Source organism: Niveispirillum sp. KHB5.9, from assembly GCF_048066115.1.
Taxonomy (GTDB): domain Bacteria; phylum Pseudomonadota; class Alphaproteobacteria; order Azospirillales; family Azospirillaceae; genus Niveispirillum.
Map to the genome: position 1 here is coordinate 1 of NZ_JBLTYX010000007.1, position 55,319 is coordinate 55,319.

Here is a 55,319-nt window from a genome sequence, read left to right on the forward strand (position 1 = left end):
GACCTACGGATCACACCAGTTTCACCAGCGCATGGCGCTTCTTGCCGGCCGACAACTTGATGACGCCGTCATTGCCGACATGGGACGGGTAGAGTTTGTAGGCCTCGTCCGACACCGCACCATCATTGACCTTGATGCCATTGCCCTTGATCAGGCGGCGCGCCTCGCCCTTGCTGGCGGACAGGCCCGCCTGGACCAACAGGTCGGCCAGGTAGGCACCGTCGGCCAGGACAGCGGTCGCCACCTCGATGGTGGGCAACCCCTCGGCCGACGCCCCTTCCTCGAACGTGCGGCGCGCGGTCTCAGCGGCGGCATCGGCGGCCTCGCGACCACGCACCAGCGCCGTGACCTCGGTGGCCAGGATCTTCTTGGCCTCGTTGATCTCCGCCCCCTGCAACGCTTCCAGCCGCGCGATTTCGGCCAGGGGCAGATCGGTGAACAGCTTCAGGAAGCGGCCGACATCGGCATCCTCGGTATTGCGCCAATACTGCCAGAAATCCAGGTTCGACAGCCGATCCTCGTTCAGCCAGACGGCACCGGCCGCCGTCTTGCCCATCTTGGCGCCCGACGCCGTGGTCAGCAGCGGGGAAGTCAGGCCGAACAGCTGGGCATTGGCGATGCGCCGGCCCAGTTCCACGCCATTGACGATATTGCCCCACTGGTCCGACCCGCCGCACTGCAACGTGCAACCGAAACGACGCTGCAGCTCGACGAAGTCGTAGGCCTGGAGGATCATGTAGTTGAATTCCAGGAAGGTCAGCGGCTGCTCACGCTCCAGCCGCAGCTTGACACTGTCAAAGGTCAGCATGCGGTTGATGGTGAAATGCCGGCCGACATCGCGCAGAAACGGGATGTATTCCAGCTTGTCCAGCCAGTCGGCATTGTTGGCCAGCATCGCGTCGGTCGGGCCGGTGCCGAATGTCAGCAGCCGGTTGAAGGGCTGCAGGATGCCCTGGATATTCTGGTCGATGACCTCGTTGGTCAGCAGCGGGCGCGCCTCATCCTTGAAGGTCGGGTCGCCGATCTTGGTGGTGCCGCCGCCCATCAGGGCGATGGGGCGGTGGCCGGCCTGCTGCAACCGGCGCAGGATCATGATCTGGATCAGCGAGCCGACATGCAGGCTGGTTGCGGTCGCATCGAAGCCGATATAGCCGGTGACGATGCCGTCGGTCAGTTGCTTGTCCAATGCCTCAAGGTCGGTGGCCTGATGATAATAGCCACGCTCCACCATCACGCGCAGGAAATCGGACTTGATGTTCGCGGGAACGGTGGTGGTGCTCATCTTTCATAGACCTTGAAGTTGGGGAATGGCCCAAGCGGCCATGGGCGTGGTAGCACATCACAACGCTTTAAACATGGTGCGTGATGGCATTGCAGCGTTTCCTGACCGTTGGATTGATGAGCGGCACGTCGATGGACGGCATCGACGCGGCCCTGGTGCGCACCGACGGTCATGGCTGGGTGGAGCCTGTGGGCTTCATCTTCACCCCCTATCGCCGGGCCTTCCGCGACCGGCTGCGGTCGGTGCTGGGCGGGGTGGGAGACGTGGAGGGGGTGGAGCAGGAACTGACCGATCTGCATGCCGAAGCGGTGGCCAGCCTGCTGCGCGTGAATGAGGTGGAGCCCAAGGATGTCGACCTGATCGGCTTCCACGGCCACACGATCCTGCATGCGCCCGACCGGCGGCATACCTGGCAGATCGGCGACGGGGCTCGGCTGGCGGCGGCGACCGGCATCGATGTGGTGCATGATTTCCGCACGGCGGATGTGAAGGCCGGCGGCCAGGGCGCGCCGCTGGTACCGCTATACCATCAGGCCTTGGCGGGGGACCTGGAGCGCCCCCTGGCCATCCTGAATATCGGTGGGGTGGCCAATATCACCTGGCTGGGCGAGGGGCCTCTGGATGTGGTGGCCTTCGATACCGGACCGGGCAATGCCCTGATCGACGATCTGGTCCTGTCGCGCACGGGGGAACCCTATGATGATGGCGGGCGCATCGCCGGGGCTGGCCATGTCGATGGCGACATGCTGGCAAGGTTGCTGAACCATCCCTATTTCGCGGCCAAGCCGCCCAAATCGCTGGACCGCGACGCCTGGGCCAAGGCGGCGATGACCAACCTGTCGACCGAGGATGCGGCGGCCACCCTGACGGCCTTTACCGCAGAGACCATCATCCGCGCCCTGGACCATGTGCCGGCCCGGCCCAGGCGCTGGCTGATCTGCGGTGGCGGGCGGCGCAACGAGACGCTGATGTGGGCGCTGGCCGACCGGCTGGACGGGGTGCCGGTGGCGCCCGTCGATGGGCTGGGCTGGAACGGCGACGCGCTGGAAGCCGAAGCCTTCGCCTATCTGGCCGTGCGGTCGCGGCTGGGGCTGCCCTTGTCGCTGCCGGGAACGACGGGGGTGCCGCAGCCGATGACCGGCGGCCGGTTCAACCCGCGGGTTTAGGCGATGTCGGCAACAGCGCCGTCACCAGCCCCAGCAGCGGCAGATAGGCGCAGAACTTGTAGACCCAGACGATACCGTGGATATCCGCCAGGTTGCCTAGCGCCGCTGCCCCGATGCCGCCGACGCCGAACATCAGCCCGAACATCAGGCCCGACACCAGCCCGACACGGCCGGGCACAATCTCCTGCGCATAGACCACCAAGGCGGCGAAGGCCGACGACATGATCAGGCCGATGGTGATGGCCAACACCGCCGTCCAGAACAGGTTGGCATGCGGCAGCATCAGGGCGAACGGCGCCACGCCCATGAAGGAGATCCAGATCACCGCCTTGCGCCCGATCCGGTCACCCACCGGCCCACCGGCGAAGGTGCCCGCCGCCACGGCAGCCAGGAAGCAGAACAGGTAGAGCTGCGACTGCTGCACCGACAGGTCGAACCGTTCGATCAGGTAGAAGGTGAAGTAATTGGTGATGGCGCCGATATAGATGAACTTGGCGAACATCAGCAGGCCGATGACCATCAGCGCCCGGATGATCGTGGCGCGGCCATAGCGGAAGGTGGGCAGCGTACCGGCTGCCGCCGCCTTGGCCTGCGGATGATGCAGGCGCCAACGGGTGACGCCGAACAGCACCCAGATGGCCGCCACCGCCGCGATCGCCACCCAGCCGACGGCCGTCTGGCCGAAGGGCAGGATCACGGCAGAAGCCACCAGCGGGCCGATGGCCGAACCGGTATTGCCGCCCACCTGGAAGGCCGACTGCGCCGTACCGAACCGCCCACCCGACGCCATGCGCGCCACCCGCGAGGCTTCGGGATGGAAGGTGGCCGACCCGATGCCGACAATGACGGAGGCGACGAGCAGCATTTCATAGCTGTCGCCGATGGCCAGGCAGCCGATGCCCAGCAGCGTCATCATCATGCCCATGGGCAGCAGATACGGCTTGGGATGCTTGTCGGTATAAAGCCCGATCCAGGGCTGCAACAGCGAGGCGGTGAACTGGTAGGTCATGGCCAGCCACCCGATCTGGGCGAAGGACAGGCTGTAATGGTCCTTCAGCATCGGATAGATGGCGGGCAGCACGGCCTGGATCAGGTCGTTCAGCAGATGCGCCACGGCCACCGCACCCACGATACGGACGACGAATTGCTGTGCCGGGGCTGCCGGTGCCGTGTGCGTCGGAATTGCGGTTGTGTCGGCGATGCCGGCCGTCTGCATGGTCACGATGATGCTCGCTCGGGTGCTGTTCAGATCAATTTAGAACAATCGCTGTCAACCCGCATCGTTGCGTGAGACAATATTTTCTGAGAGTGGGACAGAGTGCACGCAATGCAGCCAGACCAGAATATCCCGGCCCGGCGACCGGCCGTGGCGCGCGAGAACCAGTATCCCCCGGCCTATGAGCTGGCGGAGCATCGGCATCGCCGCAGCCAGTTCCTTTATGCCTCCAGCGGGGTGATGGCGGTCAGCACGCCGGACGGCGCCTGGGTGGCGCCACCGGAGCGCGCGGTATGGATACCGGGCGGAACCCCGCATTCAGTGCGGATGGTGGGGACGGTGCAGACGCGTTCCGTGCTGATCGAGCCAGACCAATGCCCGGGGCGCGGGCCGACCTGCCAGGTGGTGGGTGTGTCGCCCCTGTTGCGGCAGTTGCTGGTGGCGACGATCGATTTGCCGCCCGATTATGATGAAAGCGGCCGTGACGGGCTGGTGGTGAGGTTGCTGCTGGCGGAGATCGACCAGGCACCCTTGCTGCCGCTTTCCGTGCCCTTCCCCGCCCATCCCGGATTGGCCCGATATTGCCATGCCTTCCTGGACCAGCCGCAGGCGATAACCACCATCGATGAATGGGCCGACGCGATGGCCATGAACCGCCGCAGCTTCACCCGCCTGTTCCGGGCGGAGACGGGGATGAGCTTCGCCGAATGGCGCCAGCAGGCTTGCATCTCCGTGGCGCTGCCCAAGCTGGCGGCGGGGGAAACGGTGACGTCGGTGGCGCTCGACCTCGGCTATGACGGGCCGGGCAATTTCTCCACCATGTTCAAGCGCGTCACCGGCATGTCGCCCAGCAGATATTTTATGTGAGACGTGGCCATCCGATTTGTTTCAGCTTTGTATCACCCGCTTACCCTGCCCCGCCCCCGATGGTACGCCTGAAGCCACTGAACCGGTGGCTTTGGACGGCCAGCGGAAGCAACGAACAGGATCAGCGGATAATGTCAGTACGGAGCGCTCTGATGACGGCGGCGGCACTCATCGCCCTTTCGGCTTCCCCCACCCTGGCGGCCGACGCGCCGGCCGGCCATCCGTTCGCCGAGGAACAGGCCAAGCAGGACCCGTTCTTCTGGCTGGAAGAGGTGGAAGGCCAGAAGGCCCTGGATTGGGGCAAGCAGCATAACGAAGCCAGCTTCGCCCGGCTGAAGAACGATGCACGGTTCGAGCCCATCCGGGCCGAGGCCGAAAAGGTGCTGACCGCCAAGGACCGCATCGCCTATGGCAGCCTGGAAGGCGGCAAGGTCGATAATTTCTGGCAGGACCAGACGCATGTGCGCGGCATCTGGCGCCGCACGACGCTGGACGGCTACAAGCAGGCCGACACGCCCTGGGACGTGGTGCTGGACCTGGACCAGTTGTCCAAGGACGAGGGCAAGAACTGGGTCTACAAGGGCCATAATTGCTTCGGCGCCGATGCCGGCCGCTGCCTGGTCTATCTGTCCGACGGCGGCAAGGACGCGGTGGTGGTGCGCGAATTCGACGTGGCCGCCAAGGCCTTCGTCAAGGACGGGTTCCAGACGGTGGAATCCAAGCAGACCATCGACTGGCTGGACAAGGATACGCTGCTGGTCGCCACCGATTTCGGCGCCGGCACCATGACCGACAGCGGCTATGCCCGTCAGGTGCGCCTGTGGAAGCGCGGCACGGACCTTGCCAAGGCCCCGCTGCTGCTGGAGGTTGGCGTCAAGGATGTGTGGGCGCGCCCCTGGGCCATCCATCGCCCGGAAGGCAGCACAATCCTGCTGCAGCGCGGACCCGACTTCTTCACCGAGGAATGGTTCCAGTACATGCCCGATGGCAAGGTCGCAAAGCTGGCCCTGCCGCTGGGCGTGGACATGAAGGGCGTGATGAACGGCGACCTGATCATCGCGCTGCGCGATGATTGGGATATCGCCGGCAAAAGCCTGAAGAAGGGCGACCTGATCGCGGTACCGCTGGCCCAGGCGGCGTCCGGCAAGGTGGAAAAGGTCGATGTGATCTATTCGCCGGGTGAGACCGCCGCCATCCAGGGCGTGGGCATCGCCAAGGATGCCATCTATCTGGACCTGCTGGATAATGTCGTGGGCCGGCTGGTGGCCGCACGCAAGGGTGCCAAGGGCTGGGATCAGACCGACATCGCCCTGCCCGCCAATGGCAGCCTGAACATCGTGTCCACCGACGGGCACAGCACCGATGTGCTGGTCAATTATACCAACTTCCTGCAGCCCGACACGCTGTACCTGATGGAAAAGGGCGGCAAGCCGGAAGCCATCAAGTCGCTGCCGGCCCGGTTCGATGCGTCCGGCCTGACCGCCGAACAGCGTTTTACGACCTCCAAGGACGGCACCAAGGTCCCCTATTTCATCGTCCATAAGAAGGACATGAAGCTGAATGGCGACAATCCGACCTTGCTCTATGGCTATGGCGGGTTCGAGATTTCGATGACGCCGGCCTATATGTCGGTGTTCGGCAAGGCCTGGCTGGAACAGGGCGGCGCCTATGTGGTGGCGAACATCCGCGGCGGCGGGGAGTTCGGACCCCGCTGGCACCAGGCGGCCCTGAAGCAGAACCGCCAGCGCGCCTATGATGATTTCCAGGCCGTGGCCGAGGATCTCATCAAGGACAAGATCACCAAGCCGGCCCGCCTGGGCATCCAGGGCGGGTCCAACGGCGGTCTGCTGACCGGCGTCACCATGACCCAGCGCCCGGACCTGTTCGGCGCCGTCATCGTCGCCGTGCCGCTGCTGGACATGATGCGCTATCACACGATGCTGGCCGGTGCGTCCTGGATGGGTGAGTACGGCGATCCGGAAAAGGCCGATGAACGCGCCTGGATCGGCAAATACAGCCCGTACCAGAATGTGCGCAAGGACGTGAAATATCCGGAGGCCTTCGTCTATACCTCCACCAAGGATGACCGCGTCCATCCCGGCCATGCCCGCAAGTTCGTTGCCAGGCTGGAAAGCCAGGGCCACAAGGTCATGTATTACGAGAACATGGAAGGCGGCCATTCCGCGGCCGCCAACCTGAAGCAGCGGGCCGAGGTGACGGCCTTGCAGGTCGTGTACCTGACGCAGAAGCTGATCGACCGGTAAGGTCGGACAGCATGCCGACGCCCGCTCAATCCAGGGCGGGCGTCGGTGGCGTCAGGGTGGCGATCAGCCCCGCCAGATTGGCGCGGGCGTGTTCCTCCAGCAGACCGTGGAAATGATCGCTGAGATAGAGGCGGTCACGGGCCAGGAAGCTGGTCAGAACCATGGCGCGGCCGGCGCGATATTTTTCAATCCCATGGACCGGCACATATTCCGCCGCGATGCCGGCCTCGTAGGCGGCGAAGGCCGCCGCGGGTGCCCCCAGAATGCCCATATCGACATCCAGGAACAGCGCCATATCGCGGGCGACATCCGGTTCAAGCCCATCGCGCACGGCATGGTGCGCCGTCGCCTCGATCAGGGTCGCTGCCCGGTCGATCAGGCGCTGATCGGCCAGCCCCTGAAGATCGTCACGCATCAGGGCCGCACTGCGCGCCTCATTGTCACTGCGCGCCGGATCATAAATGGCGTCATGCCACCAGACGGCGATCTCCACCGGTTCCCACCAGGAAAACTCATCCCGCAGACCGGATAGCTGCACCAGCATCGCTTCTGGGTGAGACAGATCATGGTAGCCGCGATGCGGTTCGCGGTAACGGTCCTGTAAGGTAGCCAGACGCCGGGAGAGTGTCGTGAACATGCGCATGGCTCTCCATTTTCCATCAAGCTTGCCTGAACCCATCGATCGGGAAGCATGATGTGCGGCGATAGTCTGCCTGCTATGATATCCGAATGGAACAAACACTCCGATCATGGCGGCAGGCTGGCCGTATCAGCCTGTGGCGCTACCGGAAAGCCCCAAGGATGTACGCGGGCTGGCACTTTTCCGCAGATCGGGAGGGGTGCGCCAGTCTGCTCCACCTGCTGCAAATGCTCTCCGGTGAACCAGTGCCCGCCCATCGCACCCTGGCGGTGACCGATCCACGCGCCAATGGGGTGGATCGCATATTCGGGGAGCATGGGCTTGCCATGGACATTCCCGTGAAACTCCGTCTGTCCAATGCCCCGAGGGGGGGGCCGGAGCATTCGACATGTTGGACGGAATTTTCACGATGCCGTTGGGGTCGAAGGACCTTTTCAGCTTCTCCCAGGCAGTCACGGATATCCGCGCAGACCATGCCGATTTTGGTCTCGCCCTTGGCGATGGCCAGATTGTCATGAAATTCTGGTGGTGGCCACAGGCACGGCGAGCCTGAACGCTGAAATTACCCTTCCTTCACCCGGTCACTGATCGATTGCTGCGCCTCCTGCCAGGCGCGGATATCGGCGGGCATGGGCGGGCTTTCCAGGTGGATGCCCATGGCCTGCATCAACTCGCTCATGTCGATGGACCGGCCGCGTTCCAGGAACACGCCCTTCACCACGATCACCGCGGCCAGATGACCGTCCAACGTTTCGAAAATATGCTCCAGGTAAATCCAGCGGCCTTCCCAGCAGCAGACGCGGGTCTTTAGATTATAGGGCTGGAACGGCTTCAACTCGCGCCGGAAACGGATCATGGCGCCGCCCAGCACCGGCGCCCATTTGCGGGCGAACAGCATGCGCAGCATGCCGGTGCGGATCATTAGGTCGACGCGGCCCAGGTCGGCGATGGTGAAGTACCGACCGTTATTCATGTGCAGGTTGGTGTCGATATCGTTCAGCCAGACGCGGAAGCCCAGCACCGATGTGCCCAGCGGTTCCAGTGTGCGGCTGGACAGCAGGGCGGCCAGGACGACGCGCAGCAGGCGGAAGATCAGGTTCATCGACGGCACCGGAACATAAAAAAGACAAAGGGCGGCCCCCTTTTGGAGCCGCCCCTTGTTTTGGGCAAGGATGATAGGGGTTGAGGTCCGGCAAGAAATCAAGCCCCAATCATCCTTGCTTATCCGCGATCCCCTTCAACTCACACATAGAAGTGGATCTGGGTCCGGTCGTATCCGGTGCCGATCATCACCGGCTGGCCCTTCACGACGGGCAGGTCGTGATTGAAGAAATACACGGCCTGCTTCCAGTGGTTGGTGCGGGTCGGCGACTTGGAGTGGTAGTCGACCTTGTCATCCATATGCAGGTCGAACCAGAAGGCCACGCCATGGGCGACACCGGTTTCCGACGCGGTGACGGTCAGGACCTTGGCGTCGCTGTCCGACATGTTCTTGTAGAAGTCGAAATACCAGGCCTTTTCCGGCTCCGACAACATGCGGTGCGGATCGGCGGCAAGGTCGATGGTGCAGTAACCCGGCGTGCGGAACTGGTCGAACTTCGACATGTCGAAGCCGCTGACGGTGCGCACCGGGCTGATGCGGCGCATTTCATCAGCCTGGATCAGCGAGCAATAGACGGTGGCGGCAGCCGGGATGATCTTGGCGCCGGGCTTCAGCAGATTCTGGCGGGCGTGCTGAAGAATGGTCAGCATGTCAGGTGCCAGCATGCCGACATTGATCAGTTCCGACACGAACACATCGGCCTTCTCCGGCATGTCCTTGCCCATCACCAGGTCGGTGGACTTCTTGCCGATCACCGTGATGTGCTTGTCATAGCCGTTGAGCGCCACGGTTTCGCGCGCCACCTCGACCAGGGGCTTGTGCATCTCGCAGGTATAGACATGGCCGGCACCGGCACGCGCCGCCATCATCGCCACTAGTGCGGAACCCGTGCCGATTTCCAGAACGGTGTCACCGGGCTTCACATTGTTCAGCAAGGCGGCCTCATAGGCGTCGTTGCGTTCGTGATCATTGATCATCGGAATGTGCCAGGCGGGGATCTGGGTGGAACGCAGCAGCTGGAGCGCGAACAGCACGGCGGCATTGTCCGGCATGCGGTTATGGGCACCGGTCAGCAGGGCGATGGCATCGTCGATGCGGCCCTGACCCTGGAACACCTGGGCCAGACCGATGGCGGCCTCCGCCCGGCTGGGATCGCCGGCCAGGACATTGGCGAACAGGCGGCCGGCCTCGTCCAGGCGGTCGGTATAGAGCAGCAGGGCCGCCAGGTTATAGGCGGCGTCCAGGTTCTTGGGACGCAGGGCCAGCGAGTGGCGGAAGCAGAATTCCGCCTCCTCCAGGCTGCCCATCTCGCGCAGCGTGTTGCCCAGATTGTTATGGGCCTCGGCATAGGCGGGGCGCAGCTCCACGGCGCGGCGGAAATGCGGCTCGGATTCCGCCAGCTTGCCCTGGGCGCGCAGTGCGTTGCCCAGGTTGTTGTGGGACAGCGGGTCGGTCTCGTCCAGTGCCACGGCCTTGGCGAATTCGGCCTCGGCTTCCTCGAACCGGCGGCAGCCATACATCAGCACGCCGCGGCTGTTGTGGAATTCGGCCTTGGCGCCATCCAGCTCGATCGCCTTGCTGAACAGCTCGTTGGCCTCGGCGGCGCGGTTGGAGCGCAGGGCGATGACGCCCAGCAGATGGGTGGCTTCCGAATGGGCCGGTTCGGCCTGCAGCGCCGTGCGGCAGCTCATTTCGGCTTCGGCCAGGTAACCGGCCATCAGGTGCTGACGGGAGATGCTGACGCAATCCTGGACGAAGGACATGGGGTTGCTCCTTGGGCTTGGCGCTTCATGGCCGCTGCGGGCCAAATCGGTTCGCAGCCATAAAAGCAAGGGGCGTGCCAAGTAAGAAAATCCAGGAAATCCGCCAATTTCAGGGGCGAAGGCAAAAGATGCCGAACGGGTGGCAGGCAAGAAACGCCGATTGTCACGATGCTGTGCGATAAGGGCTTTGCGCGGCCGACTGCACAATTTGCCGCTCCAGCGCTGGCAACGTTCCCGTCAGATTGCCGGCAACGGCACGCAGCATGCCGGGATGGGTGAAATAATGCGCGAAGCTGGTCCGCACGGGCAGGTAGCCCCGCGCGATCTTGTAATCCCCCCCCTCCCCCGCCTCCACGCGGGACAGGCCGTGCGCAATGGCGAAATCGATAGCGCGATAGCGTGCCAGCTCGAAATGCAGCAATGGATGCCCCGGCTCGGCCCCCCAGCTTCTGGTGTAAAGGGTATCGCGGCCCAGGATGTGAAGCGCACCCCCCACCCAGCGCGTGCCATCGCGAGCCATGATCAGAACCGCCCGGTCGGCCATCCTCTCACCCAAGTGGTTGAAGAAATCCGGCGGCAGGTGCGGGTGCGTCTGTTTGCGCCGGAACGTGTCGGCATAGAACCGGGCGAAGACGGCCCAATGTTCCGGTTTCAGGTCGGGGCCGGTCAATATGCGGATATCCAGCCCGCTATTGGCGATCACCCGTCTTTCACGGCGGATGGCGCAGCGCTTGCGCGCCAGCAACCCCGCCAGGAAATCATCGAAATGGCGATACCCGCGGTTATGCCAGTGATATTGCATGCCCATCCGTGGCAGCCAGCCGGCAGCCTCGAACAGGCGCAACTGGCTTTCATTGGTATATGTGGCATGGACGCCGGACAGATCATTGCGCTGCGCGATATCCATCACCACACCGATCGCCTGTCCCGCCAGACTGGCCGGCCCGCCGGCCCGGACCAACAGCCGGGGGCCCGCCACCGGCATGAAGGGTGCACAAAGCTGCAGCTTGGGATAATAGCGCCGGCCGGTACGGTCATAGCCCTCCACCCAATGCTGTTCGGGTGCGAAATCGCCAAAGCTGTTCGTCTTGAGAAAAAGCGGGACAGCCAGCAGCAGGCGACCCACCGGGTCCGTCATGGTCAGATATTTCGGCATCCACCCGGTGTTGCCGCCGACAGCACCGCTATCCTCCAAAATCGACAAGAAGCGGTGAGACAAAAATGGATGATCATCACCGCCATCCGTGTCCGACAGGCAGGCGTCCCAGTCCAAATCGGAAACAGAACCAATCGAGTCTGTTAATCGAACATGAATATCCATGTGAACAGATTTACCCCAAGTGCCTTTATAATTCGACCATTCAGCCGACATTCAAAATTTATATTCCAATCTACTTTTGATGGGAAATCATTTTCTCCAAGGGAAACGATGCAGATCATTCCACGCAGCGATAGGGGCTTTCCGCCAGCAATCCGGCGATATGGCCATCCATGGCCGCCCGCTCCCCCGTCAGGAAATCGGCCACGGCGCGGCGCAGGCCGCGATGGGCGATGTAATGGGCGGAAAAGGTCTTCACGGGCAGATAGCCGCGCTGGATCTTGTGCTCCCCCTGGGCGCCGGCCTCCACCCTGGTCAGACCGCGTTCGATGGCGAAGTCGATGGCGCGGTAATAGCAGGCCTCGAAATGCAGGAACGGATATTCCCCCGCCCCGCCCCAGTTGCGGCCATAGAGCGTGGTTTCGCCCAGGACATTCAGCGCACCACCCACCCAGCGCACGCCATCACGGGCCATGACCAGCACCACCTTGTCCGCCATCCCCTCTCCCAGCCGGAAGAAGAAGTCCCGCGTCAGATAGGGGGAACCCCATTTGCGGTCCGACGTGGACCGGTAGAGCCGGTCGAAGGCGGACCAATGTTCCTCCCTGATATCGGCGCCGGTCAGGGTGTGCAGGGTCAGGCCGCTGTCGGCGACCGACTGGCGTTCCTTGCGCACGGCCTTGCGCTTGCGGCTGCTGAATTCGGCCAGGAAATCATCGAAGCTGCGATAGCCCCGGTTTTCCCAATGATATTGCGTGCCGATGCGTGACAGGAAGCCAGCGGCGACCAGCCGGTCATGGTCCGCCTCGCTGGTGAAGGTAACATGGGTGCCCGACAGGTCGTTGCCGCGCACCAGCCCCGACAGGGTGGCGACCAGCGCGTCATGCACACCCGGCGGCGCATCGGCCCGGACCAGCAAGCGGGGACCGGTGACCGGGGTGAAGGGCACGGCGCATTGCAGCTTGGGATAATAATTGCCGCCCCCGCGCTCCAGCGCATTGGCCCAGCCCTGGTCGAAGACATATTCGCCGTAGGAATGGTACTTCACATAAAGCGGGGCCACGCCCAGCAGCCGGCCGGTGGCATCGCGCACGGCGATGTGGCGCGGGTCCCAGCCGGTATCGCCACCCACCGACCCGCTTTTCTCTAGCGCGGCCAGGAAGGCGTGGCGGAGGAAGGGGTTGTCGCTTCCGCCCGGCGTGCCGGCCAGACAGGCATCCCAGTCGGCCGCACTGATCGTGCCGATATCATCGACAAGGTCGATGGCAAGGCTGTCGGGTTCCTGACCGTCGGGCATGGGCTCCGCCGCGCTGTGGGACAGCCAGGATATAGAGGCGGGAGCGGCGGTGCCAAGCGGCATCACGCCACATCATCCACCGCCCCCGCCCCTTCTTTCCATCATCCCGACGTAACGCCGGGATGACGGAGATCAGATACAACCGGTCAGGCGCCCTATCCGGACACCCCCGGTTCCACCACCTTCACCACCGTGATCCGCTTCTCGCGCCGGTCCACGGTCTCATAGGTGATGCTCTGTCCCGGCGACAGGCCCAGCAGGGCGCAGCCGGCGGGCGTCAGGATGGAAATGGCGTCGGGCGGCGGCGGGCTGCCCTCCTCGGGCATGTGCAGGGTGCCGCCATGGCTTGCCCCCGTCTCGTCGGTGAATTGCACCTGCGATCCCGGCCGGACGAAGGGTTTGCGCGTCGGGCGTTCCACAATGTCGGCCCGCAGGACTTCCTGCTGCAAGAACATCGATATGCGCGCATAGGATCGGTGCATGCTGTCAAGCAGACTCTCCAGCTTGTGCAAATCGTCACGCAGGATGCGGATGGGCGGATCGCCAATCTGGACTTTGCGGTTCATGATCTTCTCTCTGTAGGCGGCATCCGGATTTGGACGCCCGGTCCAGCTAAGCCCCAATGGCCGCCAAAGATCAACCCCTGCGACCAACGGGGTACCCCATCATCGCCTGCACCCATCCGTGCCGCGCCGCTGTTGAGAAGGTGGGCGTAACGACAACAGAAGATGGAGTGCCACGTCATGTCCACGATCCTTTTGATCATCCTCATCCTCATCCTGATCGGTGCCCTGCCGGCCTGGCCCTATAGCCGCGGATGGGGCTACGGCCCGTCCGGCCTGCTGGGCACGGTGCTAATCGTGCTGCTGATCCTGGTGCTGCTGGGTAGAATTTAACCCCGTGACATCCCCCGTATCCGGACGCTATCCCTTGAGGCTGTTTCCAGTCCGCAAGGGATAGCGCCTGCCATGTCAACCCGAGACCAGCATTTCCTGTCCCTTGCCGCCGATCTGTCCCGCCAGGGCATGGAAGGCGGACAGGGGGGGCCCTTCGGGTCGGTCGTCGTGCTGGACGGGGTGGTGGTCGGCCGCGGCTGCAACCAGGTCACCTCCACCAACGATCCCACCGCCCATGCCGAGGTGGTGGCCATCCGCGACGCCTGCCGCAGCCTGGGCCGTTTCGACCTGCGCGGTGCTGTGCTCTATGCCAGCTGCGAGCCGTGCCCGATGTGCCTGTCGTCGGCCCTGTGGGCGCGGGTGGACCGCATCGTCTATGCCAATGACCGGTTCCAGGCGGCCGGGATCGGCTTTGACGACGCGCTGATCTATGAACAGGTGGCCAAGCCCGCCGACCAGCGTATCATCCCCTGCGATCACCGTCCGAACGAGGCGGCGATCGCCGTGTTCCGGGACTGGGCGGCCAAGGCCGACCGGGTTCCGTACTGATCCGGAGGGGGTGATGGGAAGGCTGGGCGCGTCGGACCTGCTGGTCCTGGTCGATATCCAGAATGATTTCTGCCCCGGCGGCGCGCTTGCCGTCACCGATGGCGACGCGGTGGTACCGCTGGCCAACGATCTGGCCCACCGTTTCCACGCGGCCGGCGGTGGCGTCGTCCTGACCCAGGACTGGCACCCGGCGGGCCATTCCAGCTTCGCCGACAGCCATCCCGGCGCCAGCCCGTTCCAGACCATCCGCCTGGATTATGGCGACCAGACCCTGTGGCCCACCCATTGCGTGCAGGGCACCAGGGGGGCGGAATTCCATCCCGGCCTGGACGTGCCCATGGCGGCCCTGATCCTGCGCAAGGGCTTTCGTTCCGGCGTGGACAGCTATTCGGCCTTTTTCGAGAATGATCGTCGGACACCGACGGGTCTGACGGGCTATTGCGGCGACCGCGGCTTCACCCGCCTGTTCTTCGCCGGCTTGGCCACCGATTATTGCGTCGCCTATTCGGCGGAGGATGCGGCGCGTGAAGGCTTCGCGTCGGTGCTGCTGTCGGGCGCCAGCCGGGCCATCGACCTGAACGGCTCGCTGGCCGCCGCCCTGGTCCGGCTGCAGGCGGCCGGTGTCACGATGGTGGACGCTATCTGACGGGACGCGGGGCTGCCCGCCTCAAACCGTCACTTTTCTTCTGTCGTCTTTCGGATTATGCCGCCATCCATGGTCATCGGCGCGGGCTGGAGGTCGTGTGCAGCTTTCGGTTCTGATCCCGGTTCTGGACGAACAGGACAATATCCTGCCCCTGCTGGCGGAGATCTACGCGGCCCTGGCCGCCGGCCCGGCATTCGAGGTCATTGTCATCGATGACGGTTCCACCGATGCCACGGCGGCGCGGGTGGAGAAGATGCTGCCCGAATATCCGACCCTGCGCCTGATCCGGCACGGAACGCGGGCGGGCAAGAGCGCGGCGCTGGTCACCGGGGCCCGCGCCGCGCAGGGGGTCTGGCTGGCCTTCATCGATGGCGACCTGCAGAACGACCCCGCCGACATTCCCTTCATGGTGGATGCCATCGACGCCGATCCCGCCCTGGCACTGGTCTGCGGCATCCGGCGCCAGCGTCAGGACACGCTGTCCAAGCGGCTGGCCTCGCGTTTCGCCAACGGGATCCGACGCGCCCTGCTGCGCGATGATTGTCCGGACACGGGCTGCGGGCTGAAGCTGATCCGCCGCGACCTGTTCCTGGACCTGCCTTCCATCGACTGCCTGCACCGTTTCATTCCGGCTTTGGTCAAAGGCAGGGGCCTGCCTTACGCCAACCATCCGGTGACCGACCGGCCGCGCGTGGCCGGCACTTCCAAATATACCAACCTGCACCGCGCCGCCGTGGGCCTGTGGGACCTGTTCGGGGTGATGTGGCTGATCCGCCGGCAACAGCGCCCGTCCGGCGTGGCGGAGGTCAAGACCCCATGATCTGGACCCATGTCGAAGCCTGGTGGCATGCCGCCGTCGATGGCCAGGAATGGCTGGTGCTGTTCGGCGTGGCGGCCCAGACGATGTTCATGATGCGCTTCGTGGTGCAATGGATCAGTTCCGAACGTGCCGGGCGTTCCGTCATGCCCGTGGCCTTCTGGTGGTTCAGCCTGGGCGGCGGCCTGCTGCTGACCGTGTACGGCCTCATGAAGCATGAACTGGTGATTGTCATGGGCCAGCTGCCGGCCCTGGTCATCTATACCCGCAATCTGCATCTGATCCGGCGCGAGAAGCGGGGGCCGGCATGACCGACCGCCTGCGGCCGGCGCACTGGTTGCTGCTGCTGGCCGTGGCGCTGGCGGCCTTTCTGCCCGGCTTCTCCGCCATCCCGCCGTTTGACCGCGATGAAAGCCGCTATGTCCAGGCCAGCCGCCAGATGCTGGAAACCGGCGATTTCGTCGATATCCGTTTCCAGGAGGAGGCGCGGCATAAAAAGCCGGTGGGCATCTACTGGATGCAGGCCGCCACGGTGCATGTGCTGACCGGCGGGCAGGATACCGGCCCCATCTGGATGTACCGCCTGCCCTCGCTGGTGGGTGCGGTGGCCGCCGTGCTGCTGACGGCCTGGGCGGGACAGGCTTTGTTCGGCGGCACCATGGGGCTGTTCGCCGGCCTTATGATGGCCACCTGCGTGATCCTGGGCGTGGAAGCACGCATGGCCAAGACCGATGCCGTGCAACTGGCCGCCATCGTCGCCTGCATGGGCGTGCTGGCCCGCGCCTATCTGCGGCCCGACCGTGCGCTGCCCACAGGTGTCGCCCTGCTGTTCTGGGTAGCGCTGGGCATCGGCGTCCTGGTCAAGGGCGTGATCCTGATGGTGGTGGGGGCGGCTGTCCTGGTCCTGGGACTGATCGACCGCGACGCCTGGTGGCTGCGGCGCCTGCGGCCGGCCCTGGGCATTCCCCTGTTCCTCGCCATCGTCCTGCCCTGGCTGGTTGCCATCACCATCGCCACCAAGGGCGCCTTCTTCGGCACCGCCGTGGGGCACGAATTCCTGGGGAAAGCCGCCACGGGGCAGGAGAACCATGCCGCCGCACCGGGCTATTTCCTGGCCACCTTCTGGCTGACTTTCTGGCCCTGGGCGCCGCTGGCCCTGGCGGCCCTGCCCTGGGCCTGGGCCAACCGTCATGCGGCCGCCGTGCGCTTCTGCCTGGCCTGGATCATCCCGACCTGGGTAATCCATGAGCTTGTGGTGACCAAGCTGCCGCACTACACGCTGCCGGTGATGCCGGCCGTGGCCCTGCTGGCGGCGATGGGCCTGACGCAGGCCACGCGGCGCTGGCGGCTGGCCTCCACCATCGTCTCCTTGCTTGTCGGTCTGTCCTTCGCCGCCGTCACCCTGCTGTTCCCCGTGCAATTGATGGGCGACCTGCCGGCCGGCTCGCTGGTCGCCGCCCTGGCCATTGCCGCGGCGGCGCTGGGCGTGGCCGGCATGGCCCGGAAGGCGCGGTGGCGGGACCTGGCCATCGCCCTGCCGGCCACCCTCCTCGCCCATGCCGCCATCTTCGGCCTGACCCTACCCGGCCTGACGCCCATGTGGCTGAGCCCGCGGGTCAAGCAGGTGTTCGACGCGCACAAGCCCTGTGCCGGCAGCATCCTGGCCGCCGGCGGCTATAACGAGCCCTCCATGGTCTTCCTGGTCGGCACGAATACCCGGTTGGGCGGCGGTGCCCGCGTGGCCGACCATCTTCTGTCCGATCCCGCCTGCGCCATCGGCCTGGTGACAGCGGGCAAGGAGGAGGAGGCGTTCCGGGCGGCGATGCAGGCGGCGGGCCGGCAGCCGGTGCAGGTGGCCGAACTGACCGGCTTCAACTATTCGCGCGGCAAGCCGGCGATCCTGCATTTCTACACGCTGTCAGACGGGGTTATCACTCCATAACCCGCCGCCAGGGGGCTTTCCCACGGCGTGTTCCTGCTGCTATCAAGAACCCAACCCATCGTTTGCATTGGAGGTTTCCATGGCGGGTCGCATCGACGCGCGTCTGGCCGAACTCAATATCGAACTGCCCAAGGCCGCCGTGCCCCTGGCCGCCTATGTCCCCACCGTCCGCACGGGCAGCCAGCTGTTCATCTCCGGCCAGGTGCCGATGTGGAACGGCGAGCTGCGCCATGTCGGCAAACTGGGCGCCGGTTACAGCATCGAGGAAGGCCGCGAGGCCGCCCGCACCTGCGCCCTGAACATCATCGCCCAGGCCAAGCTGGCCCTGGATGGCGACCTGGACCGTATCGTGCGCATCGTGAAGCTGGTTGGCTTCGTGAACTCCACAGGTGATTTCAATGATCAGCCCAAGGTGATCAACGGCGCCTCGGAACTGTTCGGCGAAGTGTTCGGCGATGCCGGCAAGCACGCCCGCTCCGCCGTCTCCGCCGCTTCACTGCCCTTTGGCGTCGCCGTGGAGATCGAGGCGATCCTGGAAGTGGTGTAACCATTTCCTCCGTTCATCCCGGTGACAAGCCGGGATGAACGGACAGGGTTTGAACCTCACCCGAAATTCAGCAGGCCCGGCGCCTTGTCGATGATCTCTTCCAGGATCAGCTCGGCCGTTTCCAGATCACCCTTCAGCTTGTCGCCCATCACGGCGGCATATTCCGGCCGGCGCAGCTTTTCCGCCGCGTCGTGCAGGCTGCGCAGTTCGGCGATGAAGATGTCGCGCGCACCCACCGGCAGCATGGTCTTGGCCGACAGCACGAAGAAGAACCGCATCGACGCCCGGACCAGCAGGCCCAGCATCAGCGTGTCCAGCCGCGCATATTCCTCTTTCAGATCATCGACGCGGGCCGTGTCCACGGCGCGCAACCGGCCTTCGATCAGGATGCACAGAGCCCGGAATTCCCCGACCTTGTTGCGGAATTCGTTATAGGCCATGAAACTGTCCTTGGCCGCCTCCTCCTCCGCATTCTTGGCCAGACGGATGGCTTCGCGGGCCTGGCCCTCCAGGGCGCCCAGCAGGTCCTGCACTTCCTTGCGGGTATAGGTGCGCTTCATGATCGGGGTTATCGCCACCAGCCGTAACATCAGAAGCCCCTTATAGGCGGTTGCCTTGCCGGCCGAAAGGGTTCCGGCGGGAATGGCAGAAGCGGTCCTTGCGCGGGCGCAATCTTCCATGTCTTGATGCGTTAATGGTTAATGGCGCGTCAAGAGTGCGGCCGGGGGGCCGCCCACGCGTCATACGCGCGGAAATCCGGGGGAAAAATGCTTTCCATCAAGGGCCTGTCCCACACCTATGCCAACGGCGTCCAGGCGCTGGACAATGTCGACCTGACGGTCCCGCGCGGCATGTTCGGCCTGCTGGGGCCCAATGGGGCAGGCAAATCCACCCTGATGCGCACCATCGCCACATTGCAGCAGCCCACGGCCGGCAGCATCCGATTCGATGATATCGACGTTCTGGCCGACCCGATGGCCCTGCGCCGCGTGCTGGGCTACCTGCCCCAGGAATTCGGCGTCTATCCCCGCATTTCGGCAGAGGACATGCTGGACCATCTGGCCGTGCTGAAGGGCCTGACCAACGCGAAGGAACGGCGGGAGGTGGTATCGGCCCTGCTGGCGCAGACCAACCTCCATGACGTGCGCAAGAAGGCCCTGTCGGGATATTCCGGCGGCATGCGTCAGCGTTTCGGCATCGCCCAGGCCCTGCTGGGCGCCCCGAAACTGATCATCGTTGATGAGCCCACGGCAGGATTGGACCCGGAGGAGCGCAACCGTTTCCACAATCTCCTGTCGGAGATCGGGGAGAATGTCGTCGTCATCCTGTCCACCCATATCGTGGAGGATGTGGCCGACCTTTGCCAGAACATGGCCATCATCGTCGGCGGCCGCATCGTGGCCGGCGGCGAGCCCCTGTCGCTGATGGAACAGATGCGCGGCCGCATCTGGCGCAAACTGGTGGACAAGGCCGAGGTGCCCGACCATCAGGCCCGCCACCAGGTGATCTCCACCCGCCTGTTCGCGGGGCGCAGTGTGGTGCATGTGGTCAGCGACAGCGATCCCGGCGACGGGTTCGAACCGGTCGCCGGCAGCCTGGAGGATGTGTATTTCTCCACCCTGCGCGCCAGCCGCGCCGCCGCCTGAACGGGAGCCCCATCCATGTTCGGCAAGATCGCCTGGTTCGAGCTGCGCTACCAGATACGCCAGCCCGTATTCATCGTCACATCGCTGATCTTCGGCCTGCTGACCTTCCTGTCGGTGACCATCGACAATATCCAGATCGGGTCCAGCGACGCGGTCCATATCAACTCGCCCTTCGCGGTGTTGCAGACCATCACCATCCTGTCGCTGTTCGGCATGTTCATCCCGGTGGCCATCCTGGCCAATGTCGTGCTGCGCGATACCGATACGAAGATGGCGGGGATCATGCATTCCCTGCCGGTGGACAAATATCCGTACCTGATCGGCCGCTTCACCGGTGCCTTCATCGCCGTGGCCCTGGCCTTTTCCATGACCGCCATCGGTATGGCGCTGGGCAGCGCCATGTGGTGGCTGGACCCGGAAACGGTGGGGCCGTTCCGGCCGGGTGATTATTTCTTCACCCTGGCGGTGTTCGCCATCCCCAACCTGCTGGCCATGGGCGCCATCTTCTTCGCGGTGGCCACCGCCACGCGCAGCCTGATGGCGACCTATGTCAGCCTGGTGGCCATCCTGATCCTGTATCTGGTGCTGAGCGCCGTGCTGAACGAGCCGGAATACCGCCAGATCCGCGGCCTGCTGGACCCGTTCGGCATCCCGGCCATGGCCAACATCACCCGCTATTGGACGGTGGTGGAGCGCAATACCCAGATGGTGCCGTTCGAGGGCACGCTGCTGTGGAACCGGCTGCTCTGGACCGGCTTCGGCCTGACGCTGACCGCCCTGACCATCTGGCGCTTCAGTTTCGCCGAACGCGCACCGCGCAAGGTGGAAGCCGCCGCCAAATCCGCCCCGCGCACCCCCATCCCCACCGCCCTGCCCCGCGCCGTCACCAGCCACACATTCCGCGACGCGCTGGCGCAGTTCAGCCTGCGCACGGGGTTCGAGGTGAAGGCCGTGGTGAAAAGCCTGGGCTTCATCGTGCTGCTGGCGCTGGGTGCCTTCAACGCGCTGGGTGCCCTGGTCCGCATGCGGGTGATGTACGGCACCGATATCTATCCCGTGACCCGCGCCGTGGTGGAACTGCTGGCCGGCGCCTTCAGCCTGGTACCGCTGATCGTGTCGGTCTACTACGCCGGTGAGCTGGTCTGGCGTGAGCGGCAGGCGAAATTCAACGAGATCATCGACGCCACGCCCACCCCCAACTGGGTGTTCGTGCTGTCGAAATTCACCGCCATGGGCCTGGTCCTGCTCATGCTGACGCTGGTGGCCATGTTCATGGGCATCGGCGTGCAGGTGTTCCGCGGCTTCGCGCTGAAGATCGAGCTCGGGCTGTATTTCCACTATCTGCTGCTGATCACCGGGATGCAGTTCCTGCTGTTCGCCGTGCTGTCCATGTTCTTCCAGGTGCTGGCCGGCAACAAGTATCTGGGCATGCTGGTCATGGTCGGCTGGATGGTGCTGATGATGGTGGCCGGCCGCCTGGGGCTGGAAGACAATCTGCTGCTGTTCAGTGCCGCCCCCTCCGTACCCCTGTCCGACATGAACGGGCTGGGTCATTTCGGGCCGGCGAACCTGTGGTTCATGCTGTACTGGAGCTTCATGGCCATCGTGCTGATGGTCCTGGCCCAGCGCGCCTGGACGCGGGGCACCATGGCCCCCCTGCGCCAGCGGCTGGCCGCCATGGGCCGGGGCTGGACCCATGGGCAACGCGGTCTGGTCGCCGCCTGCCTGATCGGCTTCGCCGCCACCGGCGCCTATATCTTCCACAACACCCACATCCTGAACCAGATCGTCACCAAGGATGAGGGGGAGAAGCTGCGGGTCGATTACGAGAAGACCTATCGCAGCGCCCTGGAAAAGCTGCCGCAGCCCCGCATCACCGATGTGCGCACCGATGTCGACATCTTCCCCGATGAACGGCGGATGGAGGTGCGCGGACATTACATGCTGGAGAACAAGACCGGCAGCGACGTGCCGGTCATCCATGTGCAGTTCATGCCGCCGCAGGCCGATATCGAGATCCTGTCGCTGACCATCCAGAATGGCGGCAGCATCGACCATGACGTCGGGTTCAACCATTACGCCATCACCCCGCCCACACCCATGAAGCCGGGCGACCGGCTGGCGCTGGATTTCACCACCCGCCTGCATCACCAGGGCTTCGCGAATGAGGGCGGGCCCACCGACCTGATCCCCAACGGCACCTTCGTCCACAACCCGACGGTCACGCCCACCATCGGTTTTGTCGAGGACATGATGCTGCAGGGCAAGGCTGACCGCCGCAAATACGATCTGTCGCCCAATGACCGCATGCCGGCGCTGGAGGATGAAAGTCAGTGGCGCAACAATTACCTGCGCGCCGACAGCGACTTCGTGAGTTTCGAAACGACCGTCTCCACCAGCGCCGACCAGATCGCCATGGCGCCGGGCTATCTGGAAAAGGAATGGGTGGAGGGTGACCGGCGCTATTTCCATTACAAGATGGATGCGCCCATCCTGAACTTCTATTCCTGGCTCTCGGCCCGTTACAGCCTGGTCACGGACAAGTGGAACGACGTCGATATCGCCGTCTATTTCCATGAACCCCATGGCTACAACGTGCGGCGCATGATCCAGTCGGTGAAGGACAGCCTGGGTTATTTCACCGCCGCCTTCGGCCCCTATCAGCATCGGCAGATGCGCATCCTGGAATTCCCGGCCTATGCGCGCTTCGCCCAGTCTTTCCCCAACACCGTGCCCTATTCGGAAGGCATCGGCTTCGTCGCCGATGTCCGCAACCCGGACAAGATCGACTATGTCTATTACGTCACCGCGCACGAGGTGGCCCATCAATGGTGGGCGCATCAGGTGATGGGCGCGAACGTCCAGGGCGCCACGCTCTTGTCGGAGACGCTGTCGCAATACAGCGCCATCATGGTGATGGAAAAGACCTACGGCCCCGACAAGATCCGCCGCTTCCTGAAATACGAGCTGGACACCTATCTGCGCGCCCGCGGTGGCGAGGACCGGGAGGAACAGCCCCTGGTCCGCGTCGAGAACCAGCAATATATCCACTACAACAAGGGCTCCGTGGCGCTCTATTTCTTGCGCGACCAGCTGGGCGAGGATGTGGTCAACCGCGCCCTGGCCAAACTGGTGGCCGAAACCAAGTACAAATCCGCCCCCTACCCCCGCTCCATCGATCTGGTCCGCCTGCTGAAGGCGGAGGCAGGTCCGGACAAGGAAGAACTGATCACCGACACCCTGGAAAAGATCACGCTCTACGACCTGAAGGCGACCGACGCGGTGGCCGAGAAGCAGGCGGACGGCAAATACAAGGTGTCGTTCAAGGTCACCGCCGGCAAGGCGCAGGCCGATGGCGAGGGCAAGGAAACCAAGGTCCCCCTGTCCCTGCCCATCGATATCGGCCTGTTCACCGCCAGCCCCGGCGACGACAAATTCGATGCCGGCAAGGTGGTGGTGCTGGAGAAGCGGCTGATCACCGATGACAGCGGGCTGATGGAATTCATCACCGACCGGCTGCCCACGCATGTGGGGATCGATCCGTACAACAAGCTGATCGACCGGAACTCGGATGACAATGTGGTGGAGGTGGAGGTGCGGTGATCGATGCGACGCCGGGGCTTGGTCCCATGGCCCCTTCCCATCGGATCAGGACGCCATCATGGCGGCGGGCGAACCGGACAGATCACCCGAGGAGGCGCAAATCATCACAGGCTGAATCCAGCAGCCGCATGGTCAGCACAGCGAAGGGCGCGCTGCGCACATGTCCATGGAGCTGCAACCGGTCAGCGACAACAGTCAGTTTCCGCCAGACGTCGACGGCACAGACTTTTCGAGAAACTCTGGAGCACGGCAAATTAGTGCAGCCTGGAAGTCACCATAGGGCCAATTCGGTTTAAGTCTGCTTTCGGCTTCCATCAACGATTTCCTCAACAGCCGTTCTGGAGCGCAAACCCGACGTTCTATCGGAACCCCTTAGCAACGCCGCCGCGTACGTGTAGTATCGTAGTTACAATGACATTGCCCCACCGACCTTACCATTGTAGTATTGTACCATCGACATCTGACATGGAGCCCGCCATGGGCCGGATAATGTCCAGTCGCGAGTTCAATCAGAACCCCAGCGAGGCGAAGCGGGCGGCGGAGGATGGGCCACTGATCGTCACCGATCGTGGGGAGCCGGCCTTCGTGCTGCTGCGCTACGACGCCTACCGGCGCCTGACCGGCGAACGCGGACTGTCGCTGCTGGAGGCGCTGCGCCAGGACGAACCGGAAGCGGATTTCGACTTCGCGCCGGCACGGATCGGCGATGTCGCCCGGGCGGTGGAACTGGAATGATGTTCCTGCTCGACACTAATGTCCTGTCGGAACTGCGGCGTCCGGAGCGTGCCGATATCGGCGTTGTCAATTGGGCAGCCGGGGCCGATCCCGCCAGCCTGTTCGTCTCATCCATCTCCATTTTCGAGATCGAATTGGGTGCGGCCCAGGCCCAGCGGCGCGATCCGGCTCAAGGCAAGGTACTGCGGACTTGGATCGACGGGCGCGTGATGCCGACATTCCACGGCCGCATCCTGCCGGTCGATACCGCCGTCGCGCAACGATGCGCCCTTCTCCATGTGCCCGACCGGCAACCGCACGGCGACAGCCTGATCGCTGCCACCGCCCTCGTCCACCGTCTCACCATCGTCACCCGCAATGTTCGCGACTTCGAACCGATGGGTGTTGCGGTGTTCAACCCGTGGCGCACAAGCTGACTTTCCACGCGACTTCTGTTATCGTTGCCTGGTCAAGGCAATCCTCATGTCCAGATGCCCATTCGGAGCAGACCAACCGTCCGCTCTGAAACATGGGCGCGTTTTATGTTGCACAGCGTTTCACATCCCCACTCATTCGGAGTTGTAGGGGCCTCACCTCTGAAACAACCCCTCATTCACTGTCGCACAGTGTTTCACATCTCCCCTCCATTCGGAGTTGGGATCAACCCGCCTCCGAAACACCCCTGCCTCCACCGTCGCACAGCGTTTCACAACGCCCGTGCACACCATCGCCTGCGCAACCCCAACCACCTGACCAAAAGCATATAACCGCGCCTCCACTCCCCCCTGTTCAAACCTTACCGATCTGTTAATCTCGATCTCGCGTATGCGAAATGAAGCCGTTGTCGGCATCGCCCTCGACAGCGGATCGCACGGGCCACGAAGGGCGCAGGGGGCTCTGTTGAGCGGGTCTGGAAAAGGTGTTGACGACCTGTTGTCGTCCTATGATGCCAACGGCTTTTATGACGAGCTGTTCGGCCTCGCCAGCAAACCGGCATCGCATACCGAGGCCGTCAAGGACCGGCTTCGACAACTCGACTATGACGATCTGAGACGGCGCGCGGCTGACGCGGAGCGTGAGCTTTACAATCTGGGCATCACCTTCCTGGTCTATAGCGATGCCAAGGCCGTGGACCGCATCCTGCCCTTCGATGTGATCCCCCGCATCATCGCCGCCAAGGAATGGGCGCACCTGGAAAAGGGCACGCAGCAGCGCATCCAGGCGCTGAACATGTTCCTGCACGACATCTATCACGACCAGAAGATCCTGAAGGACGGGATCATCCCGGCCGAGCTGGTGCTGGGCAATTCCAACTACCGGCCGCAGATGCAGGGCATCACCCTGCCCTTCAAGACCTATATCCACATCGCCGGCATCGATCTGGTCCGTGACCATGAGGGCACGTTCCGGGTGCTGGAGGATAATGGCCGGGTGCCGTCCGGCGTCTCCTATGTGGTGGAGAACCGCCACATGATGCAGCGCGCCTTCCCCGACCTGATGGGCGATATCGGCATCCGCAGCGTGGAGAATTACGGCGCCAAGCTGCTGGAGGCGATGTGCGAGATCGCCCCGCCGCGCCCCAACGAGGATGACACGCGCGACCCGCAGGTCGTGCTGCTGTCGCCCGGCGCCTATAACTCCGCCTATTTCGAGCATATCTTCCTGGCGCGCGAGATGGGCGTGCCGCTGGTGGAAGGCCGCGATCTGGTCGTGCTGGACGACAAGGTGTATATGAAGACCACGGGCGGCCTGCGCCGTGTCGACAGCATCTATCGCCGCATCGGCGACGATTTCCTGGACCCGCTGGCCTTCAATCCCGACAGCATGCTGGGCGTGCCCGGTATCTTCGAGGCGTACCGCAAGGGCAATGTCGCCCTGGCCAATGCCATCGGCACCGGTGTTGCGGATGACAAGGCCGTCTATGCCTATGTCCCGCGCATGATCAAATATTATCTGGGCGAGGAAGCGCTGCTGCCCAATGTCGAAACCCATATCTGCCGGGAGCCCGACGCGCTGAAATACACGCTCGACAATCTGGACAAGCTGGTGGTGAAGCCGGTGGGCGAGGCCGGCGGTTACGGCATCACCATCGGCCCGCGCGCCAGCAAGGCGGAGCTGGAGGATTGCCGGGCCAAGCTGCTGGAGGACCCGGCCAACTATATCAGCCAGCCGATGGTGCCGCTGTCGGTCTGCCCCACCCTGACGGATGAGGGGATCGGGCCGCGCCATGTGGATCTGCGGCCGTTCGCCATCACCGCCAAAAGCACCTGGGTGCTGCCGGGCGGGCTGACGCGCGTGGCGCTGAAGAAGGGTACGCTGATCGTGAATTCCAGCCAGGGCGGCGGGTCGAAGGATACCTGGGTGCTGACCGAGGGGCCGGTGGAGGAACCACCGCCCCTCGATGCCAGCATCGATCCCTTCCAGTCCCAGACCCAGTCCCAGTCGCAAAGCCAGTAAGGGGAGAACCGGACATGGCAGCCCTTCTCGCCCGCTACGCCGAATGCATCTTCTGGATGGCCCGCTATATGGAGCGGGCGGAGAATCTCTCCCGTATTCTGGACGTGCATGAAACCTTCGCCCGCGACAGCTATGGCTCCACCAACTGGCTGCCCATTCTGCGCCTGAACGCCGACGAAAAGCGCTTCTTCGAGCTGTATCCCACGGCCACCGCGAAGAATGTGCTGAACTTCTATGTGCTGGAACAGCAGAACCCCACCTCCATCATCGCCGCCATCGCGGCGGCGCGGGAGAATGCGCGCCAGCTGCGCCCCCTGATCTCCACCGAGATGTGGGCGCATCTGAACATGTTCTACAACCGCCTGCTGGCGCTGGAACCGGCCGATCTGGCCGCCCACAATATCCAGCGGCTGTGCGCCTCCATCAAGGAGGCGTGCCAAACCCATACCGGCATCACGGAGGGCACGTTCTTCCGCGACCAGGGCTGGTATTTCTATAATCTGGGCCGCAACCTGGAACGCGCCGACCAGACGACGCGCCTGCTGGACATCAAGTACCACACGCTGCTGCCCAGCCCGCGCGATGTGGGCACGCCCATCGATATCAGCCAGTGGAACAGCCTGCTGCGGTCGGCCGCCGGCTACCACGCCTTCCGCCGCGTCTATCCGCGTGGCATGACGCCGGCCGGGGTGGCGGGGTTCCTGCTGTTCAACGACAATTTCCCCCGCTCCGTGCTGGTCTGCATGCGGGAGGTGGACAATCTGCTGAACCGGCTGAACAGCAAGTACCGGCTGCGTCGCGGCACCCTGCCGCTGGCCCGGTCGGACGAGCTTCTGGGCAACCTGGCCAACCAGAGCATCAATGCCGTCATCTCCATCGGGCTGCATGAATATCTGGATGGTTTGCAGATCAATTTCTCCAGCCTGTCGAATGATATCGCTCAGGCCTTTTTCCTGATCGACCAACCGGGTACGCTGTCAGCCTGATCACCTCCCGCGCCAGGGCATCATGAGTGTCATCCCGCCCCTGCACCGGCCATTGCAGCAGTTCTTCCGCTCCGGACCCATGCCCTGCCCCTATCTGCTGGGCAGGGTGGAGCGGAAGCTGTTCACGCGACTGGTCGGCCCGCAATCGGCGGAGGTGAACTCCGCCCTGTCGCGGGCGGGGTTCCGGCGCAGCCATGACATCGTCTACCGGCCCGTCTGCCCGGGCTGCAATGCCTGCGTGCCGGTGCGGGTGCCGGTGGCGAGTTTCGCGCCGGGCCGCACCAACCGCCGCATCCTGCGCGACAATACCGATCTGGTGCTGGATGTCGTGCCGGCGGGGGCGACGATGGAGCAGTTCCAGCTGTTCGCGCTGTACCAGGACGCCCGCCATAGCGACAGCGACATGAACCGCATGACGCCCGGCGACTTCGCCTCCATGGTGGATGAGGGCCGGGTCAACACCTTCATGGCGGAGACCCGCGATGGCACCGGCAGCCTGCGCGGGGCCATGCTGGTCGACCGGCTGGAGGATGGCTATTCCGCCGTCTACAGTTTCTACGATCCCGACCATCCAAGGCGCAGCCTGGGCACCCACCTGATCCTGGCCATGATCGAACGCTGCCGCCAGGAGGGCCTGCCCTATCTCTATCTGGGCTATTGGATCGAGGGCAGCCGCAAGATGGAATACAAGGCCAACTTCCAGCCGCTGGAGGCGCTGGGTCGCGACGGCTGGGCGCCCCTGGCTATTCCTGCACGGTGAACAGCGCCCGTCAGGCGGCATCCAGGTCGAAATGGAAGGTCTTGGCGATGATCCGCCATTGCCCATCCAGCTTCACCAGACTGAGGAAATCCGTGAAGCGTTTCGGCCCGATCGCGCAACGTGCCTGGACCAGGGCCGTCACCGGACCGGCGAAGGTGATGGCGACAATCTCGTCCCGCCGCACCTCCCCCTGGCTGGCGGGGGATGCCCGCGCCGCAACCATGGGCAGATAGGCATCCATGGTCAGATGGGTCAGCCGCCCTTCCGTTGCGCAGGCATAGACGGCCAGCGGATGGAATATCCGGCCGAGATGGGCCGCATCGCTGTGATACAGCCCGTCGAAATAATCGGCCATCAGGGCGGTGACCCCGGCAAAGTCGGAACCGGCCGGGGTCATGGACATCAGACCACCCCCTCGGCCTTCAGCGTCGCCTGCACGGCGGGGCGAGCCGCCACACGGGCCCGCAACGCCGACAGCTTGGGCCAAGCGGCAAGGTCCAGCCCGACATGCCCAGCCCAGCCCAGCACTGTGAACAGATAGCCGTCGGCCACGGAGAAATCGGCCCCCAGCAGGAAGTCCCGACCGTCGGCCAGGAAGCTCTCGGTCAGGTCCAGCCGACGCTTCAGATGGGCCAGCGCCCGTTCCTTGCCCGCCGCATCGGTGGCAGGGTTGAACAGGGGCGAGTAACTCTTGTGCAATTCGGTGGCGATGAAGTTCAGCGCCTCCTGCAACCGCGCGCGGCCCAGGGTACCGGCCGGCGGGGCCAGCCCGGCCTCGGGCTTCTGGTCGGCAACGTACTGCATGATGGCCACGCCCTCGGTCAGCACCTCGCCACCATCCAGCACCAGGGCGGGGATATAGCCCTTGGGATTGATGGCATAATAATCGGCGCCACCGGCGGTGCGGTGCGTGGGCAGGTCCACCGCCTCGATCTCCGGCGCGAACCCGGCCTCGCGCAGCGCGATATGGGAGGCGAGCGAGCAGGCGCCGGCCTTGTAATACAGCTTCATCTGGCATTTCCCGTGGTTTGTCGGCAAACCCGTCCCCGAGGGGCGGGCGACGCGGCGCAGAATGGAAGCCCCGGTTGCGATTGTATAGCTGGTTACTTCTGGTAACCTGCATTTTCCAGTATCACCCCGGTAACCGGAAAATCACCTGTCATGGCCTTGAAAATCCGTAAGAACCCCATCGCCATTCCCCCGCCCTACTGTCCGGTGTCGGAATTCATGAACCTGTTGAGCGGGGCCTGGACCACGCATGTGCTCTGGCATCTGCAGGCCACGCCACGGCGGTTCGGGGAATTGCGGGTGGACATTCCCCAGATCTCCGCCAAGACCCTGACGGTACGGTTGCGGATGCTGGAGGAACATGGGTTGGTCAGCCGGACGGTGATGCCCACATCTCCCCCGTCCGCGGAATATGCCCTGACGGAGCCTGGGCGCGAACTGCTTCCCGTGCTGAATGCCATCGCCCAGGTCGGCATGAAACTGAAGCTGAACCGGCAGGGCGATCATGTCTGCCCGCAGACTGGCGTACCCGATATCGGTAGGGCGGTGTAGAAAACCCGAACAGTTTCCCCGGTACATCATCGCGCAGAACCTGCTATGATTTGTCGCAGTGGGTTCGACCGATCGCCCTTTGCGGCCTTCACATTTTCGACCGCCGCCATTGATTGAGCCGGGCCGGAAGGCCGAACCGTCCAGCGCCGGCCATCCGACCGGATGGCGGAGGCCGGCCTTTTGGGAGGTCGAAACGATGGCTTATCGCATGGCCGCCGAACAGGCGGCGATGAACCGGGACCGTTCCATCGCCATGCCGGCAATCCGGCGCATCGGCGTGCATGACCTGATGGAGGTGCTGTCCATGGGCGTGCGCGATTTCATGGCCGCACCCACACAGTTGCTGTTCCTGGGGCTGATCTATCCGATCGTGGGTGGCATCGCCGCGGCGGCGGCGGCGCAGAACGATGTGATCCCCCTGCTCTATCCCGCCCTGGCCGGGCTTTCCATCATGGGGCCCATCGCGGCGCTGGGCATGTACGAGTTGTCGCGGCAGCGGGAGATGGGGGTGGAGGTCACCTGGCGCAACGCGCTGGACATCCGCAATTCCGGATCGCTGTGGGCCATCGCCTGGCTGGGGGCGTTGCTGCTGGGCGTGTTCATCACCTGGCTGGCGGTGGCGGAGAGCATTTTCACCGCCACCCTGGCCAGCCAGCCGCATAATGGCATGGTGCAGTTCATCTCCAGCCTGATCGGAACGCGCGAAGGCTGGATGATGTTCATCATCGGCAATGGTGTGGGGTTCCTGTTCGCCATGCTGGTGCTGACCCTGACCGTCGTGTCTTTCCCCATGCTGCTGGACCGGCGGGTGGGCGTGGTGGATGCCGTCGTCACATCGGCCCGCGCCGTCCGGCACAACCCGGTGATCATGGCTCTATGGGGCGTGATCGTGGCGGGGCTGCTGCTGTTGGGCAGCCTGCCGCTGTTCGTGGGGCTGGCGGTGGTCATGCCCATCCTGGGCCATGCCACCTGGCACCTGTACCGAAGAGTGGTGGTTTGAAAGGACCGGGTCGATTGAGCCGGCAATGAAAGCGTGCAAGCATATATGCCCTATAGCCTAATCAAGATGGGGGGATATCTTGTACGCTTTCACCCGGCCCCTGGCGGGCCTTTCCGTCGCCATGCTGCTGGCCGCCCCCGGGGCGCTGGCCGAGGGCAAGCAGAACTTCACGCTGAAGAACAAGACCGGGTACACGATCTCGGAAGTCTATGTATCGCCGTCCAAGGCATCGAGCTGGGAAGAGGATGTGCTGGGCCGCGACCAGTTGGGCGATGGGGAATCCGTCGACATCACCTTTGCCCGGTCGGAAAAATCCTGCAAATGGGACCTGAAGGTCGTCTATGACGACGAGGAAACCGCCGAATGGGAAGGGTTCAACCTGTGCGAGGTCTCCACCATCCGCATCTTCTATGATCGCAAGAAGGACAGCACCTGGGCGGAGTATGAGTGAACCCGGTTAAGAAGAAAGGCCACCGCGTGGCAATGTGGTGGCCTTTTTGGTTAGGCGGGAACTCGCTCCCGGTCCCGATTGTTGTTGGGGAAGTTCTGCATGCCCGAGACGGCATGCCCTTTCTCAATCAACAATAGGGGACGATCATGCGTAAGTTCAATTCCGTCCTGTGGGGCAGCCTGCTAGCCTTGCTCGTCGTGGTTCCCGCCTCCATGGCCGATACCAAGAAGGCCGTAGTCACCGAGGACAAGATGGACGGCAAGCAGGACTTCACCCTGCGCAACAAGACCGGCTACACCATTTCCGAGGTCTATGTGTCGCCCGCCAAATCCTCCAGCTGGGAAGAGGATGTGCTGGGCCGCAGCGAGTTGGATGACGACGACACGGTCGATATCAGCTTCCACCGCTCCGCCAAGTCCTGCAATTGGGACCTGAAGGTCGTCTATGATGATGGCGAGGACGCCACCTGGGAGGGCTTCAACCTCTGCGAGGTCGGCACCATCAGCCTCTATTACGATCGCAAGAAGGACCGGACCTGGGCGCAGTACCAGTAATACCGGGACCTGAGGCGTATGAAAGGGCCGCCGGCCTCCCCCGGCGGCCCTTGCCGTTCAAAACGCCCCCAAGGCCCCCGTCACGTGCCCGCCCCGGATACGGCGGCGGGCCGCTTCGTCAACTGGTCGGCGGTGGGTAGGGGTGCTGCCAGCACCGCCTGGCAATTCAGCACGCCGGCACCAAAGCCTTTGGGGCTACCGGGCTTGAATGGCACCGCCGTCCGGGTCAGGACATGACGGAACGCCTCTACCCGGCGCCATCCCGTCAGGCCGGCCGCATCCAATGCCGCACCGTGCTTCGCCAGCCATAGGGCGGCCGTGCCGGCCACGGCCGGCGTGGCGAAGGAGGTGCCGTCGCCGACGCCGTAATTCGCAACGCTGGCGGCCCCGACACCCGTCCAGTTGGCACGCGCCACCTTGTCCGCCGGCGCGGAGATATCGGCTTCCTCACCGAAGCTGGAGCCCGACCAGGGCACATGGATATCGGGCGCATCATCTTCGGGGACCAGCGAGCCGGCAACCGCGATCACCCGCTTGAACCGGGCCGGCCAGACCACGCTGTCGATCACGTTGCCCGCCGCCGAACAGAATATGATGCCGGCCTCGTACAATTCATCGACAGCCGCCGCGACCAGCGGTTCCGGCTTGAACGGATCGCCCATGGACAGGGTGACGACCTGGCAACCCGCCTGCAGCGCATGGAGCAGGGCTTCCGCCAGCCTGGTATTGTTGCCCAGGAAGTCGATGATCGTGTTGTTGGACAGGCGATAGGGCACCACCTTCGCCCAGGGGGCGACACCCATCAGGTTCTCGGCATCGGACGCCGCCAGCACGGATATCGTCCGTCCGCCATGGCCAGGCATGCCAGGATAGGTGTAGCTGGCGGGCCAGGGGTCCAACGGCTGGGTCGCTGTCTCCTTGTAATTGACCCCTTCATGGACGGCCGGGGGATTGTTGCGCAGACAGGGATGACCGTTCACGCCCGTGTCGATATGACCGATCCGGATGGACGCAACGGCGGTGCCATCGGCGAACATGGCATGTGCCTGCGGCACCCGCGTCGCCCGCAGTGCCCGGGAATACCCATTGACGATCTCGCCCGGCGGCAAGTTGACTTGCGGTCGCTCGCTGGCCTTGGCGACATATTCAAGCGCGACCTCTTCGGTGATCGCGACCATGACGATCGATGGCGCCTTCTGCGCCAGCTCCGTGCGCAGTTCCGGGAAGAGTATCCTTCCCTGGATGCTCTGCCAGACCAGTGATGGCAGCAACAGCAGCTCATCACCGTCCGGTGCGGTGCCCACGGGCACCAAAAGTTCGTCATGGTAGACCGGATAATAATCCAGGAGCACGCCGGCCAGCTTTCGCCTGAGCCCCGGAATATGGGGGACGCTGAAGAGCAGATAGGTCTTCGCCATGGCCGCCTCCTCGATCCATCCGATGGATTATGACTTATACAATATATTGGTTGGATTTCATGTGAAATTTATATCCTTTCGCACTTATACTAGCGGCTGAAAATATTGACCGATGGTCAAGATTTTCAGCACCTCAGGCGCCGGCGCCAACATCCGTTGGCTTGACTCACGCCGCACGAGCGGCGCGGCGGCAGTCCCCGCCGTACCGACGGTCATAATTATGACCGTCGGTATCAGGGCGCATCCGGTTGATATGGCCGCACCAATAAAAAAGGCTGCCGGGTCGCACCGGCAGCCTTTCAGTTCAATTTGCCATTCCCCCAAAGGGTGGTCACCGGTCATTGGAAACGACCGGTGACCGCCGCCTGTACCTCAGAACTGATCGACCGACAGGTCCATCATCGACTTGGCGCCGGACATCAGGCTCTTGAAGCGGTAATCGACCTCCGGCAGCATCTTCTCCACGAAGAAGCGGGCGGTCTTGATCTTGGCGTCGTAGAAGGCTTCCTTGCCGTCGGTGCCTTCGGCCAGCTTCTCCTGGGACACCTTCACCATCTTCAGCCACATCCAGCCCAGCGCCACCAGGCCGAAGATGCGCAGATAGTCCGATGAGGCCGCACCGGCCTCGTCCGGACGCGCCATGCCCTTCTGGGCGACGACGGCCGTGGCCTGCTGAAGCTTGCCGAAGGCCTTGGCGACGGGGATGACGAATTCCAGCAGGGCCGGGTTCTCCTGGTTCTGCTCCAGTTCGGCCTGCATCGGGTGGAAGAAGCGGCGCAGCAGGCGGCCCAGATTCTGCGGCAGCTTGCGACCCACCAGATCCAGTGCCTGGACGCCGTTGGCACCCTCATAGATCATGGCGATGCGGGCATCGCGCACGAACTGTTCCATGCCCCATTCACGGATATAGCCGTGGCCGCCATACATCTGCTGGCTGTTGGTGGCGACCTCGTAGCCCATGTCGGTGAAATAGGCCTTCACGACCGGCGTCAGCAAGGCCACGAAATCGTCAGCCTCCTGACGGACCACCGGGTCCGGGTGCTTTTCCACCAGATCGATCATCATGCCGACCCAATAGCCCAGCGCGCGACCGCCCTCGGTGAAGGCCTTGGCCTGCATCAGGTTCTTGCGCACGTCGGGATGGACGATGATGGGATCGGCGGCCTTCTCCGGCTCCTTGGCGCCCGAGAGCGAGCGGCCCTGCAGACGGTCCTTGGCATAGGCGACGGCGTTCTGATAGGCGACGGCGCCGACGCCCAGGCCCTGCATGCCCACGCCCAGACGGGCACTGTTCATCATGGTGAACATGGCGCGCATGCCCTTGTGCGGCTCGCCCACCAGCCAGCCCTTGGCATCGTCGAAATTCATGACGCAGGTGGCGTTGGCCATGATGCCCATCTTGTGCTCGATGGACCCGCACATGACGCCGTTGCGCACGCCCGGCTCGTTATCCTCGGTCGGCAGGAACTTCGGCACCAGGAACAGGGAGATGCCCTTGATCCCCGGCGGCGCGTCGGGCAGCTTGGCCAGCACCAGATGGATGATGTTGTTGGTCAGGTCATGCTCGCCGGCGGAGATGAAGATCTTCGTGCCGGTGATGTTATAGCTGCCATCCTCATTGGGGACGGCCTTGGTCTTCATCAGGCCCAGGTCGGTGCCGCAATGCGGCTCCGTCAGGCACATGGTGCCGGACCATTCCGACGACACCATCTTGGGCAGGTACTTGGCCTTCAGCTCATCGCTGGCATGGGCGCGGATGGCGTTCATGGCGCCATGGGTCAGGCCCGGATACATGGCGAACGCCATGTTGGAGGAACACATCAGTTCCTCCAGCACGAAACCGACCGTGTGCGGCAGGCCCTGCCCACCATACTCCGGATCGAAGGCCAGACCCTGCCAGCCGCCTTCCTTGTAGGTGTTGTAGGCTTCCTTGAAGCCCTTGGGCGTGCGCACCACGCCATTCTCGTAATGGCAGCCTTCCTCATGACCCGAGCGGTTCAGCGGCTGCAGCACGTTCTCGCAGAGCTTGGCGGCTTCTTCGAGAACCGAGGCGATCAGGTCGGGGGTGGCATCCTCGAAACCCGGCAGCTTGGTCAGCTGTTCGGCATTCAGGACGTCGTTGAGCACGAAGGAGATGTCTTCGAGCGGGGCCTTGTAGACGGGCATGGGAATTCTCCGTGTAGACCGCTACCGCGGCAGACCGTCATCCCCCATCATGTCCGGCACCGGAAACGGATTCAGACAAGACGGCAGATGGGGCACCTCGGGGGCGTCGATAGGGTGGACGGAAGGGATGTGAAACGTCGTGCAACATACTTACGGGGTTTGTTGCACGGGATAGGTTTCATTAACCGTCACCCCGGCGAAGGCCGGGGTGACGGTTGAAAAATGGGGCCGTGGTTCACTATCACGGCCCCCCAAACCTCAGTTCCGCAGCGGCTTGCCGGTTTCCAGCATATGCTCGATGCGGTTGATGGTGCCGCTGGTCTTGGTCAGGGCCAGGAACCCTTCCCGCTCCAGCGTCAGCAGATCATCCTCGGTCAGGACCTGGGTGATGTCGGTGTTGCCACCGGACAGCACGAAGGCCACGGCGTTGGAGACGACCACGTCATGCTTGGTGGCCTTGCCCTGGCCGGCGAAGCCCTCGACCGCCATGGAGAAGGCGGTGGCAGCGGCCGGACCCGGCAGGCGGATTTCCGGCTCCTGCGGCGGGGTATAGGTCGCCGCCAGTTCCAGGGCCTTGGCCTTGGCGTCGGCCAGCAGACGGTCCTTGTTGAAGGTGATGCCGTCGGTCGGACGCAGGATCAGCATGTCGCGTGCCTCGAACGCCGACTTGGCGACCTTGGCGGTGCTGATGGCCTCGAAAGCCGCCGACAGGGCCGGCATGGGGCCGCCCGGACGACGCTTGTTGGCCAGATGGCGGATCACCATCTCCTTCGACCCGCCCCAGCCGGGCAGGACACCGACACCGACCTCGACCAGACCGGAATAGGTCTCGGCATGGGCCTGGACGGCGGAGCTGTGCAGCAGCATCTCGCACCCGCCACCCAGCGCCATGCCGGACGGGGCCGACACGGTGGGGAACGGCGCGTACTTGAGCGCCTTGTAGGTCTGCTGACCATCGGCGATCGAGGCTTCGATCTGCGGCCACAGGCCGATATTGATGGCGAACAGCGCCAGGCCCAGATTGGCGCCGACGGAGAAGTTCGACGCCTCGTTATGCACGACCAGCGCCTTGTAGGGGCCGGACTTGCCGTCGCCGATGATGCCGATGGCCTTGCGGATCAGCGCCATGATGTCGGCGTCCAGCGCGTTCATCTTGGAGGTGAATTCCAGGCACAGTACGCCGTCGCCGATATCCCACAGGCTGGCCGAACCATTCTTGGCCACCGGCTTGGACCCGCGCTTGATGTCGGTCAGCAACAGCACACCCTCGGCGCGCTTCACCTCGGCATACTCGCCATCGGTGCCCAGGAACAGCAGCTTGGACCCATCCACCTTGTAGAAGGGACGGCCGGCGGCCACCTTCACCATATGGGGAACGGCCTTGCCCTCGGCAGCCAGCTTCTCGGCGAACCAGCCGGTGCCCAGTTGGTCGATCAGCTCGAACGGGCCGGACTTCCAGTTGTAACCCAGGCGCATGGCCTCATCGACGGCCGTGATCTGTTCCGCAATCTGCGGCACCAGGTCGGCGGCGTAGGACAAGGCCTGCGACAGGACGCGCCAGGCATAGGCGCCGCCCTTGTCGCCCGTCTCCACCAGGGCCTTCAGGCCCTTGGCATTGGCCGACGCCAGGCTGGCCTTCTCCGACGCGCGATAGCTGCCGGTGGACAGGTCCAGGGCTTCCTTGACGCGGCGGCCGTCGGGCAGCTTGGCCTGACGGTAGAAGCCGCCCTTGCCCTTGCGGCCGGTATAGCCGTCGGCGATCATCTTGTTGATCACCGGGCTTTCGCGGTGGATGCGACGGTAATCGTCGTCCGCCGGCAGGGTGGACAAGAGCGACTTGGAGATCAGCGGCATCAGGTCCAGGCCGACCAGATCGATCAGGCCGAAGGTGCCGGTCTTGGGGATGCCCATGGGACGGCTGGTGATGGCGTCCGCCTCTTCCACCGTCAGGCCGCCATCGATGGCCTCGTTCACGGCGACGGCCATGAAATAGGTGCCGATGCGGTTGGCGATGAAGCCGGGCGTGTCCTTACACTGCACCACACCCTTGCCCAGCACCTTGTCGCAGAAGGCGCTGACGGTATCAAAGGCATCTTGACGGGTCTTGGGGCCCTTCACCACTTCCAGCAGGCGCATGTAGCGCGGCGGATTGAAGAAGTGGGTGATGCAGAAATCGGCCGCGAACCGTTCCGTCTGACCTTCCAGCAGGATGGACAGCGGAATGGTGGAGGTGTTGGAGGAGACGATGGAACCGTCCTTCCGCACCTTGTCCAGCTTCTGATACAGGTCGTGCTTGACCTTGGGGTTCTCCAGCACCGCTTCGACGATCCAGTCGACATCGGCCAGCTTCTCCAGGTCATCCTCGATATTGCCGGGGGTGACGAGAGAGGCGGCCTTCTTGTGCATGAAGGGGGCCGGGTCGGTCTTCAGCATCTTGTCGATGGCAGTCTTGGCGACGACCGAACGGTCCCCGCCACTGTCCTTCACCGCCTGCGGGACGATGTCCAGCAGGTAGACTTGAATGCCCGCGTTGGCGATATGGGCGGCGATGCCGCTACCCATCACGCCGGAGCCGATCACGGCGGCTTTCTTGATGGTCATGGATGAATACTCCCGCTCAAGATCGCCGGATCAGACCGCTTCCAGGATGGTGGCGATGCCCTGACCGCCGCCGATGCACTGGGTGGCCAGCGCCAGGGCCTTGCCCTCACGCTGCAGCAGCGAGGCCGCCTTGCCGGTGATGCGGGCACCGGTGGCGCCCAGCGGGTGGCCCAGCGCCAAAGCACCGCCATCCAGGTTCACCTTGGCCGGATCGAAGCCCAGCTCCTTGGCGACCGTCATGGACTGCACGGCGAATGCCTCGTTGCTTTCCACGATGTCGATGTCGGCGATGGTCAGGCCGGCGCGGGCCAGGGCCTTGCGCGAGGACGGGACCGGGCCATAACCCATGATGGTAGCGTCGCAGCCCGAAACAGCGATGGAGCGGATCTTGGCCAGGATCTTCAGGCCATGGGCCTTGGCGAAGTCTTCGGAGCAGACCAGCGTGGCCGACGCACCGTCGGTCAGCGGCGAAGAGGTGCCGGCGGTGACGGTGCCGTTCTCGGCATCGAAAGCCAGCTTCAGGGTCGCCAGACCCTCAGCCGTGGTGCCGGCGCGGATGCCGCCATCCTGGCTGACCACCTTGCCGCCGGGGACGGTGATCGGAACGATCTCCGCCTCGAACTTGCCTTCGGCCTGGGCCTTGGCGGCCTTGGCGTGGGACTCGACGGCGTAGGCTTCCTGCTGGGCGCGGGTGAAGCCGAACTTCTTGGCCAGATTCTCCGCCGTGATGCCCATGGCCATGTAGGCGCCGGGGTTGGCGGCATGCAATGCTGCGTTGGGCAGCGGGTTGTAACCGCCCATCGGCACGCGGGTCATGCTTTCCACGCCGGCGGCGATGAAGCAGTCACCGGCACCCAGCGCGATAGCGCCGGCGGCCTGATGGATCGACTGCATGGAGGAGCCGCAGAAGCGGTTGACGGTGGCGCCGGCGACGGACTGCGGCAATCCTGCGATCATCGCCACCAGCTTGGCGACGTTGAAGCCCTGCTCCCCTTCCGGGAAGGCGCAGCCCAGGATCAGGTCTTCCACGGCAGCACCGTCAACGCCGGTGCGGGCCAGCAGTTCCTTGACCACGGCGGCGGCCAGATCGTCCGGACGCACCTTCGTCAGTTCGCCCTTGTTGGCAATGTGGAAAGGGGACCGGGCGTAACCGGCAATGACGACGTTCTTCATGACTTCTGCGCTCCTCGCCTGGGTGGTGGCTGCGGCCCGCCTCTGTCGGGCGGTGCCGTTGGATTTGGGGGGTATTATAACTCAATTCAAACGGGCGTATGAAATCATTCCGCCCGGGGAAAGGCAATTATTCGGTCGGGGTCGGCACCCCTTTGGACACGAGATGGGAAACGATCATCCCGTCGATCTCGTGCAGTTCCTTCAGCGTCTGCTGCACATCGCGCAACTGCTGTTCCAGATGACGAATGCGGGCGCGGGCACCACGCAGCAGATAGGTCATCTGCTCCACCTGCGCCTCGTCCGTATCGTACAGGTCCAGGAAATCCTTTATTTCCCCGATGGAGAAACCCAGCCGCTTGCCCCGGCAGATCAGCTTCAGCCGGGCACGGTCACGGGTCGTATAGATGCGGGCCTGACCCACGCGGGCCGGGGAAATCAACCCCTCATCCTCATAAAACCGCAACGACCGCAGGGTCAGGCCAAATTCGTCGGCCAGCTGACCGATGGTGAAGGTCTGCGTCGGCGAAGCGTTGTGCTTGGCCTGTTCGATGGTGCTCAGCATGGATAACGGCCCTTGTCACGGACAGGTGGCTTACGTTTACGTAAGAGTTAAGGCAACCTTACGCGCACGTCAAGCGGTTTTTGCATGGCCGCCATCCGGAAGCGCCCCGCACCCATTCTGGGGGTGGACAAGCGGCGACGCCAGCCGCAACTCTCTGCCGGCCGTGAAATTTTATTGAAGAACCGGGTGCTGGAACATGTCGAGTGTGAGTGAACTGGGTCATTACGTGCTGATCGTCCGCTGCCCGGACCGCAAGGGCATCGTGGCTTCGGTGTCAACCTACCTGGCGCAGCATGACGCCTCGATCACGGAATCGAACCATTTCAACGATGCCATCAACAACCTGTTCTTCATGCGCACCGTGTTCCGCGCCGATGGCGGGAATTTCCCCGATCTGGCCACGCTGAAGGAAGGGTTCGCCCCCATCGCGCGTCAGTACGACATGCATTGGGAACTGCATGACATGTCGGTGAAGCCCAAGGTGGTGATCGCCGTGTCGAAGTTCGGCCATTGCCTGTACGACCTGCTGCACCGCCAGCGCTCCGGCAGCCTGCGCATGGACATCCCGGCCGTGGTGTCCAACCATGATGACATGCGCAGCTTCGTGGAATGGTCGGGCATTCCCTATCACCATCTGCCCGTGGCCAAGGACAACAAAGCGGCGCAGGAAGCGCAGTTCACCAGGATCATCCAGGACAGCGGTGCCAATCTGGTGGTGCTGGCCCGGTATATGCAGATCCTGTCACCGGATTTCTGCAACGTGCTGTCGGGCCGCTGCATCAACATCCATCACAGCTTCCTGCCCAGCTTCAAGGGCGCCAAGCCCTATCACCAGGCCCATGACCGCGGCGTGAAGATCATCGGCGCCACAGCGCATTTCGTCACCAACGTCCTGGATGAAGGCCCGATCATCGAACAGGACATCCAGCGCGTGGACCATAGCCACACGCCGGAAGACCTGGTCGATATGGGCCGCGACGTGGAATGCGCCGTGCTGGCGCGGGCCGTCAGGTGGCAACTGGAACACCGCATCATCATGGATGGGGCGCGGACGGTGATTTTCCGGTGAGGGTGTGAGGAGGCCAGACGGCCCCCTTGTCGTTTCTGCGGGGGTGGGCGGTGGACATTTTCGCCCCCACATGGGAGAAATAATACCCACAGGATCGGTGGAGCAAGGCCATGCCGGATATAAGGGAAGTCAGTGTCGCCCTGACCGGTGAGCAGATCGCGGCGATGAGCGACGCGGTCAAGGCCGGTGAGTATGCGACCACCGATGAGATCATCCAGGAGGCGATGGACCTGTGGCAGTCCCATCGTGAGTTGCTGCGGGCGGATGCCGGGCACCTCGGGCGCGCCTGGGATGCCGGGAAGGCCAGCGGGCCGGCCACGCCGCTTGATTTCGACCAACTGCGTCAGGAAGCACGCCAGCGTCTGAAAGATGCGCGCACCGCCGGCACCCATGCCGGTTGAGGTGCTTTGGCACCCGCAGGCAAAGACCGATCTGCTGGATATCTATGTTGCGATTGGGCTTGAGAACCCGCCGGCCGCCGAGCGGATGTATGACGCGCTTGAAGCGCGCGCCCAGCAGTTGGCGATGCACCCAAGGCTTGGATCACGCCGCCCGGATATAAGGGCCGGTATGCGGGTATTGGTCGAAGGGCCCTATCTCATTCTTTACGAAACTCTTCCCGATACGGATGAAGGCCCGGTGAGCCAAATCGCCATTGTCCGCGTGATTGACGGGCGGCGGGATTTAGCCCGGATATTCTGACGCCGCGTCAGGGAAGCGGTTGACCACTCCCCTTGCCGTTCATTCCATATCTTCTTCGCTCTCCCCTTCTCCACCAGGACGGTATTCCAGGATATCGCCGGGCTGGCAGTCCAGCACGGCGCATATCCGGTTCAGGGTAGCGAAGCGGATGCCCTTGACCTTGCCGGTCTTCAGCAGGGAGAGGTTGGTCAGCGAGATGCCCACCTCGTCCGCCAGCTTGGTCACCGACATCTTGCGGCGCGCCAGCATCACATCGACATTGATGATGATGGCCATCAGATGATCCCCTCGCTCTCCTCACGCAGGGAGCGGCCGATACGGAAAGCTTCAGCCAAAGCTAGCAAGATAAGCCCAACGAAGCTGAACCAAAAATCCATCTCCAAGGCGATCCGCGGGTCAGTATTTTCCGAAAACCATAGAAGTGGCGTTGATACCAGCAATGCCCGACCATCGGCCAGCATGACATCCTGCGCAACCGCTTCAGCACATAACCAGCTGAACGGTATGCTGACAAAGTCACTCAGGATCAGAGACCATCCAGCACACCGCAGACGAGACACAGCCGTTGCAGCAAAAGGATTCCCCATTGCGATCTCGACCACAAGACGACGAAACATCGTCAATGCATAGATAACAAGTCCAATCATCATTACAAGGCAAATACCAAGGCCCGCGATCGTGAGCGGGTCATGCAGTTTCACGACTACCCTGCCCCGGTTCAGCGTGAGACTGCCAACAATTTCTTGACTATCACGCAGCAGAACATCCGTCGGCGCTACATTACTCAGATGCACCGGCAACGGCACACTCATGCCATTTCCCGACAAGATCGCATAGGCCGTCGCGATGAGAATAACCGCACCACCCACACCGAAGAACCCGATGACCAAGGACAATATCCATTTCAGAACACGCTGGGACATGGTGGCGATCTCCATCCGCTTAAGGGTATGGTCTTTCTATATCGCATCCAAGTTTTTACGTAAAACGTTAAATTATCATCGATATACGAATATTCGAATTCCGACATTCCGGGAATGAATTTCCACTGCCGGACATTCTCAGAGCACCGTTTCAGATAAGCGGATTGACTCCCGGCCCTCGTATGACAATGTCATACAAAGCTGGAGACCTATCATGACGATGACAAATCCGCCGTTGAGCGTGCGCGTCTCCCCCGGCGAGCGCGAATTGCTGGAAGTTGCGGCACGGCATAACCGCACGAGCCTGAGCGACTTCGTCCGCCGTAAAGCGGTGGAAGCCGCGGAAACCGAGATGTTCAACCATCGCCTGCTGACCATTCCCGCGGCCGATTGGGAAAAGTTCGAGGAATGGGCGCAGGCCCCAGCGAAGGAGGTGCCGGCCCTGGCGCAACTCGCTGCCCTGCGGCCGGCATGGCAGGACTGATGCCCCCACGGCCACTTGCCGTCACGGATGATCGCGAAGGCTTCGATTGTGGCCGAGATTCCCTGAACCATTGGTTCCGCCGCCACGCATGGCGCAACCAGGAGGGGGGCGTGTCACGCACAAGCGTGGTGTACGATCCGGCAACTGGTGCCATTGTCGGCTATGTGTCGCTCAGCACGGCCCAGATCGCACGCGAGTTTCTGCCGAAATCCGCGCAACGCAACCAGCCAGACCCGTTGCCCGCTATCCTGCTGGGGCAGTTGGCCGTCGATGTCCGCCATCAGGGCCGCGGCTATGCCGCAAGCCTCCTGCAGTTCGCTCTGGCCACTTCGACGAGGCTATCCCGCGATATCGGCTGTTTCGCCGTGGTGACCCATCCGCTGGATGATGGCATCAGAGCGTTCTACACGCATTTCGGCTTCGAAGACCTGCCCTTCGATCCCCAGCGCAGCATGATCGTGCGCATGGTCGATCTGGTGAAGAACGGCTTCTGATCGGAAATCACCCGTAAAGCTGCTTCGCCCGGCTCTCGAACGCCGCCACCATCCTGCGCACTGCTTCGTTGAACAGGGCGCCGATGATGGTTTGCAGGACTTTGTTCTTGAACTCGAAATCCACGAAGAAATCGACAGCGCAGCCCTCGGGATGCGCCTCGAAATGCCAGTGGTTGTTCAGGTGGTGGAAGGGGCCGTCGACATATTCGACATCGATGCGCAAATCCGCGGGGTTCAGTGTCACCTTCGACGTGAACCGTTCCCGGATCATCTTGAAGCCGATCACCAGATCGGCCCAGATCACCGCATCGTGGCGCTTGCGGATGCGACAGGCCACGGCCCAGGGCAGGAATTCCGGGTAGCGCTCCACATCGGCGACAAGCGCGTAGAGCTGCTCCGGCGTGTGCGGCAGGATGCGCCGTTCGGCGTGCGTCGGCATTAGGCTTCAGCGGATCATTCGGCGGCCGGACGGGCGTTGGCCAGCTTGGCCTCACGCGCCGCGCGCAGCTTCCGGAAATCATCGCCGGCGTGATAGGAGCTGCGGGTCAGCGGGCTGCTTGAGACCATCAGGAAGCCCTTGCCGCGCGCCATGGTGGCATAGCTGGCGAATTCGTCCGGCGTCACGAACCGGTCGACCGGCGCATGCTTGGGCGTGGGCGCCAGATACTGACCGATGGTGAGGAAATCGACGTCGGCGGCGCGCAGATCGTCCATCACCTGGCCCACCTCCTCCTTCGTCTCCCCCAACCCGACCATGATGCCGGACTTGGTGAAGATCGACGGGTCCACTTCCTTCACCCGCTGCAACAGGGCCAGCGAGGTGAAGTAACGCGCACCCGGACGGATGGAGGGGTAGAGGCGCGGAACGGTTTCCAGATTGTGGTTGAACACGTCGGGCCGTGCCTTGGCCACATGTTCCACCGCCCCCGGCTTGCGCATGAAATCCGGCGTCAGGATTTCGATGGTCGTGGCCGGGGCCAGCTTGCGGATGTTCAGGATGGTGCTGGCGAAATGGTCGGCACCGCCATCGGGCAGGTCGTCACGGTCAACGGACGTGATAACGACATGTTCCAGGTTCAGGTTGCCCACGGCTTCGGCCACCTTCTCCGGCTCATGCGGATCCAGGTTCAGCGGCTTGCCGGTGGCGACATTGCAGAAGGCGCAGGCGCGGGTGCAGATGGCACCCAGGATCATGAAGGTGGCGTGCTTCTTCTTCCAGCACTCACCGATATTCGGGCAGGCCGCTTCCTCGCACACCGTATGCAGCTTCAGCCCGCGCATCAGGTCGCGGGTTTCGGCGTATTCGCGGCTGGTCGGGGCCTTGACGCGCAGCCAGTCGGGCTTGCGCTGGATCGGGTTGTCCGGGCGGTTAACCTTTTCCGGGTGACGGACGCGGGTTTCTTCGATCGTCATGGCCCTGACCTTGGGGGATTGCTTGGAAAAGAACATAAGCCGGCCGCACGCGCGAACCAAGCACCCCGTGCCGCCACCCTCCCCCGCATAAGGTGCAAGGCGGAGCTCATATCATTCCCGGTGATCGGGTCCGATCACCGGGCCTCAGGCGCCGGCGCCCACATCCGTGGGCTTGGCTTACGCCCGCACGGGCGGGCGCGGCGGCAGTCGCCGCCGTCGGGGTCCGATAAATCGGGCCCCGATGTGCGCTTTCAGACAAGGGCCTGCCTGCGCAACGGCACATCGAACCGGCCCAGCGTGGCACAGCGCCAAAGCCATTCGGCCGGGCCATAGGCATGGTGGCGCAGCCACCATCGTGCCAGCGGTATTTGCACCGCCAGGAACAGCAGGCCGACGCCCACCGACGGGGCCACGCCCCAATGCTGATAAAAACCCAGCCCGTAACCGTGGAAGAACGGCACCCAGATCAGCGACTGCATCAGATAGCAGGTCAGGCTCATCCGGCCGAAGGCGGCCAGGTTGCGGGTGAAGCCGGCACCGGCGATGCGCGGATGGAGCAGGGCAAAACCGGATGCCCAGAACAGGGTCTGCGCCAGATTGGCCCAGGCACCGGTCAGCATCGTCACCTCATACCGCGTCCGCCCCTGCAGCCCGACATTCTGCGACCAGAGCGACAGCGGGTAGAAGAGGATCAGGCCCAGCAGGGCAAGACGGAAGATGCGGCCCCAGAGGCGGCGATTGGCCGGATTATCCAGATAAAGCCGCCGCCGGCCAACCATCATGCCCAGCAGCAGCAGGCCCAGCATCTGCTGCCACCGCCCCGATTCCAGCAGGAACCAGAAGCGCGCGATCTGGCCGTCGGTCAGGTTGGTGACGAACACCGCCGACCAGTCATCCTTGGCAAACAGGTCGAACAGCCGGCCATAGAGCGCCCAGTGCGACGGGTTGCCCGCTTCCGCCCCCGGTGTCAGCAGCAGGCTGGCCGCCGCCCAGATCGAAAACACCTGGGCCAGCAGCAGGATGACGATGGGCGCCAGCCAGCGGTCGGGCACCCGGTAGAGCAGAACCAGGGCCAGTCCCAGCAGGGCCAGCACCGACAGGATGTCGCCGATATAAAGCAGGGCATGGACATAACCCATGGCCCCCAGCACCGCCAGCCGCCATAGGAAGCGCAGCCGCGCGGCCCCATCCCCTTCCCGTTTCGCCCAGCTTTGCAGGATCAGCGTGAAGCTGATCCCGAACATCATGGCGAAGATGGCGTAGGCCTTGCCCGCGAACAGGCCGAAGGTCAGGTGGTGGACCGCCTTGTTCAGCCCCTCCAGCCAGGCCGGCACATCGGCCGGATAGCGCAACAGTTCGAAATGTTCGTCCATATGGACCAGATACAGCCCGATCAGGGCCGTCCCGCGCAGCGCATCGACCATGTCGATACGGCCGCCCTCGGGTGACGCGACTTTACCCATTCATCCGCCCTCTGCCCTGTTCGCGGTGATTGTTCCGCGTCAGGTCAACCGGTCTTGTCGCCGGCATGTTGGTTGGGCACCCCACTTCGGCGATGAAATTCGCACGAAGGGCGGCTGGCGTCCAGCACGTGACAAGATCGGGTCGGCACGCTTTGCCCCTGGCGGGAAGAGGCCGTCTGTATTACCCCTCTGGTATCAGTGAACAGGATATGCGGATCATGCGCTTGAAGCCGGCCCCTCTTCTTGCCCTCGCCGCCCTGTTGGCCCTGTCCGGCTGTGCCGTCATCGATGTCACGACCACGGTCGTGGGCACGGCGGCGGATGTGGCGACGACCGCCGTCTCCACCACGGTGGACGTGGTCACGGCGCCGCTGCCGTGAACTCCACCCGCACGGGCCGGTGATCGGACCCGACATCACCCAGCACGCGGGCACTGACCCCGCCGACACCCTGCCCACCCAGCACATGGTCGATGGGAATGCCGATGGCCAGCGCTTGTGACGGCCAAGTCGGCCCCGTCGCCGACAGGCGCGACAGGCCGGCCCTGTCCATGATCCGGCGCATCAGGGGTGACCAGGGGGCGGCGTTGAAATCGCCCGACAGGATCACCGGGCCGGGCAGTTCGGCCAACCGGTCCAGCAGCCATTCGACCTGGGCATCCTGGACCGGCTGGTTGAAGGGCTGCCCCAGATGCACCGTCACCAGGGTGAAGGCCCCTTCGGGACGGTGGACGCGGGCGGCGAGGTAACTGGGCCGGTCCGGCGTGTCATGCCAGGGGCTGGTCACGGGGCCCAGCCGTTCCAGCGGCCAGCGCGACAGGATATTGCTGCCGCAATCGGCCTCCGCACAGTCCAGCCGGTGGGGCAGGATGTCGGCCAATTGCTGTGCCCAGACGGGCCCGTGGAAATAATACCGCTCCAGCACCACAGCGATGTCCGGCTTCTCCGCATGGGCCAGCGCCACATAATCGTCCATGGAGGGATTGCTGGCCCAGACATTGGCATGCAGCAGGGTGAGGGGCGGTGTGGCCCCCAGTGGCGGGGGTGGCGTGAAGGATGTGGCGACCAGCGACAGGTTCAGGGCAGTGGCCGTCAGGACAGGCACCAGCACCAGCCATCGCCGCAGAGCCAGGGCGGCCAATCCCAGAACCAGTCCACCCCAGGACAGGCCGATGCGCAGATGGTCAGGCACGCTCCAGCCAAAGGGCAACCAGCGCAGGATGCTGATCAGCAAAAGAGCAGTTCCGGCCAGCAGCAGAAACCGGTGCAGCACCGTGTTGTAACCGGTGGAATGCGGCTTCATTCCGTCATGCCAAGACACGCCAGACGAAAAAGTCGATCTTGTCCAACCCGTTCCATTCCGTCATCGGCGTCTCCTGATGGTGGATGCTTTTGACATTCGCCAAACCAGCGATGCCGTCCCGCACGCCATCCACTCCTCAATATCCTTCCTGATAGGCAAGAGCCAGTACGAAGAAACCGAAATCGATATGACCATCCCTCAGCAGCACCGATACCCGATCGATGTCGGAAATCCACTTCCCCCTCTGCTCAGCATACTTGTTGGCCCATCCGGTAGCACACCAGGAGGTCTTGATCTCGATGGCGAAGGTTCTCTTTCCCTTATAGCCAAGCAGGTCTATACGGGAATTGCCATGGAAGTTGCGGGCTTCCACATGCATCAGATAGCCGTCTTCCGCCAGGGAGCGGTAGAGGGCGCATTTCAGCTGATCCTCCTTCGGCTTGACATCCCGGCACTCACGCTCCGACAACGCCTTGTAATCATTACTGGAATATTCGATACCCCTCTTTATGGATTCCCTCAGCGCAGTGATCATGGGACCCTCCTTATTCATGCCTTCAACGACAGGATTCACTATCACAGATAATAATTTATAAGGAGAATTCTATCTAAAAATACACCAAAATATGGAGTGAAAACAAAAAAGGGCGACCCGAAGGGCCGCCCTCATCTTTCCGCACCAGCGCAAGCTGCAATCAGTAATGAACCGCCCGACCATAGGCCGCCAGCACCGATTCATGCATCATTTCCGACAAGGTCGGGTGCGGGAAGACGGTGTGCATGAACTCCGCCTCGGTCAGTTCGGCCGTCTTGCCGATCGTGTAGCCCTGGATCAGCTCGGTCACTTCCGCACCGATCATGTGGGCACCCAGCAGCTCGCCGGTCTTGGCGTCGAAGATGGTCTTGACCAGACCTTCCGGCTCGCCCAGGGCGATGGCCTTGCCATTGCCGATGAAGGGGAAGCGGCCGACCTTGACCTCGTACCCGGCGGCCTTGGCCTTGGTCTCCGTCAGGCCGACAGAGGCCACCTGCGGGAAGGAATAGGTGCAGCCGGGGATGTTGGTCTTGTCCATCGTATGGACATGCGGTAGGCCGGCGATCTTCTCCACGCAGATGATGCCTTCATGGCTGGCCTTGTGCGCCAGCCAGGGGGCGCCAGCCACGTCGCCGATGGCGTACACGCCCGGCTCGTCCGTGCGGCCATAGCCGTCATTGACGATGTGGCCGCGGTCCAGCTTGACCTTGGTGTTCTCCAGGCCCAGCCCTTCGGTATTGGCGACGATGCCGACGGCGGAGATGATGCGGTCCACCGTGACCGTCTCCACCTTGCCGGCAACGTCGATATGGGCCGTCACGCTGTCGGCATGGCGGTCCAGCTTCACGACCTTGGCGCCGGTCTTGATCTTCAGGCCCTGCTTGGTGAAGGCCTTGGCGGCAAACGCGCTGATCTCCTCATCCTCCACCGGCAGGATGCGGTCCAGCACCTCGACCAGGGTGACGTCCACGCCCATGGAATTGTAGAAGCAGGCGAATTCCACGCCGATGGCGCCCGTGCCGATGACCAGCATGCTCTTCGGCGTGGCCGTCGGCACCATGGCTTCCTTGTAGGTCCAGACCAGCTTGCCGTCCGGCTCCAAACCTGGGAGCACGCGGGCGCGGGCACCGGTGGCGATGATGATGTGCTTGGCCTCGACGTCGCTCACCTTGCCATCCTTGGCGGTGACGGCGACCTTGCCCTTGCCCAGCAGCTTGGCCGACCCGTCCAGGACGGTGACCTTGTTCTTCTTCAGCAGACCCTTGACGCCGGCCGACAGCTGGTTGGCCACGCCGCGCGAGCGCTTGACGATGGCTTCCACATCCAGGGTCACCTTGCCCTCGACCTTGATGCCATAGGCCTGGGAATGCTGGATGTAATGTGCGATCTCGGCGGAACGCAGCAGCGCCTTGGTCGGGATGCAGCCCCAGTTCAGGCAGATGCCGCCCAGATGCTCGCGCTCCACAACCGCGGTCTTCAGGCCCAGCTGGGCGGCGCGGATGGCGGCGACGTAACCGCCGGGGCCGGCGCCGATGACGATGAGGTCGAAATTGTCGGCCATGATCTGTCGCTTTCCTTCGTTGTCAGGGCGCCCGGCCAGCCAGACGAAGCAAGGCCTCGCCCGTCACCCGCTGCACCGTCCATTCATCCATCGGCACGGCCCCGATCCCCTGATAGAAATCGATGGCCGGCTTGTTCCAATCCAGTACCCACCATTCCAGGCGGCCCAGGCCCTCATCCACGGCGCGCTGCGCCAGATGGCGGAACACCATGCCGCCCAGACCCCGGCCGCGGAATTGCGGGGCGACGAACACATCCTCGATCCAGATGCCGTGACGGCCCAGGAAGGTGGAGAAATTGTAGAACCACAGGGCGAATCCCGCCGGGACACCGCCCACCTCCATGATCAGCGCGAAGGCCCGGGGGTTGGGTCCGAACAGCGCCGCCCCGAAATCCGCCTCGCTCGCCATGACCTGATCGGCCAGCTTCTCGTATTCGGCCAAGTCTTGGACGAAGCGGAAGATGGCGGGAACGTCAGCCGGGGTCGCATCACGGAGAAGCAGTTCCCCATTCTTCAAGACCGCAGTGGAATACATGACATCAACCACCAATCAGCTTCGCCTTTGCCAGGGTAAATTCGCTATCGGTCAACGTCCCTTGAGCAAACAACTCAGCAAGAACCTGCAACTGCCCCACAAGATCACTCCTATCCCCTTTGAAGCCGGATAGGTTTATAGAAAGAACCCTCTCTCCTTCATTCACCAAGCGAGTCATCAAGGTAACAGAATGCCCGTTACAGGAATTGATACAAACAACCCTCATACCAGAATTGACAATAAAATCTCCAATTTCCGAGTGAAACGACGCGGAAACCGCATCCAATCTGTCCAATGGAATACTCAGAACATCAGTATATCCCGAATATGATCTAAAATTTACAAAAACAAGCCGCCAGTTTGTCAACACAACAAGCCAAGTATGCCCGCCGGCCACAATAGGATCAGCTGCAGATAGTTCGTTCGATACCCCGGACATAAGAAACAGAACAATCTCGTTATGCTCAATTAGATTCGGAAGAGCGGCAATTTCCTCTCGTACATCCGTAATACGCAATTCACCGCCACTGAGCCGGCAGATCTCCGTCCAATTTTGATCGAGGGTATATTTATTATATAAATCGAAATTTTTGATCATACCCTCTCCATCGGCCATAAGGCCGCGTTAAGGCCATCCAAATAAGAAGCAACGCCTCAAATCCGGCGGACATGCCGCAGGTCGGCCAAGGCACGAACTCACCTCAGCCCGACCAGCGGCATCGACCACATCACAGCATCAAGGTGATCGGGTCTTCGATCAGGCCCTTCAGCAGCTTCAGGAACTCCGCACCCACGGCACCGTCCACCGAACGGTGGTCGACGGTCAGGGTCAGGGACATGACGGTGGCGATGGCCAGCGCGTCGCCCTTGACCACGGGGCGCTTCTCACCCGCACCGACCGACAGGATGCAGCTCTGCGGCGGGTTGATGATGGAGGTGAAGCTCTTGATGCCGAACATGCCCAGGTTGGACACGCTGAACGTGCCGCCCTGGAATTCTTCCGGCTTCAGTTTGCCGTCCTTGGCCTTCTTGGCCAGTTCCTTGACCTCGGCCGAGATGGTGGCCAGGCCCTTGCGGTCGGCATTCTTCACGATGGGGGTGATCAGGCCCCCGTCGGTGGAGACGGCGACGGAGACATCGACATTCTCGTACTGGAGAATGCCGTCCTCATGCCAGGACACGTTGGCCGCCGGATACTTGGCCAGGGCCACCGCCACCGCCTTCACCACGAAATCGTTGACGGAGATTTTCTCCCCCGACTTCTGGTTCAGTTCGGCGCGCAGCTTCAGCAGGTTGTCGATCTCGCAATCAACAGCCAAACCAAAGTGCGGGATGGTCTGCCAGGCTTCGGTCAGGCGCTTGGCGATGGTCTTGCGCATGCCGCTGTTGGGCAGGACTTTGTACTTCATGCCCAGCTTGTCGGCCAAGGCCTTGGCATCCACACCCTTCGGCGCGGCGGCAGCGGCGGCGGGAGCCGGAGCAGCAGCCGGGGCGGCGGCAACGGGTGCCGCGGCGGCAGCGGCCGGAGCCGCGGCCTTGGGCGCACCACCTTTGGACAGGGCGGCCTCCACATCGGCCTTCACCACGCGGCCATGCGGACCGGTGCCGGCCACGCCGGACAGGTCCAGACCGCTCTGGGCCGCCATGCGGCGGGCCAGCGGGCTGGCGAAGACGCGGTCACCGTGGGATGCTGCGGCCGGGGCAGCAGCCGGCGCCGGGGCGGCGGCGGGTGCGGCTTCAGCCTTGGCGGGCTCGGCAGCCGCAGCAGCCGGGGCCGGGGCGGCCTTCGGGGCGGCGGACAGGGCCGAGGCGTCCTCCCCTTCCTCCAGGATGATGGCGATGCGGGTATTCACCGCCACGCCTTCGGTCCCTTCGGCCACCAGGATCTTGCCCAGCGTGCCTTCATCCACGGCCTCCACTTCCATGGTGGCCTTGTCGGTCTCGATCTCGGCCAGCACGTCGCCGGACTTGACCTTGTCGCCTTCCTTCTTCACCCACTTCGCCAGCTTGCCTTCCGTCATGGTCGGCGACAGCGCGGGCATCAGGATATCTACGGGCATCTCTAGAGCCTCCCCTCTGCCTTATTTGCGGTAGGTGACGGATTTGGCGGCGGCCACGATATCATCGGGCTGCGGCAAGGCCAGCTTTTCCAGGTTGGCCGCATAAGGCAGCGGCACATCCTTGGCGCAGACACGGGCCAGCGGCGCATCCAGATAATCGAAGGCGTGTTCCATCATCAGGGCTGCGATTTCGGAACCGATGCCGGCGAACGGCCAGCTTTCCTCCACCGACACCAGGCGGTTGGTCTTCTTCACGCTCTCCACGATCGTGTCCACATCCAGCGGACGGATGGAGCGCAGGTTGATGACCTCGGCGCTGATCCCCTCGGCCGCCAGCTTCTCCGCCGCGACCAGGGCATGGCCGACGCAGATCGAATAGGCGACGATAGTCACGTCGGTACCGGCGCGCTCCACCTTCGCCTTGCCGATGGGCAGGATGAAGTCGGGATCGGTCGGCACCTCGAAGCTGTGCCCGTACATGATCTCGTTCTCAAGGAACACGACCGGGTTCGGGTCACGGATGGCGGCACGCAGCAAGCCCTTGGCGTCGGCGGCGCTGTAGGGCGCCAGGACCTTCAGGCCCGGCACATGCGCGTACCAGGAGGCGTAGCACTGGCTGTGCTGGGCGCCCACGCGGGCCGCGGCACCGTTGGGGCCGCGGAACACGATGGGGCAACCCATCTGACCGCCGGACATGTACAGCGTCTTGGCCGCCGAATTGATGATGTGGTCGATGGCCTGCATCGAGAAGTTCATGGTCATGAACTCCACGATCGGACGCAGACCGCCGAAGGCCGCACCGACCGCCAGACCCGCGAAGCCATGTTCGGTGATCGGCGTGTCGATGACGCGCTTGTCGCCGAATTCCTGGAGCAGGCCCTGGCTGATCTTGTAGGCGCCCTGGTATTCGGCGACCTCCTCACCCATCAGATAGACCGTCTCATCCCGGCGCATTTCCGCCGCCATGGCGTCGCGCAGGGCCTCGCGGACCGTCTGGGTCTGGGTGGACTTGAACCACTTGTCCTCGTCCGACGCGGCCGGTGCCGGGGCCGCCTTCGGGGCGGCGGCAACCGGGACGGGAGCGGTGGCGGGTGCCGGAGCAGCAGCCGGAGCCGGTGCTGCAACCGGGGCCGGGGCGTCGCCCTCATCCTCGCCCTTGATATTGGCGATGGCGGTGTTCACGGCGACATTCTCGGTACCCTCGGGCACCAGGATCTCGGTGAGCGTGCCTTCGTCCACGGCCTCCACTTCCATGGTGGCCTTGTCGGTCTCGATCTCCGCCAGGACGTCACCGCTCTTCACGGTGTCGCCCACCTTCTTCAGCCACTTGGCCAGCTTGCCTTCCGTCATGGTCGGCGACAGCGCGGGCATCAGTACCTGTACCATCTCTCAAATCCTCCGCTGCGCCGGCTCAGGCTTCAACCAGAACGTCCGTCCACAGTTCGGACGGATCGGGTTCCGGGCTGGTGGTGGCGAAATCGGCCGCTTCGGTGACGATATCCTTCACCTCGCGGTCGATGACCTTCAGGGCTTCCTCATCGGTGACGCCCTGGTCCAGCAGCAGCTTCTTCAGATTGTCGATCGGATCGCTTTCCGACCGCATCTTGTTCACTTCCTCCTTGGTCCGGTACTTGGCCGGATCGGACATGGAGTGACCGCGATAACGGTAGGTCTTCATTTCCAGGATGACGGGGCCATTGCCGGCGCGGATATGGGCGACGGCCTTGTCGGCAGCCTCCTTCACCTCCAGCACGTCCATACCGTTGACCTGATAGCCCGGGATGCCGTAGGCGCTGCCGCGCTCGAACAGCTCACCGGCCGAGGCGCGGGCCTGGGCGGTGCCCATGGCGTATTTGTTGTTCTCGATGACGAACAGGGTCGGCAGCTTCCACAGCGCCGCCATGTTGAACGTCTCATAGACCTGGCCCTGGTTGATGGCGCCGTCGCCCATGTAGCAGGCGTTCAGGCCACCATCGCCCAGATACTTGTGGGCGAAGCCCAGGCCGGCGCCGATCGGCACCTGTGCCGCGACGATGCCATGGCCGCCATAGAACTTCTTCTCGCGGCTGAACATGTGCATGGAGCCGCCCTTGCCCTTGGAATAACCGCCGGCACGGCCCGTCAGTTCGGCCATCACGCCCCGGCTTTCCATGCCGCAAGCCAGCATATGGCCATGGTCACGGTAGGAGGTGATGACGCTGTCGCCCTCACGCATCGCGGCCTGAATGCCGACGACGACGGCTTCCTGCCCGATATAGAGATGGCAGAAGCCACCGATCAGGCCCATGCCGTACATCTGTCCCGCCTTCTCTTCGAAGCGGCGGATCAACAGCATGTCGCGGTAATAGCGGATGAGCTCGTCCTTGCCAGGCAAGGCCGGGGCCGCGGGGGCCGTGCTGCGGGTGGTGCGGCGCTTGGTGACTGCCACGTGCTTCCTCCCAAGGGATGAGGATGGGAAAGGTCGATCGCAGGTGCGATGCGATAAGACCTAACGCCGCCGGCGCACGATGGCAAGGAGTGTGCACTGCAAAATATTGTTTTACTTGAGAAAATCGGCGTTAGCCACTTTTTGGCTAATCGCTAAGATTTCAGTAACTTACCGACCTTGGTCGGGGGCGCCCTGCGTGGAGTGCGGGGCAGCACGTCGCGGGAGGAGGATTACCATATCGTCAGGGTGCGACTGGTTCAGGACGGCGCGCGCGCGCTCCTCCAGCAGGTCGGGATCCAGGTTGTCGGGGCGCAGCAGACTGGCCCGGCGCTCCATCTCCTCCCGCTCGCCACGCACCTGATCCAGGGTGGATTGTGCGCGCGCAAC

At 63.4% G+C, this 55,319-nt stretch carries 57 protein-coding genes (1 of these 57 running past the window's edge); 27 read left to right on the forward strand and 30 right to left on the reverse strand.

Translation table 11 applies throughout. The annotated features are described in order from the left end of the window. Nucleotides 1-10: 10 nt before the first annotated feature. Nucleotides 11-1,282 carry a tyrosine--tRNA ligase gene (tyrS, locus tag ACM9HJ_RS13455; RefSeq protein ID WP_416572251.1) on the reverse strand — a complete coding sequence of 424 codons (1,272 nt, stop codon included), beginning with the start codon at nt 1,280-1,282 and terminating at the stop codon, nt 11-13. Between the two features lie 83 nt (nt 1,283-1,365). Here tyrS and ACM9HJ_RS13460 point away from each other — a divergent pair, with 83 nt between their 5' ends. After that, nucleotides 1,366-2,448 carry an anhydro-N-acetylmuramic acid kinase gene (locus ACM9HJ_RS13460; RefSeq protein ID WP_416572252.1) on the forward strand — a complete coding sequence of 361 codons (1,083 nt, stop codon included), beginning with the start codon at nt 1,366-1,368 and terminating at the stop codon, nt 2,446-2,448. On the opposite strand, the gene ACM9HJ_RS13465 is transcribed toward ACM9HJ_RS13460, so the two are convergent. Further along, nucleotides 2,432-3,664, reverse strand: a complete 1,233-nt coding sequence (locus tag ACM9HJ_RS13465) for an MFS transporter (RefSeq protein WP_416572500.1) — start codon at nt 3,662-3,664, stop codon at nt 2,432-2,434. The two genes, ACM9HJ_RS13460 and ACM9HJ_RS13465, sit on opposite strands and share 17 nt — an antisense overlap. A 111-nt stretch (nt 3,665-3,775) precedes the next feature. Here ACM9HJ_RS13465 and ACM9HJ_RS13470 point away from each other — a divergent pair, with 111 nt between their 5' ends. Next, entirely contained in the window at nt 3,776-4,531 is a 756-nt protein-coding gene (locus tag ACM9HJ_RS13470) for an AraC family transcriptional regulator (RefSeq protein ID WP_416572253.1), read from the forward strand. A gap of 131 nt (nt 4,532-4,662) precedes the next feature. Beyond that, on the forward strand, nt 4,663-6,795 hold the full coding sequence (locus ACM9HJ_RS13475; protein WP_416572254.1) for a prolyl oligopeptidase family serine peptidase: 2,133 nt from the start codon (nt 4,663-4,665) through the stop codon (nt 6,793-6,795). A 25-nt stretch (nt 6,796-6,820) separates the two neighbouring features. Here the strand turns inward: ACM9HJ_RS13475 and ACM9HJ_RS13480 are convergent, their stop codons facing one another. The 6 genes from ACM9HJ_RS13480 to ACM9HJ_RS13505 form a co-directional block, all read right to left on the reverse strand. Then, nucleotides 6,821-7,333 carry a hypothetical protein gene (locus ACM9HJ_RS13480; RefSeq protein ID WP_416572255.1) on the reverse strand — a complete coding sequence of 171 codons (513 nt, stop codon included), beginning with the start codon at nt 7,331-7,333 and terminating at the stop codon, nt 6,821-6,823. Between the two features lie 664 nt (nt 7,334-7,997). Continuing rightward, nucleotides 7,998-8,537 (reverse strand): thioesterase family protein, encoded by a 540-nt coding sequence (locus ACM9HJ_RS13485; protein ID WP_416572256.1) that lies wholly within the window; start codon nt 8,535-8,537, stop codon nt 7,998-8,000. Nucleotides 8,538-8,677: 140 nt separating this feature from the next. Beyond that, a complete protein-coding gene (locus ACM9HJ_RS13490; RefSeq protein ID WP_416572257.1) occupies nt 8,678-10,300 on the reverse strand; it encodes a tetratricopeptide repeat protein in 1,623 nt (540 codons plus the stop codon). Between the two features lie 163 nt (nt 10,301-10,463). Continuing rightward, a complete protein-coding gene (locus tag ACM9HJ_RS13495) occupies nt 10,464-11,672 on the reverse strand; it encodes a GNAT family N-acetyltransferase (RefSeq protein WP_416572258.1) in 1,209 nt (402 codons plus the stop codon). A gap of 64 nt (nt 11,673-11,736) precedes the next feature. Continuing rightward, nucleotides 11,737-12,915: a GNAT family N-acetyltransferase gene (locus ACM9HJ_RS13500; RefSeq protein ID WP_416572501.1), complete on the reverse strand. Its 1,179-nt coding sequence runs from the start codon at nt 12,913-12,915 to the stop codon at nt 11,737-11,739. Nucleotides 12,916-13,070: 155 nt separating this feature from the next. After that, nucleotides 13,071-13,481 (reverse strand): GreA/GreB family elongation factor, encoded by a 411-nt coding sequence (locus ACM9HJ_RS13505; protein WP_416572259.1) that lies wholly within the window; start codon nt 13,479-13,481, stop codon nt 13,071-13,073. 177 nt (nt 13,482-13,658) lie between these two features. Between ACM9HJ_RS13505 and ACM9HJ_RS13510 the strand changes: the two genes are divergently transcribed. From ACM9HJ_RS13510 to ACM9HJ_RS13540, 7 genes are all read left to right on the forward strand, one after another. Further along, the gene (locus ACM9HJ_RS13510) at nt 13,659-13,811 is read left to right on the forward strand and encodes a DUF3309 family protein (protein WP_416572260.1); all 153 of its coding nucleotides are present in this window, start codon (nt 13,659-13,661) and stop codon (nt 13,809-13,811) included. A gap of 72 nt (nt 13,812-13,883) precedes the next feature. Next, nucleotides 13,884-14,360, forward strand: a complete 477-nt coding sequence (locus tag ACM9HJ_RS13515) for a nucleoside deaminase (RefSeq protein WP_416572261.1) — start codon at nt 13,884-13,886, stop codon at nt 14,358-14,360. A gap of 13 nt (nt 14,361-14,373) precedes the next feature. Further along, entirely contained in the window at nt 14,374-15,006 is a 633-nt protein-coding gene (gene pncA, locus ACM9HJ_RS13520; protein WP_416572262.1) for a bifunctional nicotinamidase/pyrazinamidase, read from the forward strand. A 97-nt stretch (nt 15,007-15,103) separates the two neighbouring features. After that, the gene (locus ACM9HJ_RS13525) at nt 15,104-15,826 is read left to right on the forward strand and encodes a glycosyltransferase family 2 protein (protein ID WP_416572263.1); all 723 of its coding nucleotides are present in this window, start codon (nt 15,104-15,106) and stop codon (nt 15,824-15,826) included. Next, nucleotides 15,823-16,134 (forward strand): lipid-A-disaccharide synthase N-terminal domain-containing protein, encoded by a 312-nt coding sequence (locus ACM9HJ_RS13530; protein WP_416572264.1) that lies wholly within the window; start codon nt 15,823-15,825, stop codon nt 16,132-16,134. The genes ACM9HJ_RS13525 and ACM9HJ_RS13530 overlap by 4 nt, the downstream gene beginning before the upstream one ends. Beyond that, nucleotides 16,131-17,765: an ArnT family glycosyltransferase gene (locus ACM9HJ_RS13535; RefSeq protein WP_416572265.1), complete on the forward strand. Its 1,635-nt coding sequence runs from the start codon at nt 16,131-16,133 to the stop codon at nt 17,763-17,765. The genes ACM9HJ_RS13530 and ACM9HJ_RS13535 overlap by 4 nt, the downstream gene beginning before the upstream one ends. 79 nt (nt 17,766-17,844) lie before the next feature. Then, entirely contained in the window at nt 17,845-18,312 is a 468-nt protein-coding gene (locus ACM9HJ_RS13540; RefSeq protein ID WP_416572266.1) for a RidA family protein, read from the forward strand. A 56-nt stretch (nt 18,313-18,368) separates the two neighbouring features. On the opposite strand, the gene ACM9HJ_RS13545 is transcribed toward ACM9HJ_RS13540, so the two are convergent. Then, on the reverse strand, nt 18,369-18,902 hold the full coding sequence (locus tag ACM9HJ_RS13545) for a hypothetical protein (protein ID WP_416572267.1): 534 nt from the start codon (nt 18,900-18,902) through the stop codon (nt 18,369-18,371). A 177-nt stretch (nt 18,903-19,079) separates the two neighbouring features. On the opposite strand from ACM9HJ_RS13545, the gene ACM9HJ_RS13550 reads away from it, so the two are divergent. The 7 genes from ACM9HJ_RS13550 (at nt 19,080) to ACM9HJ_RS13580 (ending at nt 28,478) form a co-directional block, all read left to right on the forward strand. Continuing rightward, on the forward strand, nt 19,080-19,958 hold the full coding sequence (locus ACM9HJ_RS13550; RefSeq protein ID WP_416572268.1) for an ABC transporter ATP-binding protein: 879 nt from the start codon (nt 19,080-19,082) through the stop codon (nt 19,956-19,958). A 15-nt stretch (nt 19,959-19,973) separates the two neighbouring features. Beyond that, nucleotides 19,974-23,561, forward strand: a complete 3,588-nt coding sequence (locus tag ACM9HJ_RS13555) for an ABC transporter permease/M1 family aminopeptidase (RefSeq protein ID WP_416572269.1) — start codon at nt 19,974-19,976, stop codon at nt 23,559-23,561. Nucleotides 23,562-24,038: 477 nt separating this feature from the next. After that, on the forward strand, nt 24,039-24,296 hold the full coding sequence (locus ACM9HJ_RS13560) for a type II toxin-antitoxin system Phd/YefM family antitoxin (protein ID WP_416572270.1): 258 nt from the start codon (nt 24,039-24,041) through the stop codon (nt 24,294-24,296). Continuing rightward, complete coding sequence (locus ACM9HJ_RS13565) at nt 24,293-24,712, forward strand: type II toxin-antitoxin system VapC family toxin (RefSeq protein WP_416572271.1); 420 nt, start codon at nt 24,293-24,295, stop codon at nt 24,710-24,712. The genes ACM9HJ_RS13560 and ACM9HJ_RS13565 overlap by 4 nt, the downstream gene beginning before the upstream one ends. Nucleotides 24,713-25,205: 493 nt before the next feature. Then, nucleotides 25,206-26,732 (forward strand): circularly permuted type 2 ATP-grasp protein, encoded by a 1,527-nt coding sequence (locus ACM9HJ_RS13570; protein ID WP_416572502.1) that lies wholly within the window; start codon nt 25,206-25,208, stop codon nt 26,730-26,732. Between the two features lie 14 nt (nt 26,733-26,746). After that, entirely contained in the window at nt 26,747-27,718 is a 972-nt protein-coding gene (locus ACM9HJ_RS13575; RefSeq protein WP_416572272.1) for an alpha-E domain-containing protein, read from the forward strand. 22 nt (nt 27,719-27,740) lie between these two features. Then, nucleotides 27,741-28,478 carry an arginyltransferase gene (locus tag ACM9HJ_RS13580; protein WP_416572273.1) on the forward strand — a complete coding sequence of 246 codons (738 nt, stop codon included), beginning with the start codon at nt 27,741-27,743 and terminating at the stop codon, nt 28,476-28,478. 10 nt (nt 28,479-28,488) lie between these two features. Here ACM9HJ_RS13580 and ACM9HJ_RS13585 read toward each other — a convergent pair whose 3' ends face one another. Both ACM9HJ_RS13585 and gstA read right to left on the reverse strand, forming a co-directional pair. After that, on the reverse strand, nt 28,489-28,881 hold the full coding sequence (locus ACM9HJ_RS13585; RefSeq protein WP_416572274.1) for a nuclear transport factor 2 family protein: 393 nt from the start codon (nt 28,879-28,881) through the stop codon (nt 28,489-28,491). Beyond that, nucleotides 28,881-29,489, reverse strand: coding sequence for a glutathione transferase GstA (gene gstA, locus ACM9HJ_RS13590; protein WP_416572275.1), 609 nt, complete (start codon nt 29,487-29,489; stop codon nt 28,881-28,883). The genes ACM9HJ_RS13585 and gstA overlap by 1 nt, the downstream gene beginning before the upstream one ends. A 150-nt stretch (nt 29,490-29,639) precedes the next feature. Between gstA and ACM9HJ_RS13595 the strand changes: the two genes are divergently transcribed. From ACM9HJ_RS13595 to ACM9HJ_RS13610, 4 genes are all read left to right on the forward strand, one after another. Further along, a complete protein-coding gene (locus ACM9HJ_RS13595; protein WP_416572276.1) occupies nt 29,640-30,038 on the forward strand; it encodes a winged helix-turn-helix transcriptional regulator in 399 nt (132 codons plus the stop codon). A gap of 196 nt (nt 30,039-30,234) precedes the next feature. Then, nucleotides 30,235-31,038, forward strand: a complete 804-nt coding sequence (locus tag ACM9HJ_RS13600) for a DUF2189 domain-containing protein (RefSeq protein ID WP_416572277.1) — start codon at nt 30,235-30,237, stop codon at nt 31,036-31,038. A 79-nt stretch (nt 31,039-31,117) separates the two neighbouring features. Further along, entirely contained in the window at nt 31,118-31,489 is a 372-nt protein-coding gene (locus tag ACM9HJ_RS13605; protein WP_416572278.1) for a hypothetical protein, read from the forward strand. A gap of 146 nt (nt 31,490-31,635) precedes the next feature. Continuing rightward, nucleotides 31,636-32,043, forward strand: coding sequence for an argininosuccinate lyase (locus ACM9HJ_RS13610; protein ID WP_416572279.1), 408 nt, complete (start codon nt 31,636-31,638; stop codon nt 32,041-32,043). An 80-nt stretch (nt 32,044-32,123) separates the two neighbouring features. Here the strand turns inward: ACM9HJ_RS13610 and ACM9HJ_RS13615 are convergent, their stop codons facing one another. From ACM9HJ_RS13615 to ACM9HJ_RS13635, 5 genes are all read right to left on the reverse strand, one after another. Further along, nucleotides 32,124-33,461 (reverse strand): S8 family peptidase, encoded by a 1,338-nt coding sequence (locus ACM9HJ_RS13615; RefSeq protein WP_416572280.1) that lies wholly within the window; start codon nt 33,459-33,461, stop codon nt 32,124-32,126. A gap of 372 nt (nt 33,462-33,833) precedes the next feature. Next, the gene (locus ACM9HJ_RS13620) at nt 33,834-35,627 is read right to left on the reverse strand and encodes an acyl-CoA dehydrogenase C-terminal domain-containing protein (protein WP_416572281.1); all 1,794 of its coding nucleotides are present in this window, start codon (nt 35,625-35,627) and stop codon (nt 33,834-33,836) included. A 258-nt stretch (nt 35,628-35,885) separates the two neighbouring features. Further along, on the reverse strand, nt 35,886-38,228 hold the full coding sequence (locus tag ACM9HJ_RS13625) for a 3-hydroxyacyl-CoA dehydrogenase NAD-binding domain-containing protein (protein WP_416572282.1): 2,343 nt from the start codon (nt 38,226-38,228) through the stop codon (nt 35,886-35,888). 30 nt (nt 38,229-38,258) lie between these two features. Beyond that, a complete protein-coding gene (locus ACM9HJ_RS13630; protein WP_416572283.1) occupies nt 38,259-39,401 on the reverse strand; it encodes a thiolase family protein in 1,143 nt (380 codons plus the stop codon). 127 nt (nt 39,402-39,528) lie between these two features. After that, nucleotides 39,529-39,963 (reverse strand): MerR family transcriptional regulator, encoded by a 435-nt coding sequence (locus ACM9HJ_RS13635; protein ID WP_416572284.1) that lies wholly within the window; start codon nt 39,961-39,963, stop codon nt 39,529-39,531. A 196-nt stretch (nt 39,964-40,159) separates the two neighbouring features. On the opposite strand from ACM9HJ_RS13635, the gene purU reads away from it, so the two are divergent. The 3 genes from purU (at nt 40,160) to ACM9HJ_RS13650 (ending at nt 41,734) form a co-directional block, all read left to right on the forward strand. After that, nucleotides 40,160-41,032 (forward strand): formyltetrahydrofolate deformylase, encoded by an 873-nt coding sequence (gene purU, locus ACM9HJ_RS13640; protein WP_416572285.1) that lies wholly within the window; start codon nt 40,160-40,162, stop codon nt 41,030-41,032. A gap of 110 nt (nt 41,033-41,142) precedes the next feature. Next, complete coding sequence (locus ACM9HJ_RS13645; protein WP_416572286.1) at nt 41,143-41,433, forward strand: ribbon-helix-helix domain-containing protein; 291 nt, start codon at nt 41,143-41,145, stop codon at nt 41,431-41,433. Next, nucleotides 41,423-41,734, forward strand: coding sequence for a type II toxin-antitoxin system RelE/ParE family toxin (locus tag ACM9HJ_RS13650; protein WP_416572287.1), 312 nt, complete (start codon nt 41,423-41,425; stop codon nt 41,732-41,734). The genes ACM9HJ_RS13645 and ACM9HJ_RS13650 overlap by 11 nt, the downstream gene beginning before the upstream one ends. A gap of 39 nt (nt 41,735-41,773) precedes the next feature. Here the strand turns inward: ACM9HJ_RS13650 and ACM9HJ_RS13655 are convergent, their stop codons facing one another. Then, nucleotides 41,774-42,010, reverse strand: a complete 237-nt coding sequence (locus ACM9HJ_RS13655; RefSeq protein ID WP_416572288.1) for a helix-turn-helix domain-containing protein — start codon at nt 42,008-42,010, stop codon at nt 41,774-41,776. Further along, nucleotides 42,010-42,657, reverse strand: coding sequence for a DUF2975 domain-containing protein (locus ACM9HJ_RS13660; RefSeq protein ID WP_416572289.1), 648 nt, complete (start codon nt 42,655-42,657; stop codon nt 42,010-42,012). The genes ACM9HJ_RS13655 and ACM9HJ_RS13660 overlap by 1 nt, the downstream gene beginning before the upstream one ends. A gap of 214 nt (nt 42,658-42,871) precedes the next feature. Between ACM9HJ_RS13660 and ACM9HJ_RS13665 the strand changes: the two genes are divergently transcribed. Together ACM9HJ_RS13665 and ACM9HJ_RS13670 are read left to right on the forward strand one after the other, a co-directional pair. Further along, nucleotides 42,872-43,141, forward strand: a complete 270-nt coding sequence (locus tag ACM9HJ_RS13665; RefSeq protein WP_416572290.1) for a DUF1778 domain-containing protein — start codon at nt 42,872-42,874, stop codon at nt 43,139-43,141. Between the two features lie 110 nt (nt 43,142-43,251). Further along, nucleotides 43,252-43,635, forward strand: a complete 384-nt coding sequence (locus ACM9HJ_RS13670) for a GNAT family N-acetyltransferase (protein WP_416572291.1) — start codon at nt 43,252-43,254, stop codon at nt 43,633-43,635. 7 nt (nt 43,636-43,642) lie between these two features. Here the strand turns inward: ACM9HJ_RS13670 and ACM9HJ_RS13675 are convergent, their stop codons facing one another. From ACM9HJ_RS13675 to ACM9HJ_RS13685, 3 genes are all read right to left on the reverse strand, one after another. Then, on the reverse strand, nt 43,643-44,074 hold the full coding sequence (locus ACM9HJ_RS13675; RefSeq protein WP_416572292.1) for a type II toxin-antitoxin system RatA family toxin: 432 nt from the start codon (nt 44,072-44,074) through the stop codon (nt 43,643-43,645). 14 nt (nt 44,075-44,088) lie between these two features. Next, a complete protein-coding gene (lipA, locus tag ACM9HJ_RS13680) occupies nt 44,089-45,048 on the reverse strand; it encodes a lipoyl synthase (RefSeq protein ID WP_416572293.1) in 960 nt (319 codons plus the stop codon). 251 nt (nt 45,049-45,299) lie between these two features. Beyond that, nucleotides 45,300-46,511 carry a DUF418 domain-containing protein gene (locus ACM9HJ_RS13685; protein ID WP_416572294.1) on the reverse strand — a complete coding sequence of 404 codons (1,212 nt, stop codon included), beginning with the start codon at nt 46,509-46,511 and terminating at the stop codon, nt 45,300-45,302. 218 nt (nt 46,512-46,729) lie between these two features. Here ACM9HJ_RS13685 and ACM9HJ_RS13690 point away from each other — a divergent pair, with 218 nt between their 5' ends. After that, nucleotides 46,730-46,891: a hypothetical protein gene (locus tag ACM9HJ_RS13690; RefSeq protein ID WP_416572295.1), complete on the forward strand. Its 162-nt coding sequence runs from the start codon at nt 46,730-46,732 to the stop codon at nt 46,889-46,891. On the opposite strand, the gene ACM9HJ_RS13695 is transcribed toward ACM9HJ_RS13690, so the two are convergent. The 9 genes from ACM9HJ_RS13695 to ACM9HJ_RS13735 all read right to left on the reverse strand — a co-directional run. Then, nucleotides 46,872-47,813, reverse strand: coding sequence for an endonuclease/exonuclease/phosphatase family protein (locus tag ACM9HJ_RS13695; RefSeq protein WP_416572296.1), 942 nt, complete (start codon nt 47,811-47,813; stop codon nt 46,872-46,874). The two genes, ACM9HJ_RS13690 and ACM9HJ_RS13695, sit on opposite strands and share 20 nt — an antisense overlap. A 136-nt stretch (nt 47,814-47,949) precedes the next feature. Next, the gene (locus tag ACM9HJ_RS13700) at nt 47,950-48,348 is read right to left on the reverse strand and encodes a hypothetical protein (protein ID WP_416572297.1); all 399 of its coding nucleotides are present in this window, start codon (nt 48,346-48,348) and stop codon (nt 47,950-47,952) included. Nucleotides 48,349-48,508: 160 nt separating this feature from the next. After that, on the reverse strand, nt 48,509-49,909 hold the full coding sequence (gene lpdA, locus ACM9HJ_RS13705; protein WP_416572298.1) for a dihydrolipoyl dehydrogenase: 1,401 nt from the start codon (nt 49,907-49,909) through the stop codon (nt 48,509-48,511). 22 nt (nt 49,910-49,931) lie between these two features. After that, on the reverse strand, nt 49,932-50,444 hold the full coding sequence (locus tag ACM9HJ_RS13710) for a GNAT family N-acetyltransferase (protein WP_416572299.1): 513 nt from the start codon (nt 50,442-50,444) through the stop codon (nt 49,932-49,934). Between the two features lie 4 nt (nt 50,445-50,448). After that, nucleotides 50,449-51,042: an SHOCT domain-containing protein gene (locus ACM9HJ_RS13715; RefSeq protein WP_416572300.1), complete on the reverse strand. Its 594-nt coding sequence runs from the start codon at nt 51,040-51,042 to the stop codon at nt 50,449-50,451. Between the two features lie 130 nt (nt 51,043-51,172). Continuing rightward, on the reverse strand, nt 51,173-52,504 hold the full coding sequence (locus ACM9HJ_RS13720; RefSeq protein WP_416572301.1) for a pyruvate dehydrogenase complex dihydrolipoamide acetyltransferase: 1,332 nt from the start codon (nt 52,502-52,504) through the stop codon (nt 51,173-51,175). Nucleotides 52,505-52,525: 21 nt separating this feature from the next. Beyond that, nucleotides 52,526-53,890, reverse strand: a complete 1,365-nt coding sequence (locus tag ACM9HJ_RS13725) for a pyruvate dehydrogenase complex E1 component subunit beta (RefSeq protein WP_416572302.1) — start codon at nt 53,888-53,890, stop codon at nt 52,526-52,528. A gap of 25 nt (nt 53,891-53,915) precedes the next feature. Next, nucleotides 53,916-54,932, reverse strand: a complete 1,017-nt coding sequence (gene pdhA / locus ACM9HJ_RS13730) for a pyruvate dehydrogenase (acetyl-transferring) E1 component subunit alpha (protein ID WP_416572303.1) — start codon at nt 54,930-54,932, stop codon at nt 53,916-53,918. A gap of 168 nt (nt 54,933-55,100) precedes the next feature. Then, on the reverse strand, nt 55,101-55,319 hold the 3' portion of the coding sequence (locus ACM9HJ_RS13735) for an FtsB family cell division protein (RefSeq protein ID WP_416572304.1). The gene runs 147 nt beyond the window's last position; the window shows 219 of its 366 coding nt (coding positions 148-366); its start codon lies off the right edge, out of view; the stop codon is at nt 55,101-55,103.

Bases quoted from the DNA above. Each gene is read 5' to 3' on its own strand.
- ACM9HJ_RS13555 (WP_416572269.1), top strand. From the start codon at position 19,974: ATGTTCGGCAAGATCGCCTGGTTCGAGCTGCGCTACCAGATACGCCAG.
- ACM9HJ_RS13725 (WP_416572302.1), bottom strand. From the start codon at position 53,890: ATGGTACAGGTACTGATGCCCGCGCTGTCGCCGACCATGACGGAAGGC.
- ACM9HJ_RS13575 (WP_416572272.1), top strand. From the start codon at position 26,747: ATGGCAGCCCTTCTCGCCCGCTACGCCGAATGCATCTTCTGGATGGCC.
- ACM9HJ_RS13550 (WP_416572268.1), top strand. From the start codon at position 19,080: ATGCTTTCCATCAAGGGCCTGTCCCACACCTATGCCAACGGCGTCCAG.
- ACM9HJ_RS13485 (WP_416572256.1), bottom strand. From the start codon at position 8,537: ATGAACCTGATCTTCCGCCTGCTGCGCGTCGTCCTGGCCGCCCTGCTG.
- ACM9HJ_RS13625 (WP_416572282.1), bottom strand. From the start codon at position 38,228: ATGACCATCAAGAAAGCCGCCGTGATCGGCTCCGGCGTGATGGGTAGC.
- ACM9HJ_RS13490 (WP_416572257.1), bottom strand. From the start codon at position 10,300: ATGTCCTTCGTCCAGGATTGCGTCAGCATCTCCCGTCAGCACCTGATG.
- ACM9HJ_RS13535 (WP_416572265.1), top strand. From the start codon at position 16,131: ATGACCGACCGCCTGCGGCCGGCGCACTGGTTGCTGCTGCTGGCCGTG.
- ACM9HJ_RS13615 (WP_416572280.1), bottom strand. From the start codon at position 33,461: ATGGCGAAGACCTATCTGCTCTTCAGCGTCCCCCATATTCCGGGGCTC.
- ACM9HJ_RS13595 (WP_416572276.1), top strand. From the start codon at position 29,640: ATGGCCTTGAAAATCCGTAAGAACCCCATCGCCATTCCCCCGCCCTAC.
- ACM9HJ_RS13540 (WP_416572266.1), top strand. From the start codon at position 17,845: ATGGCGGGTCGCATCGACGCGCGTCTGGCCGAACTCAATATCGAACTG.
- ACM9HJ_RS13475 (WP_416572254.1), top strand. From the start codon at position 4,663: ATGTCAGTACGGAGCGCTCTGATGACGGCGGCGGCACTCATCGCCCTT.
- ACM9HJ_RS13635 (WP_416572284.1), bottom strand. From the start codon at position 39,963: ATGCTGAGCACCATCGAACAGGCCAAGCACAACGCTTCGCCGACGCAG.
- ACM9HJ_RS13560 (WP_416572270.1), top strand. From the start codon at position 24,039: ATGGGCCGGATAATGTCCAGTCGCGAGTTCAATCAGAACCCCAGCGAG.
- lipA (WP_416572293.1), bottom strand. From the start codon at position 45,048: ATGACGATCGAAGAAACCCGCGTCCGTCACCCGGAAAAGGTTAACCGC.
- ACM9HJ_RS13510 (WP_416572260.1), top strand. From the start codon at position 13,659: ATGTCCACGATCCTTTTGATCATCCTCATCCTCATCCTGATCGGTGCC.
- ACM9HJ_RS13685 (WP_416572294.1), bottom strand. From the start codon at position 46,511: ATGGGTAAAGTCGCGTCACCCGAGGGCGGCCGTATCGACATGGTCGAT.
- ACM9HJ_RS13620 (WP_416572281.1), bottom strand. From the start codon at position 35,627: ATGCCCGTCTACAAGGCCCCGCTCGAAGACATCTCCTTCGTGCTCAAC.
- ACM9HJ_RS13715 (WP_416572300.1), bottom strand. From the start codon at position 51,042: ATGATCAAAAATTTCGATTTATATAATAAATATACCCTCGATCAAAAT.
- ACM9HJ_RS13530 (WP_416572264.1), top strand. From the start codon at position 15,823: ATGATCTGGACCCATGTCGAAGCCTGGTGGCATGCCGCCGTCGATGGC.
- tyrS (WP_416572251.1), bottom strand. From the start codon at position 1,282: ATGAGCACCACCACCGTTCCCGCGAACATCAAGTCCGATTTCCTGCGC.
- ACM9HJ_RS13695 (WP_416572296.1), bottom strand. From the start codon at position 47,813: ATGAAGCCGCATTCCACCGGTTACAACACGGTGCTGCACCGGTTTCTG.
- ACM9HJ_RS13660 (WP_416572289.1), bottom strand. From the start codon at position 42,657: ATGTCCCAGCGTGTTCTGAAATGGATATTGTCCTTGGTCATCGGGTTC.
- ACM9HJ_RS13495 (WP_416572258.1), bottom strand. From the start codon at position 11,672: ATGTCGGCTGAATGGTCGAATTATAAAGGCACTTGGGGTAAATCTGTT.
- ACM9HJ_RS13645 (WP_416572286.1), top strand. From the start codon at position 41,143: ATGCCGGATATAAGGGAAGTCAGTGTCGCCCTGACCGGTGAGCAGATC.
- ACM9HJ_RS13610 (WP_416572279.1), top strand. From the start codon at position 31,636: ATGCGTAAGTTCAATTCCGTCCTGTGGGGCAGCCTGCTAGCCTTGCTC.
- ACM9HJ_RS13460 (WP_416572252.1), top strand. From the start codon at position 1,366: ATGGCATTGCAGCGTTTCCTGACCGTTGGATTGATGAGCGGCACGTCG.
- ACM9HJ_RS13675 (WP_416572292.1), bottom strand. From the start codon at position 44,074: ATGCCGACGCACGCCGAACGGCGCATCCTGCCGCACACGCCGGAGCAG.
- ACM9HJ_RS13710 (WP_416572299.1), bottom strand. From the start codon at position 50,444: ATGTATTCCACTGCGGTCTTGAAGAATGGGGAACTGCTTCTCCGTGAT.
- ACM9HJ_RS13580 (WP_416572273.1), top strand. From the start codon at position 27,741: ATGAGTGTCATCCCGCCCCTGCACCGGCCATTGCAGCAGTTCTTCCGC.
- pncA (WP_416572262.1), top strand. From the start codon at position 14,374: ATGGGAAGGCTGGGCGCGTCGGACCTGCTGGTCCTGGTCGATATCCAG.
- gstA (WP_416572275.1), bottom strand. From the start codon at position 29,489: ATGAAGCTGTATTACAAGGCCGGCGCCTGCTCGCTCGCCTCCCATATC.
- ACM9HJ_RS13600 (WP_416572277.1), top strand. From the start codon at position 30,235: ATGGCTTATCGCATGGCCGCCGAACAGGCGGCGATGAACCGGGACCGT.
- ACM9HJ_RS13690 (WP_416572295.1), top strand. From the start codon at position 46,730: ATGCGCTTGAAGCCGGCCCCTCTTCTTGCCCTCGCCGCCCTGTTGGCC.
- ACM9HJ_RS13650 (WP_416572287.1), top strand. From the start codon at position 41,423: ATGCCGGTTGAGGTGCTTTGGCACCCGCAGGCAAAGACCGATCTGCTG.
- purU (WP_416572285.1), top strand. From the start codon at position 40,160: ATGTCGAGTGTGAGTGAACTGGGTCATTACGTGCTGATCGTCCGCTGC.
- lpdA (WP_416572298.1), bottom strand. From the start codon at position 49,909: ATGGCCGACAATTTCGACCTCATCGTCATCGGCGCCGGCCCCGGCGGT.
- ACM9HJ_RS13545 (WP_416572267.1), bottom strand. From the start codon at position 18,902: ATGTTACGGCTGGTGGCGATAACCCCGATCATGAAGCGCACCTATACC.
- ACM9HJ_RS13565 (WP_416572271.1), top strand. From the start codon at position 24,293: ATGATGTTCCTGCTCGACACTAATGTCCTGTCGGAACTGCGGCGTCCG.
- ACM9HJ_RS13630 (WP_416572283.1), bottom strand. From the start codon at position 39,401: ATGAAGAACGTCGTCATTGCCGGTTACGCCCGGTCCCCTTTCCACATT.
- ACM9HJ_RS13655 (WP_416572288.1), bottom strand. From the start codon at position 42,010: ATGGCCATCATCATCAATGTCGATGTGATGCTGGCGCGCCGCAAGATG.
- ACM9HJ_RS13585 (WP_416572274.1), bottom strand. From the start codon at position 28,881: ATGTCCATGACCCCGGCCGGTTCCGACTTTGCCGGGGTCACCGCCCTG.
- ACM9HJ_RS13700 (WP_416572297.1), bottom strand. From the start codon at position 48,348: ATGATCACTGCGCTGAGGGAATCCATAAAGAGGGGTATCGAATATTCC.
- ACM9HJ_RS13505 (WP_416572259.1), bottom strand. From the start codon at position 13,481: ATGAACCGCAAAGTCCAGATTGGCGATCCGCCCATCCGCATCCTGCGT.
- ACM9HJ_RS13500 (WP_416572501.1), bottom strand. From the start codon at position 12,915: ATGCCCGACGGTCAGGAACCCGACAGCCTTGCCATCGACCTTGTCGAT.
- ACM9HJ_RS13515 (WP_416572261.1), top strand. From the start codon at position 13,884: ATGTCAACCCGAGACCAGCATTTCCTGTCCCTTGCCGCCGATCTGTCC.
- ACM9HJ_RS13720 (WP_416572301.1), bottom strand. From the start codon at position 52,504: ATGCCCGTAGATATCCTGATGCCCGCGCTGTCGCCGACCATGACGGAA.
- ACM9HJ_RS13470 (WP_416572253.1), top strand. From the start codon at position 3,776: ATGCAGCCAGACCAGAATATCCCGGCCCGGCGACCGGCCGTGGCGCGC.
- ACM9HJ_RS13665 (WP_416572290.1), top strand. From the start codon at position 42,872: ATGACGATGACAAATCCGCCGTTGAGCGTGCGCGTCTCCCCCGGCGAG.
- ACM9HJ_RS13465 (WP_416572500.1), bottom strand. From the start codon at position 3,664: ATGCAGACGGCCGGCATCGCCGACACAACCGCAATTCCGACGCACACG.